At 41.5% G+C, this 55847-nt stretch carries 68 protein-coding genes and 1 pseudogene (2 of these 69 only partly in view); 56 read left to right on the forward strand and 13 right to left on the reverse strand.

The window, feature by feature from the left end; genetic code table 11:
• From rplC to rplQ, 27 genes are all read left to right on the forward strand, one after another.
• Window positions 1-564, forward strand: partial view of a 50S ribosomal protein L3 gene (gene rplC / locus AK823_RS02905; protein WP_068034596.1) — the 3' portion only. 75 nt of this gene lie to the left of the window's left edge; 564 of the gene's 639 nt are visible here — the last part of the coding sequence; the start codon falls outside the window, past its left edge; the stop codon is at window positions 562-564.
• Window positions 565-578: 14 nt separating this feature from the next.
• Window positions 579-1181, forward strand: a complete 603-nt coding sequence (gene rplD, locus AK823_RS02910) for a 50S ribosomal protein L4 (RefSeq protein ID WP_068034598.1) — start codon at window positions 579-581, stop codon at window positions 1179-1181.
• Window positions 1178-1528, forward strand: a complete 351-nt coding sequence (gene rplW, locus AK823_RS02915) for a 50S ribosomal protein L23 (RefSeq protein ID WP_068034600.1) — start codon at window positions 1178-1180, stop codon at window positions 1526-1528. The genes rplD and rplW overlap by 4 nt, the downstream gene beginning before the upstream one ends.
• 11 nt (window positions 1529-1539) lie before the next feature.
• Window positions 1540-2367, forward strand: coding sequence for a 50S ribosomal protein L2 (gene rplB, locus AK823_RS02920; protein WP_068034602.1), 828 nt, complete (start codon window positions 1540-1542; stop codon window positions 2365-2367).
• 11 nt (window positions 2368-2378) lie between these two features.
• Entirely contained in the window at window positions 2379-2654 is a 276-nt protein-coding gene (rpsS, locus tag AK823_RS02925) for a 30S ribosomal protein S19 (RefSeq protein WP_068034604.1), read from the forward strand.
• Window positions 2655-2664: 10 nt separating this feature from the next.
• Window positions 2665-2994: a 50S ribosomal protein L22 gene (gene rplV, locus AK823_RS02930; protein ID WP_021813373.1), complete on the forward strand. Its 330-nt coding sequence runs from the start codon at window positions 2665-2667 to the stop codon at window positions 2992-2994.
• A gap of 3 nt (window positions 2995-2997) precedes the next feature.
• The gene (gene rpsC / locus AK823_RS02935; protein WP_068034605.1) at window positions 2998-3723 is read left to right on the forward strand and encodes a 30S ribosomal protein S3; all 726 of its coding nucleotides are present in this window, start codon (window positions 2998-3000) and stop codon (window positions 3721-3723) included.
• Between the two features lie 3 nt (window positions 3724-3726).
• Window positions 3727-4140, forward strand: coding sequence for a 50S ribosomal protein L16 (rplP, locus tag AK823_RS02940; RefSeq protein ID WP_010196693.1), 414 nt, complete (start codon window positions 3727-3729; stop codon window positions 4138-4140).
• Complete coding sequence (gene rpmC / locus AK823_RS02945; RefSeq protein ID WP_010196696.1) at window positions 4140-4337, forward strand: 50S ribosomal protein L29; 198 nt, start codon at window positions 4140-4142, stop codon at window positions 4335-4337. The genes rplP and rpmC overlap by 1 nt, the downstream gene beginning before the upstream one ends.
• On the forward strand, window positions 4334-4609 hold the full coding sequence (rpsQ, locus tag AK823_RS02950) for a 30S ribosomal protein S17 (RefSeq protein ID WP_021813375.1): 276 nt from the start codon (window positions 4334-4336) through the stop codon (window positions 4607-4609). Before rpmC ends, rpsQ begins: the two co-directional genes overlap by 4 nt.
• 181 nt (window positions 4610-4790) lie before the next feature.
• Entirely contained in the window at window positions 4791-5159 is a 369-nt protein-coding gene (gene rplN / locus AK823_RS02955; RefSeq protein WP_010196702.1) for a 50S ribosomal protein L14, read from the forward strand.
• An 8-nt stretch (window positions 5160-5167) separates the two neighbouring features.
• Window positions 5168-5485 carry a 50S ribosomal protein L24 gene (gene rplX, locus AK823_RS02960; RefSeq protein WP_011279796.1) on the forward strand — a complete coding sequence of 106 codons (318 nt, stop codon included), beginning with the start codon at window positions 5168-5170 and terminating at the stop codon, window positions 5483-5485.
• Between the two features lie 21 nt (window positions 5486-5506).
• The gene (gene rplE / locus AK823_RS02965) at window positions 5507-6043 is read left to right on the forward strand and encodes a 50S ribosomal protein L5 (protein ID WP_068034610.1); all 537 of its coding nucleotides are present in this window, start codon (window positions 5507-5509) and stop codon (window positions 6041-6043) included.
• A 12-nt stretch (window positions 6044-6055) separates the two neighbouring features.
• Complete coding sequence (gene rpsN, locus AK823_RS02970) at window positions 6056-6361, forward strand: 30S ribosomal protein S14 (protein WP_068034613.1); 306 nt, start codon at window positions 6056-6058, stop codon at window positions 6359-6361.
• A gap of 11 nt (window positions 6362-6372) precedes the next feature.
• Window positions 6373-6771: a 30S ribosomal protein S8 gene (rpsH, locus tag AK823_RS02975; RefSeq protein ID WP_068034616.1), complete on the forward strand. Its 399-nt coding sequence runs from the start codon at window positions 6373-6375 to the stop codon at window positions 6769-6771.
• Window positions 6772-6978: 207 nt separating this feature from the next.
• Window positions 6979-7512, forward strand: a complete 534-nt coding sequence (rplF, locus tag AK823_RS02980; protein WP_068034617.1) for a 50S ribosomal protein L6 — start codon at window positions 6979-6981, stop codon at window positions 7510-7512.
• An 11-nt stretch (window positions 7513-7523) separates the two neighbouring features.
• The gene (rplR, locus tag AK823_RS02985) at window positions 7524-7874 is read left to right on the forward strand and encodes a 50S ribosomal protein L18 (RefSeq protein ID WP_058368273.1); all 351 of its coding nucleotides are present in this window, start codon (window positions 7524-7526) and stop codon (window positions 7872-7874) included.
• A gap of 2 nt (window positions 7875-7876) precedes the next feature.
• Entirely contained in the window at window positions 7877-8392 is a 516-nt protein-coding gene (gene rpsE, locus AK823_RS02990) for a 30S ribosomal protein S5 (protein ID WP_010196711.1), read from the forward strand.
• Between the two features lie 20 nt (window positions 8393-8412).
• Window positions 8413-8592: a 50S ribosomal protein L30 gene (rpmD, locus tag AK823_RS02995; RefSeq protein WP_010196714.1), complete on the forward strand. Its 180-nt coding sequence runs from the start codon at window positions 8413-8415 to the stop codon at window positions 8590-8592.
• Window positions 8592-9032, forward strand: a complete 441-nt coding sequence (gene rplO / locus AK823_RS03000) for a 50S ribosomal protein L15 (RefSeq protein ID WP_068034621.1) — start codon at window positions 8592-8594, stop codon at window positions 9030-9032. The genes rpmD and rplO overlap by 1 nt, the downstream gene beginning before the upstream one ends.
• A 19-nt stretch (window positions 9033-9051) precedes the next feature.
• On the forward strand, window positions 9052-10383 hold the full coding sequence (secY, locus tag AK823_RS03005) for a preprotein translocase subunit SecY (RefSeq protein ID WP_203226507.1): 1332 nt from the start codon (window positions 9052-9054) through the stop codon (window positions 10381-10383).
• Window positions 10384-10413: 30 nt separating this feature from the next.
• Window positions 10414-10530 carry a 50S ribosomal protein L36 gene (rpmJ, locus tag AK823_RS03010; protein WP_010196721.1) on the forward strand — a complete coding sequence of 39 codons (117 nt, stop codon included), beginning with the start codon at window positions 10414-10416 and terminating at the stop codon, window positions 10528-10530.
• Between the two features lie 254 nt (window positions 10531-10784).
• Window positions 10785-11141: a 30S ribosomal protein S13 gene (gene rpsM / locus AK823_RS03015; RefSeq protein WP_010196723.1), complete on the forward strand. Its 357-nt coding sequence runs from the start codon at window positions 10785-10787 to the stop codon at window positions 11139-11141.
• A 20-nt stretch (window positions 11142-11161) separates the two neighbouring features.
• Entirely contained in the window at window positions 11162-11551 is a 390-nt protein-coding gene (gene rpsK, locus AK823_RS03020; RefSeq protein WP_058368279.1) for a 30S ribosomal protein S11, read from the forward strand.
• Between the two features lie 48 nt (window positions 11552-11599).
• Window positions 11600-12241, forward strand: a complete 642-nt coding sequence (gene rpsD / locus AK823_RS03025) for a 30S ribosomal protein S4 (RefSeq protein ID WP_010196731.1) — start codon at window positions 11600-11602, stop codon at window positions 12239-12241.
• 81 nt (window positions 12242-12322) lie between these two features.
• Entirely contained in the window at window positions 12323-13330 is a 1008-nt protein-coding gene (gene rpoA / locus AK823_RS03030; protein WP_058368281.1) for a DNA-directed RNA polymerase subunit alpha, read from the forward strand.
• Between the two features lie 19 nt (window positions 13331-13349).
• The gene (gene rplQ / locus AK823_RS03035) at window positions 13350-13709 is read left to right on the forward strand and encodes a 50S ribosomal protein L17 (RefSeq protein ID WP_010196736.1); all 360 of its coding nucleotides are present in this window, start codon (window positions 13350-13352) and stop codon (window positions 13707-13709) included.
• Between the two features lie 80 nt (window positions 13710-13789).
• Here the strand turns inward: rplQ and AK823_RS03040 are convergent, their stop codons facing one another.
• Window positions 13790-14410 (reverse strand): L-threonylcarbamoyladenylate synthase, encoded by a 621-nt coding sequence (locus tag AK823_RS03040; protein ID WP_068034625.1) that lies wholly within the window; start codon window positions 14408-14410, stop codon window positions 13790-13792.
• Window positions 14411-14616: 206 nt separating this feature from the next.
• Window positions 14617-15395, reverse strand: a pseudogene (locus AK823_RS03045) (elongation factor P hydroxylase).
• Between the two features lie 189 nt (window positions 15396-15584).
• Between AK823_RS03045 and AK823_RS03050 the strand changes: the two are divergent.
• The 6 genes from AK823_RS03050 (at window position 15585) to lysM (ending at window position 20253) form a co-directional block, all read left to right on the forward strand.
• The gene (locus AK823_RS03050; protein ID WP_068326091.1) at window positions 15585-16178 is read left to right on the forward strand and encodes a DUF177 domain-containing protein; all 594 of its coding nucleotides are present in this window, start codon (window positions 15585-15587) and stop codon (window positions 16176-16178) included.
• A 332-nt stretch (window positions 16179-16510) separates the two neighbouring features.
• Window positions 16511-16693 (forward strand): 50S ribosomal protein L32, encoded by a 183-nt coding sequence (gene rpmF / locus AK823_RS03055; protein WP_068034628.1) that lies wholly within the window; start codon window positions 16511-16513, stop codon window positions 16691-16693.
• A 411-nt stretch (window positions 16694-17104) separates the two neighbouring features.
• Entirely contained in the window at window positions 17105-18073 is a 969-nt protein-coding gene (gene fabD, locus AK823_RS03060) for an ACP S-malonyltransferase (protein WP_068326092.1), read from the forward strand.
• Window positions 18070-18798, forward strand: coding sequence for a 3-oxoacyl-ACP reductase FabG (gene fabG, locus AK823_RS03065; protein WP_068034633.1), 729 nt, complete (start codon window positions 18070-18072; stop codon window positions 18796-18798). Before fabD ends, fabG begins: the two co-directional genes overlap by 4 nt.
• A gap of 280 nt (window positions 18799-19078) precedes the next feature.
• Window positions 19079-19315 carry an acyl carrier protein gene (gene acpP, locus AK823_RS03070; protein WP_068034635.1) on the forward strand — a complete coding sequence of 79 codons (237 nt, stop codon included), beginning with the start codon at window positions 19079-19081 and terminating at the stop codon, window positions 19313-19315.
• Window positions 19316-19743: 428 nt separating this feature from the next.
• On the forward strand, window positions 19744-20253 hold the full coding sequence (gene lysM / locus AK823_RS03075) for a peptidoglycan-binding protein LysM (protein ID WP_068034637.1): 510 nt from the start codon (window positions 19744-19746) through the stop codon (window positions 20251-20253).
• A 150-nt stretch (window positions 20254-20403) separates the two neighbouring features.
• Here the strand turns inward: lysM and queG are convergent, their stop codons facing one another.
• Window positions 20404-21609, reverse strand: a complete 1206-nt coding sequence (queG, locus tag AK823_RS03080; protein ID WP_068326093.1) for a tRNA epoxyqueuosine(34) reductase QueG — start codon at window positions 21607-21609, stop codon at window positions 20404-20406.
• Window positions 21610-21813: 204 nt separating this feature from the next.
• Here queG and AK823_RS03085 point away from each other — a divergent pair, with 204 nt between their 5' ends.
• On the forward strand, window positions 21814-23583 hold the full coding sequence (locus AK823_RS03085; protein WP_228138902.1) for an NAD(P)H-hydrate dehydratase: 1770 nt from the start codon (window positions 21814-21816) through the stop codon (window positions 23581-23583).
• 63 nt (window positions 23584-23646) lie between these two features.
• On the opposite strand, the gene AK823_RS03090 is transcribed toward AK823_RS03085, so the two are convergent.
• A complete protein-coding gene (locus AK823_RS03090) occupies window positions 23647-24150 on the reverse strand; it encodes a DUF4124 domain-containing protein (protein ID WP_068326094.1) in 504 nt (167 codons plus the stop codon).
• 869 nt (window positions 24151-25019) lie between these two features.
• Between AK823_RS03090 and AK823_RS03095 the strand changes: the two genes are divergently transcribed.
• From AK823_RS03095 to AK823_RS03130, 8 genes are all read left to right on the forward strand, one after another.
• On the forward strand, window positions 25020-26732 hold the full coding sequence (locus AK823_RS03095; protein WP_068038961.1) for an acetolactate synthase 3 large subunit: 1713 nt from the start codon (window positions 25020-25022) through the stop codon (window positions 26730-26732).
• On the forward strand, window positions 26732-27226 hold the full coding sequence (ilvN, locus tag AK823_RS03100; RefSeq protein ID WP_068034641.1) for an acetolactate synthase small subunit: 495 nt from the start codon (window positions 26732-26734) through the stop codon (window positions 27224-27226). The genes AK823_RS03095 and ilvN overlap by 1 nt, the downstream gene beginning before the upstream one ends.
• Window positions 27227-27371: 145 nt before the next feature.
• Window positions 27372-28388 carry a ketol-acid reductoisomerase gene (gene ilvC / locus AK823_RS03105; protein ID WP_068034643.1) on the forward strand — a complete coding sequence of 339 codons (1017 nt, stop codon included), beginning with the start codon at window positions 27372-27374 and terminating at the stop codon, window positions 28386-28388.
• A 341-nt stretch (window positions 28389-28729) separates the two neighbouring features.
• On the forward strand, window positions 28730-29158 hold the full coding sequence (locus tag AK823_RS03110; RefSeq protein ID WP_068326095.1) for a hypothetical protein: 429 nt from the start codon (window positions 28730-28732) through the stop codon (window positions 29156-29158).
• Window positions 29159-29425: 267 nt separating this feature from the next.
• A complete protein-coding gene (locus AK823_RS03115) occupies window positions 29426-29638 on the forward strand; it encodes a cold-shock protein (protein WP_057758834.1) in 213 nt (70 codons plus the stop codon).
• A 253-nt stretch (window positions 29639-29891) separates the two neighbouring features.
• Complete coding sequence (locus AK823_RS03120) at window positions 29892-30476, forward strand: YetF domain-containing protein (RefSeq protein WP_068326096.1); 585 nt, start codon at window positions 29892-29894, stop codon at window positions 30474-30476.
• A gap of 331 nt (window positions 30477-30807) precedes the next feature.
• Window positions 30808-31557: an electron transfer flavoprotein subunit beta/FixA family protein gene (locus AK823_RS03125; protein ID WP_068034649.1), complete on the forward strand. Its 750-nt coding sequence runs from the start codon at window positions 30808-30810 to the stop codon at window positions 31555-31557.
• Between the two features lie 93 nt (window positions 31558-31650).
• A complete protein-coding gene (locus tag AK823_RS03130) occupies window positions 31651-32583 on the forward strand; it encodes an FAD-binding protein (RefSeq protein ID WP_068326099.1) in 933 nt (310 codons plus the stop codon).
• A gap of 104 nt (window positions 32584-32687) precedes the next feature.
• On the opposite strand, the gene AK823_RS03135 is transcribed toward AK823_RS03130, so the two are convergent.
• Complete coding sequence (locus tag AK823_RS03135; protein WP_068326102.1) at window positions 32688-33482, reverse strand: RNA methyltransferase; 795 nt, start codon at window positions 33480-33482, stop codon at window positions 32688-32690.
• 135 nt (window positions 33483-33617) lie between these two features.
• Complete coding sequence (locus tag AK823_RS03140) at window positions 33618-34601, reverse strand: class 1 fructose-bisphosphatase (RefSeq protein WP_068034655.1); 984 nt, start codon at window positions 34599-34601, stop codon at window positions 33618-33620.
• Between the two features lie 405 nt (window positions 34602-35006).
• Here AK823_RS03140 and AK823_RS03145 point away from each other — a divergent pair, with 405 nt between their 5' ends.
• The 3 genes from AK823_RS03145 to AK823_RS03155 all read left to right on the forward strand — a co-directional run bounded on the left by AK823_RS03145 (window position 35007) and on the right by AK823_RS03155 (window position 37957).
• Complete coding sequence (locus AK823_RS03145; protein WP_068034657.1) at window positions 35007-36095, forward strand: aspartate carbamoyltransferase catalytic subunit; 1089 nt, start codon at window positions 35007-35009, stop codon at window positions 36093-36095.
• Window positions 36096-36222: 127 nt separating this feature from the next.
• Window positions 36223-37404 (forward strand): dihydroorotase, encoded by a 1182-nt coding sequence (locus tag AK823_RS03150; RefSeq protein WP_068038965.1) that lies wholly within the window; start codon window positions 36223-36225, stop codon window positions 37402-37404.
• Complete coding sequence (locus AK823_RS03155; RefSeq protein ID WP_068326106.1) at window positions 37397-37957, forward strand: DUF2127 domain-containing protein; 561 nt, start codon at window positions 37397-37399, stop codon at window positions 37955-37957. Before AK823_RS03150 ends, AK823_RS03155 begins: the two co-directional genes overlap by 8 nt.
• A 152-nt stretch (window positions 37958-38109) precedes the next feature.
• On the opposite strand, the gene AK823_RS03160 is transcribed toward AK823_RS03155, so the two are convergent.
• The 3 genes from AK823_RS03160 to AK823_RS03170 all read right to left on the reverse strand — a co-directional run bounded on the left by AK823_RS03160 (window position 38110) and on the right by AK823_RS03170 (window position 42749).
• Window positions 38110-39381: a sodium:proton antiporter gene (locus AK823_RS03160; protein WP_068326109.1), complete on the reverse strand. Its 1272-nt coding sequence runs from the start codon at window positions 39379-39381 to the stop codon at window positions 38110-38112.
• A gap of 153 nt (window positions 39382-39534) precedes the next feature.
• The gene (locus tag AK823_RS03165; protein WP_068326120.1) at window positions 39535-41154 is read right to left on the reverse strand and encodes a DUF2254 domain-containing protein; all 1620 of its coding nucleotides are present in this window, start codon (window positions 41152-41154) and stop codon (window positions 39535-39537) included.
• Window positions 41155-41237: 83 nt separating this feature from the next.
• A complete protein-coding gene (locus AK823_RS03170) occupies window positions 41238-42749 on the reverse strand; it encodes a YihY family inner membrane protein (protein WP_068034665.1) in 1512 nt (503 codons plus the stop codon).
• A gap of 307 nt (window positions 42750-43056) precedes the next feature.
• On the opposite strand from AK823_RS03170, the gene wrbA reads away from it, so the two are divergent.
• Together wrbA and AK823_RS03180 are read left to right on the forward strand one after the other, a co-directional pair.
• Window positions 43057-43674, forward strand: coding sequence for an NAD(P)H:quinone oxidoreductase (gene wrbA, locus AK823_RS03175; RefSeq protein WP_068326123.1), 618 nt, complete (start codon window positions 43057-43059; stop codon window positions 43672-43674).
• A gap of 53 nt (window positions 43675-43727) precedes the next feature.
• Window positions 43728-44210, forward strand: coding sequence for a hypothetical protein (locus tag AK823_RS03180; protein WP_068034668.1), 483 nt, complete (start codon window positions 43728-43730; stop codon window positions 44208-44210).
• A gap of 145 nt (window positions 44211-44355) precedes the next feature.
• Here the strand turns inward: AK823_RS03180 and AK823_RS03185 are convergent, their stop codons facing one another.
• Complete coding sequence (locus AK823_RS03185; RefSeq protein WP_068326126.1) at window positions 44356-45126, reverse strand: DUF3108 domain-containing protein; 771 nt, start codon at window positions 45124-45126, stop codon at window positions 44356-44358.
• Between the two features lie 415 nt (window positions 45127-45541).
• Here AK823_RS03185 and AK823_RS03190 point away from each other — a divergent pair, with 415 nt between their 5' ends.
• The 3 genes from AK823_RS03190 to AK823_RS14010 all read left to right on the forward strand — a co-directional run bounded on the left by AK823_RS03190 (window position 45542) and on the right by AK823_RS14010 (window position 48357).
• On the forward strand, window positions 45542-45832 hold the full coding sequence (locus AK823_RS03190; protein ID WP_010196840.1) for a co-chaperone GroES: 291 nt from the start codon (window positions 45542-45544) through the stop codon (window positions 45830-45832).
• A gap of 111 nt (window positions 45833-45943) precedes the next feature.
• Window positions 45944-47593 (forward strand): chaperonin GroEL, encoded by a 1650-nt coding sequence (gene groL, locus AK823_RS03195; protein WP_068326129.1) that lies wholly within the window; start codon window positions 45944-45946, stop codon window positions 47591-47593.
• A 524-nt stretch (window positions 47594-48117) separates the two neighbouring features.
• Window positions 48118-48357: a hypothetical protein gene (locus AK823_RS14010; protein ID WP_149031837.1), complete on the forward strand. Its 240-nt coding sequence runs from the start codon at window positions 48118-48120 to the stop codon at window positions 48355-48357.
• A gap of 118 nt (window positions 48358-48475) precedes the next feature.
• Here AK823_RS14010 and yaaA read toward each other — a convergent pair whose 3' ends face one another.
• Entirely contained in the window at window positions 48476-49276 is an 801-nt protein-coding gene (gene yaaA, locus AK823_RS03205; RefSeq protein ID WP_068326131.1) for a peroxide stress protein YaaA, read from the reverse strand.
• 303 nt (window positions 49277-49579) lie between these two features.
• Between yaaA and AK823_RS03210 the strand changes: the two genes are divergently transcribed.
• The 6 genes from AK823_RS03210 (at window position 49580) to AK823_RS03235 (ending at window position 54245) form a co-directional block, all read left to right on the forward strand.
• Window positions 49580-50749: a Re/Si-specific NAD(P)(+) transhydrogenase subunit alpha gene (locus AK823_RS03210; RefSeq protein ID WP_068326132.1), complete on the forward strand. Its 1170-nt coding sequence runs from the start codon at window positions 49580-49582 to the stop codon at window positions 50747-50749.
• Window positions 50750-50865: 116 nt separating this feature from the next.
• On the forward strand, window positions 50866-51204 hold the full coding sequence (locus AK823_RS03215) for a proton-translocating transhydrogenase family protein (protein WP_203226586.1): 339 nt from the start codon (window positions 50866-50868) through the stop codon (window positions 51202-51204).
• 14 nt (window positions 51205-51218) lie between these two features.
• Window positions 51219-52601, forward strand: coding sequence for an NAD(P)(+) transhydrogenase (Re/Si-specific) subunit beta (locus AK823_RS03220; RefSeq protein WP_203226587.1), 1383 nt, complete (start codon window positions 51219-51221; stop codon window positions 52599-52601).
• Window positions 52602-52744: 143 nt separating this feature from the next.
• The gene (locus tag AK823_RS03225; protein WP_068326136.1) at window positions 52745-53296 is read left to right on the forward strand and encodes an acyl-CoA thioesterase; all 552 of its coding nucleotides are present in this window, start codon (window positions 52745-52747) and stop codon (window positions 53294-53296) included.
• A 120-nt stretch (window positions 53297-53416) separates the two neighbouring features.
• Entirely contained in the window at window positions 53417-53626 is a 210-nt protein-coding gene (iscX, locus tag AK823_RS03230) for a Fe-S cluster assembly protein IscX (RefSeq protein ID WP_011279849.1), read from the forward strand.
• 67 nt (window positions 53627-53693) lie between these two features.
• Window positions 53694-54245, forward strand: coding sequence for a GyrI-like domain-containing protein (locus AK823_RS03235; protein ID WP_068326138.1), 552 nt, complete (start codon window positions 53694-53696; stop codon window positions 54243-54245).
• Between the two features lie 185 nt (window positions 54246-54430).
• Here AK823_RS03235 and dapE read toward each other — a convergent pair whose 3' ends face one another.
• On the reverse strand, window positions 54431-55648 hold the full coding sequence (gene dapE, locus AK823_RS03240; RefSeq protein WP_149031838.1) for a succinyl-diaminopimelate desuccinylase: 1218 nt from the start codon (window positions 55646-55648) through the stop codon (window positions 54431-54433).
• Window positions 55649-55810: 162 nt separating this feature from the next.
• Window positions 55811-55847, reverse strand: the 3' end of a protein-coding gene (locus AK823_RS03245; RefSeq protein ID WP_068326141.1) for a 2OG-Fe(II) oxygenase. The gene runs 731 nt beyond the window's last position; the window shows 37 of its 768 coding nt (coding positions 732-768); its start codon lies off the right edge, out of view; it ends in the stop codon at window positions 55811-55813.

A 55847-nucleotide genomic window follows, 5' to 3' on the forward strand; every position in this document is an offset into this window, starting at 1 on the left:
ACAGTGATTGAGGTCGATGCAAACCGCATTACTCAAGTAAAAAATACTGATGTAGATGGCTATCAAGCCATTCAAATCACCACAGGTACTCGTCGTGACAGCCGCGTAACAGCCGCACAGAAAGGTCACTTCGCAAAAGCTGGCGTTAAAGCTGGTCGTGGTGTTTGGGAATTTCGTGCCAATGAAAGCGATCTTGAAGGTCGTGAGATTGGTGGTGAGATTCTAGCTGACTTGTTCGAACAAGGTCAGATGGTTGATGTTACAGGAAATAGTAAAGGTAAAGGTTTCCAAGGCCCTGTAAAACGTCACAACTTTAGTATGCAAGATGCTACGCACGGTAACTCAGTATCTCATCGTGCACATGGTTCAACTGGTCAGAACCAGTCGCCAGGTAAAGTATTCAAAGGCAAAAAGATGGCGGGCCAAATGGGTAACAAACGTGTTACCGTTCAAGGCCTAGAAGTGGTCTCGGTTGATGCCGAAAAAGGGTTACTTGTCATCAAGGGTGCTATCCCAGGTGCCACCGGTGGCGACGTTATCGTACGTCCGTCAATCAAAGCCTAAGCAAGGGGATTAACGTGGATTTAAAAACAGTTACAGGTGCGGCGGTTGAGCTTTCTGATACGGCTTTCGGTCGTGAATTCAACGAAGCATTAGTGCATCAAGTCGTCACTGCATATCTTGCAGGTGCTCGTCAAGGTACACGTGCACAAAAAACCCGTGCCGAAGTTTCTGGCGGTGGCATTAAGCCATGGCGCCAAAAAGGTACTGGTCGCGCTCGTGCAGGCTCTATTCGTAGCCCAATCTGGCGTGGGGGCGGACGTGCATTCGCGGCCAAACCACAAGACTGGTCACAAAAAGTTAACCGCAAAATGTATCGCGGCGCTATGCAGTGCATCTTAGCCGAGTTAATACGTCAAGAACGTCTAATCTTGGTTGAAGAATTAACAATCTCTGCACCTAAGACCAAAGAGTTGATTGCAAAGTTGAGTGAATTAAATGCACCTCGTGCACTTATCGTCACAAAAGATGTTGACGAAAACTTATACTTAGCCGCCCGCAATATTCCACACGTCAATGTACTTGGTACAAACGAAGTGGATCCAGTGAGCTTGATCGCCTTTGATAAAGTGATCATGTCAGTTGAAGCTGCGAAACAATTTGAGGAAGCACTAGCATGAATAACGCAAGACTTTATCAGGTCTTAAGAGGACCTGTCTTCTCAGAGAAATCTCAAATGCTTGGTGACTCACTTGGCGTGCAAGTATTTAAAATTGATGCTAACGCTACTAAGTTAGAAGTCAAAAAAGCAGTTGAGCTAATGTTTGAAGGTGTTGAAGTTACTAAAGTGAACACTTTGAATGTTAAAGGTAAGACAAAGCGTTTTGGTAAGAGCATCGGCCGTCGTAATGACTATAAAAAAGCCTATGTTACCCTAAAAGCTGGTCACGATGTACAAATGGCTGATGCTGGTGAGGACGTAGTTGATACTACTACCTCTACTAGTGAAACAGCGAACAACGAATAAGGATAACACTCATGCCTATCGTAAAAGCAAAGCCAACATCACCAGGCCGTCGTTTTGTTGAAAAAGTGGTGCATCCACACCTTTACAAAGGTCGTCCTTATGCAGCGCTTCTCGAATCAAAAAGTAAGTCAGGTGGTCGTAATAATAATGGCCGTATAACTACTCGTCATATTGGCGGTGGTCATAAGCAACATTACCGTATTATTGATTTTAAACGCACCAAAGACAATATTCCAGCAACGGTAGAGCGTATTGAATACGATCCTAACCGTACTGCACATATTGCTTTACTTAAGTATGCTGATGGCGAACGTCGCTATATCATTGCTGCTAAAAAACAAGCAGTTGGCGATACAGTAATGTCAGGCGAAGCATCTCCAATTCGTCCAGGTAACTGTTTACCGCTTAAAAACATCCCATTGGGTACTGTGATCCATAATATCGAACTTAAAATCGGTAAAGGCGCACAGATGGCTCGTGCAGCGGGTGCAAGCGTTCAGTTATTAGGCCGTGACGGTATTTATGCGATTCTTCGTATGCGTTCAGGTGAAACTCGCCGTGTACATATCAACTGCCGTGCAGTTATTGGTGAAGTTTCTAATACTGAAAACAACTTGAAATCACTTGGTAAAGCCGGTGCTTCACGTTGGCGTGGTATTCGTCCTACCGTTCGCGGTGTAGCGATGAACCCAGTTGATCACCCACATGGTGGTGGTGAAGGTCGTAACAAAGGTCGCCATCCAACTAGCCCTTGGGGTCAGAAGTCTAAAGGACTTAAAACGCGTCATAATAAGCGTACTGACAATATGATCATCCGTCGCGCCAAGAAGAAGAAATAAGGAAGAATTTCATGCCTCGTTCATTGAAAAAAGGTCCATTCATAGACGCGCACTTGTTTGCTAAAGTTGAGAATGCATTAGAAACCAACTCACGCAAACCGATTAAAACTTGGTCGCGCCGCTCGATGATTTTGCCACAAATGGTTGGCCTAACTTTATCTGTTCACAACGGCCGTACTCATGTACCGGTTATCGTGAGCGAGCAGATGGTTGGTCATAAACTAGGTGAATTTGCCCCGACTCGTACGTATCGTGGTCATGGCATTGACAGAAAAGCTAAGAAATAAGGTGCTTACCATGGAAGTAACTGCAAAATTACGCGGTGCCGCCATCTCGGCACAAAAAGTTAGACTCGTTGCTGATGAAGTTCGTGGCAAATCTATCGAACGTGCTTTGGATATCCTAACGTATAGCAATAAAAAAGGCGCTGTGTTTGTTAAGAAATGTCTTAACTCAGCCATCGCCAATGCCGAACATAATCATGGATTAGATATCGACGACCTAAAAGTCGCTACTATCTATGTCGATGAAGGCATCACGCTAAAGCGTATCCTACCACGTGCTAAGGGTCGTGCTGATCGTATCAGTAAACGTACCTGTCACATCACTATAAAGGTAGGAGAATAAGTTATGGGTCAAAAAGTACATCCAATCGGAATTCGTCTTGGTGTTGTAAAAAAGCATAACGCAAACTGGTATGCTAACCCTAAACAATACTCAGAATACCTAATCAACGATATTCAAGTTCGTGAATATTTACGCAAAAAACTAGATAACGCTATGATCAGCAACATAATGATCGAGCGTCCTACTGGTGCTGCTAAGATTACCATCGCCACTGCGCGTCCTGGTATTGTTATCGGTAAAAAAGGCGAAGATATCGAAAGACTTCAAAAAGAATTGACCAAAATTATGGGCGTACCTGCTCAGGTCAACATTGAAGAAATCACGTCACCTGACCTTGACGCTCGTTTGGTAGCAGACGGTATTGCTAGTCAGCTTGAGCGTCGCGTTATGTTCCGTCGTGCGATGAAACGCGCTGTACAGAACAGTATGCGTTCTGGTGCTAAAGGTATTAAAGTTGAGTTGTCTGGCCGTCTTGGCGGTGCTGAGATTGCTCGTTCTGAATGGTACCGTGAAGGTCGTGTGCCATTGCATACACTACGCGCTGATATTGACTATGCGTCAGTACGTGCGGAAACAACTTACGGCACCATTGGTGTAAAAGTTTGGATTTTCCGTGGCGAAATCCTTGACGGCATGAATAGTGTATACAATCCCGTCAAAGAAGAGCAGACTCGTGCGCCAAAACGCCGTGGTCGTGGTGGAAACCGTCGAAACTCAGACAGAGGTTAAACTATGTTACAGCCAAAACGTACCAAGTTTCGTAAAATGCATAAAGGTCGTAACACTGGGCTAGCTCATCGTGGAAGCACCGTTGCATTCGGACAAATTGGTCTAAAATCTTTGACGCGTGGTCGTATGACAGCTCGTCAAATTGAAGCGGCACGTCGTACCATTACTCGTAAAATTAAGCGTGGTGGTAAGATTTGGATTCGTGTATTCCCAGATAAGCCTATTACTAATAAACCATTAGAAGTACGTATGGGTAAAGGTAAAGGTCCAGTCGAATATTGGGTATGCGAAATCAAACCTGGTAAAGTGCTATATGAAATTGAAGGGGTACCAGAAGAACTTGCACGTGAAGCTTTCACGCTTGCTGCAGCAAAACTGCCCTTTAAAACTACCATTGTTAAGCGGACGATAATGTAATGAAGATCAGTGAATTACGTGATAAATCATTAGAAGAACTGACTCAGTTACTTGATGAAAAGCAACTTGATGCTTTCCGTATTCGTATGGCTAAAGCAACTGGTCAGTTGGGTAATACCCATGAAGTCAGAGGCAATCGTCGCACGATTGCTCAGATTCAGACTTTGATTAACGAGAAACAACGAGGCGACTCATGAGCGATAACAATCAAACAGCTACCAATGCTAGCGTATTGACAGGACGAGTTGTCAGCGACAAGATGGACAAGTCCATCACGGTTTTGATTGAGCGTCTGGTTCGTCATCCTTTGTATGGCAAACAGCTTCGTCGTTCTACAAAAATTAAGGCCCATGATGAGAATAACGTTTGCCAACAAGGCGACCTTGTCCGCATCAAAGAAACGCGTCCAATCTCAAAAACTAAGTCTTGGACTTTAGTTGATGTGGTTGAAAAAGTAGAAAAAATCTAAGTAAATTGCATTAAAAGCCAGAAGCTGTTAAAATAGCCGCCTTTTTAAGGATGCTGATTGCGCCGAGCGTATATCACTCACATTAAGAGTAAGGTGCGGTTATTTACATTAAAATGCCGTCTACTCATACTGTGCTAGCGGCAGCAACTGGTTTTTTTGCTCATACGTGTGGAGTAACGCTATGATTCAGGTTGAGTCAATGCTGGAAGTTGCAGATAATAGCGGTGCAAGGCGAGTTCAGTGCATTAAAGTACTGGGTGGTTCTCATCGTCGTTATGCATCAGTTGGCGACATTATTAAAGTAACGGTTAAAGAAGCCATTCCTCGCGGTCGTGTTAAAAAAGGCGATGTGATGAATGCGGTAGTTGTACGTACCAAAAAAGGCGTTCGTCGTCCTGATGGTTCTGTTCTGCGTTTTGACGACAATGCTGCGGTATTGTTGAACCAAAATAAAGCACCGATTGCAACTCGTATTTTTGGACCGGTAACTCGTGAACTACGTGGTGATCAGTTTATGAAAATTGTATCACTAGCACCAGAAGTATTGTGAGGTAATCCATGTCAAAATTACGTAAAGGCGATACAGTTATCGTGATTGCTGGTAAAGATAAAGGCAAACAAGGTACTGTACAAGCTGTAAAAAATGATCGTATTAAAGTAGAAGGCATTAATATTGTTACTAAACATCAGAAGCCAAATCAGGCAACTGGCGTTGAAGGTGGCATTCTTAAGCAAGAAGCTTTTCTGCATATCTCAAATGTCGCAATCTTAAATGCGCAAACCCAAAAAGCAGACCGTATTACTTATCAATTCGGCGAAGACGGCAAGAAACAACGCGTCTATCGTTCGAACGGTGAAGTAGTGGCGACTGCGTAAGACACTAAGGGTGTAATGGTAATGGCAAGATTAAAATCTTTATATAACGATAAACTAAAGCAGCAAATCAAAGAAGAGCTTGGTTTAGACAATGTGATGCAAGTGCCTAAAATCACTAAAGTCACAATTAACATGGGTGTAGGCGGTGCGTCTCAAGACAAGAAATTGCTTGAAGGTGCAGTAGCTGACATGACAGCGATTGCTGGTCAAAAGCCTGTCGTCACCAAAGCGCGTAAATCAGTTGCTGGCTTTAAAATTCGTGAAGAATGGCCAATTGGCTGTAAAGTAACGCTACGCGGTGAGCAAATGTACGAATTTTTAGATCGTCTGATTGCCATTGCAATTCCTCGTATTCGCGATTTCCGTGGTTTTTCACCTAAAGCCTTTGACGGACGTGGTAACTATTCACTGGGTATCAAAGAACAAATCGTATTCCCAGAAGTAGATTTTGACAAGATTGATCGTATCCGTGGTATGGATGTGACAATCACCACGTCAGCTCAATCTGATGAAGAAGGTCGTGCGTTACTTAAAGCATTCGGCTTCCCATTTAAATAAGGTAAAGACGTTATGGCAAAAAAGAGCATGATTAACCGCGAATTAAAGCGCGAAAAAATGGTTGCTAAATATGCTGAAAAGCGTATTAAGCTAAAAGAAACCATCAGTGATATGACTGCAAGTGACGAAGAGCGTATGGACGCGATGTTAGAGCTACAAGCTCTACCACGTAATTCATCGCCAGTACGTCTGCGCAATCGTTGTGCTATCACCGGTCGTCCTCATGGCTACTTCCGTAAGTTTGGCTTATCACGCAATATGCTGCGTGAGCGAGTCATGCAAGGCGATGTGCCTGGTGTTCGTAAAGCAAGCTGGTAAGGGGTAACTATATGAGTATGCAAGATACCGTTGGGGATATGCTAACCCGTATTCGTAACGCACAAATGGCTAACAAAGTATCGGTAGCAATGCCGAGCTCTAAACTACGTAAATCAATCGCTGATCTATTAGTTAGCGAAGGTTATGTAGCTAATGCCGTTGTTACTGAAGAAGACAACAACAAAGCAACACTTACTATTGAACTAAAATACTTCGAAGGCAAAGCTGTCATCGAAACTATCCAACGTTTTAGCCGTCCTGGTTTACGCCAGCATCGCGGTAAAGACGCTATCCCTACTGTTAAGCAAGGTATGGGTGTTGCTATCGTATCAACTAGCCAAGGCATTATGAGTGATCGTGCTGCTCGCGCTGCTGGTATCGGTGGTGAAATCGTTGCATTTGTTGCTTAAGGCAGCACAACGATAAAGTCTATTTGAATCCTTTTAAGTTAGCTTCAATCTGATAAAGATTGCTCTAAACTTAAAGTAAATTAGACGTCTAGCGATTTCATAAAAATTCGTTAGTGTTTAATAGGATCAATTATGATAAACTAGCAGGCTTTTTAGCCTGTTAGTTTTTTCGCTAATATAAGTTTTAATTTTTCAAGGAATATTCCTATGTCTCGTGTGGCTAAAGCCCCAGTGACGCTACCCAATGGCGTGAGCGTTACTTTGAACGATCGGCAGGTCGAAGTTAAAGGCAAGAACGGCAATATGTCTTTACGCCTGCATGAATTGGTCGAGCTGAAACAGGAAGATGATGCAATCATTTTCTCACCTACAGTCGATTCAAAAGAAGCTATGATGCATACTGGCACCATGCGCGCCCTGCTTAACAATTATGTTACAGGCGTCAATGAAGGCTTTGAAAAACGTCTTCAACTAATTGGTGTTGGTTACCGTGCGCAAGCTACTGGCAATAAAGTAATCCTTAACGTTGGTTACTCGCATCCAGTAGAATATACGCTACCTGAAGGTGTGTCAGCTGAAACTCCAACGCAAACTGAAATTGTTTTAAAATCAAACAATAAACAGCAGCTTGGTCAAGCAGCGGCTAATATCCGTGGTTTCCGCCCACCAGAGCCTTATAAAGGCAAAGGTATTCGTTATAGCGACGAACATGTGGTTCGCAAAGAAGCTAAGAAAAAATAAGGTGAGTTGAAATGTTTGATAAAAAAGCAGCTCGTCTGCGTCGAGCTAAGAAAACCCGCGCGCATATCCGTTTTTTAGGCGTTCATCGTCTGACGGTTAACCGCACGCCGAAGCACATTTATGCCCAGATTATCTCTCCGAACGGTGGTGAAGTGATTGCTCAGGCATCTACCTTAGACGGCAGCTTGCGCTCAGGCGCGACTGGCAACGCTGATGCAGCGACGTCTGTAGGCCAACTAATCGCAGAACGCGCAAAAGCAGCTGGCATTACTAAAGTTGCCTTTGACCGTAGTGGTTTTAAATATCATGGTCGAGTTAAAGCTTTAGCTGAAGCAGCTCGCGAAAACGGATTGGAGTTTTAATCATGGCTAGAAATGATAAAAATGATAAAAATGAACAAACAGACGGTCTAGTAGAACGCCTTGTTACCGTTGATCGCGTTGCAAAAGTGGTCAAGGGCGGTCGTATCTTCTCTTTTACTGCGTTAACCGTAGTAGGTGATGGTAATGGTCGTGTCGGTTTTGGTCGTGGTAAAGCACGTGAAGTGCCAGCTGCTATTCAAAAAGCACTAGAAGCTGCAAAACGTAATATGATTACTGTTGAGCTTAATGATGCAACTTTGTATCATCCGATCAAAGCACGTCATGGCGCTAGTAAAGTCTATATGCAACCTGCATCTGAAGGTACTGGCGTAATCGCTGGTGGCGCAATGCGTGCTGTATTAGAAGTTGCTGGTGTCAAAGATGTTTTGACTAAATGTTATGGTTCTACCAATACTGCTAACGTTGTTCGTGCAACGTTTAACGGTTTACGTGATATGTCAACTCCAGAGAAGATGGCAGCGAAACGTGGTAAATCTGTAGACGAAATCTTGGGTTAACTTAGACTAGGTGAGTTACGATGAAAAAAATGAAAGTCACTCAATTTAAATCGGGTGCCCATCGCCTAAAGAGCCACAAAGCGAGCTTGAAAGGATTGGGTTTACGCCGTATTAATCATACTGTTGAAGTAGAAGATACTCCTTCAACACGTGGTATGGTTAATCGCGTCAACTACATGGTAAAAGTGGAGGAAGCGTAATGGGTCTTAGATTAAATGAATTATCACCAGGTGTTGGCGCAAAGAAAACTGCCCAACGTCGTGGTCGTGGTATCGGTTCAGGTCTTGGTAAGACTGGTGGTCGTGGTGTAAAAGGTCAGAAATCTCGTTCAGGTTCTAGCATTCGCTCAGGATTTGAAGGTGGTCAAATGCCTTTATATCGTCGTCTACCAAAATTTGGTTTTACCAGTAAAATGGCAATGACAACTGCTGAAGTTCGTCTGTCTGAACTGAATAAAATTGAAGGCGATGTGGTTAGCATTGAAACACTTAAAGCTGCTAACCTTATCCGTCATGACATGAAGCGTGCCCGTATTATGCTGTCAGGCGAAGTCACCAAAGCTTATACTTTTAAAGGTATTAAAGTGACTAAAGGTGCCAAGCAAGCAATCGAAGCTGCTGGTGGTAGCATCGAGGAGTAGTAACGTGTCCAAGCAATCAATGTCATCGGCTGGTATACCGCTAAATCCATTTGCATTCATACGTAAGTATGATGAACTATGGACGCGTTTATTATTCTTAATCGGCGCATTGATTGTTTATCGTTTAGGGTCACATATTCCAGTTCCGGGTATTAACCCGGTCAATTTGGCTGATCTGTTTTCGCGCAACGAAAACACCATTCTGAGTATGTTTAACATGTTCTCAGGTGGTGCACTAGAACGTATGTCCATTATGGCACTTGGTATTATGCCATATATTTCAGCATCTATTATTGTACAAATGATGTCTGCAGTATTACCATCGCTTGAAGCTCTCAAAAAAGAGGGTGAAGCGGGACGACGTAAGCTAAACAAGTATACCCGTCAGGGAACACTTGCTTTAGCACTAGTACAGTCATTAGGAATGTGTGCTGGCTTAATCAGTCAAAACTTGACATTGTCTACTGGTCTTACCTTTTACATTCCTGCTGTCACTTCATTGGTAGCAGGCGCTATGTTCTTAATGTGGCTCGGTGAGCAGATTACAGAGCGTGGCGTAGGTAATGGTATTTCAATGCTTATTTTTGCCAGTATTGTTGCTGGTACGCCTGGAATGATTTCGCAGTCTATTGAACAGGTCAATCAAGGTCAGATGAACTTGATTGTGCTATTTATTTTTGTATTATTAGGTGTCGCGGTTACTGCTGGTATCGTTTATATTGAGCGTGCCCAGCGCCGTGTTCCTGTGAACTATGCACAGAAACAACAGCAAGGCCGCAAAATTTATGCTCAACAGCAGTCACATTTGCCGTTGAAAATAAACATGGCAGGAGTTATCCCTGCCATTTTTGCTAGCTCGTTACTTTTGTTCCCAGCAAGTTTAGGGCAATGGGTTGGTCATTCAACTGATCCTACTTTTACCCAAAAAATATTACAAAATATGGCATTAGTGTTGTCTCCAGGACAGCCATTATATTTAGTCCTGTTTGGTGCGATGATTATCTTCTTTTGCTATTTCTATACAGCATTGGTTTTTAGTCCACGTGAAGTTGCCGAAAACCTTAAACGTAGCGGTGCTTATATTCCAGGTATTCGCCCCGGACAACAAACTCAGCGTTACCTCGATCATGTATTAAACCGATTAACCTTTATTGGCGCGATATACATGACGGTTATTTGTTTAATGCCGATGGTCATCCAGTCATCATTTGGTGTGCCGTTCAATCTTGGTGGTACATCGTTACTGATTATGGTGGTTGTGGTAATGGACTTCATATCGCAAATTCAGGCGCATTTGATGACCCATCAATACCATGATCAGACGTTAATTCAGTCACCTACTCAACCCTAACGAGTAGTGTGATATCTCAAGGAGCATGCTATGAAAGTTCAAGCATCAGTTAAGAAGATTTGTGGTAGCTGTAAGGTTGTGCGCCGTAAAGGTCGTGTACATATCATTTGCACAGCAGAACCACGCCACAAGCAACGTCAAGGTTAATTGGTAGATAGAAGTTGGCCTTAAGCCAAATCTATATATTTAAATAATACTTGAATAATAACGGCGGATGCGATATCATCCGCCACTTGCCGTAGTTTATGCAAAAACTTTTATAATACCGTCAATGAATAGGCTTGTAACCAAGTTAAAGCAGCGATAATAATTATAAAAGCTTTAGTATTGACAGCAACAAATCTGAAAAATAAAGCCTTATTTATAAATAACGCTTATTTTTCTTTAATGGAGAGAAATCAATGGCTCGTATTGCCGGCGTAAACATTCCGGATAATAAGCATGCTGTTATTTCACTAACTTACATCTTTGGTGTAGGTCGTACCACTGCTCAGAAAATCTTAGAAGCAGTTGGCATTGCCCCTACTACTAAAGTCAGTCAGTTAGATGATACACAGTTAGATGCTATCCGTGCACAAATTGCAAATTACATGACTGAAGGTGACCTTCGTCGTGAAGTTTCAATGAATATTAAGCGTTTAGTTGATCTTGGTTGTTACCGTGGCATTCGCCATCGTCGTAACCTACCAGTTAGAGGTCAGAACACCAAGAACAACGCTCGTACTCGTAAGGGTCCGACACGTCCTCTCAAAAGATAATTAACTTAGGAAGCTAAAAGATGGCAAAAGACACTCGCAGTCGCAAAAAGGTGACTCGTCGTTCAGTATCGGAGGGCGTAGCCCATATCCATGCGTCTTTTAATAACACCATTGTTACGATTACCGATCGTCAAGGTAATGCATTGGCTTGGGCCACTTCAGGTGGACAAGGCTTCCGTGGTTCACGTAAATCTACACCATTTGCAGCTCAGGTTGCAGCTGAAGTCGCTGGTAAAGCGGCCCAAGAATATGGTGTTAAGAATATCGATGTTTTGGTCAAAGGACCAGGACCGGGTCGTGAGTCTGCGGTAAGAGCACTAGGTGCATTGGGTTATAAAGTTAACAGCATCTCTGATGTAACCCCAATCCCACACAATGGTTGCCGTGCGCCGAAAAAGCGCCGCGTCTAATATTAAAGACGAAGCTTTTTATCCCAAAAGCTTATAGGAGACATAAAGATGGCCCGCTATATTGGACCAAAACTTAAATTATCACGTCGTGAAGGTACAGACTTAGGCCTTAAGTCTGGTGTTAAACCATATGACGTAAAAACGAAAAAAGCTGGGCGTCCGCCTGGTCAACATGGCGTAAGCCGTAACAAGACTTCAGAGTATGCATTACAGCTGCGTGAAAAGCAGAAAGTTAAGCGTATTTATGGTGTTCTTGAGCGTCAGTTTGCTAATTACTATAAAGAAGCTGCTCGCAAGCGTGGTGCTACTGGTGAGAACTTGTTAGCTATGCTAGAGAGCCGTCTAGACAACGTGGTATATCGCATGGGCTTTGGCTCAACTCGCGCTGAAGCACGTCAACTAGTTAGCCATCGTACTGTTATGGTAAAAAAAGCTGGCCGTGATGAGTTTGTTCGTGTGAACATTCCTTCAATCCAGTTGCAAGATGGTGATGTCATCGCTATCCAAGAGAAGTCTCGCGAACAGCTACGTATTAAAAATGCTATCGAATTAGCAACACAACGTGGTATTCCAGAATGGCTTGATGTTGATCACAGCAAACTACAAGGCACGTTTAAACAAGCGCCTGATCGTATTGATCTACCTGCTGAAATCAACGAAAGCTTGATCGTTGAGCTATACTCTAAATAACTGACGTACTGCTCAATGTTATAAGAATAACATTGAGCAATTAACGTTAATTAAACCAGTTAAATAAATCGAGGTGACATCATGATGCTAAATGCAACTGAGTTTCTAACGCCGAACGCCATTAATGTGGATACGGTTAACGAAACGATTGCGAAAGTCACGCTCGAACCGTTAGAACGCGGCTTTGGGCATACCTTAGGGAATGCCTTACGTCGTATCTTGTTATCTTCGTTACCTGGTGCTGCAGTCATTGAAGCTGAGATTGATGGTGTTGACCATGAATACTCGACGCTTGAAGGACTACAGGAAGATGTGCTTGACTTGCTTTTGAACTTAAAAGGCTTGGCCATCACACTTCATGACCAAAATGAAGTATTTTTGACCTTGGATAAACAAGGTCCAGGCACTATTACTGCTGCAGACATCGCACTACCGCATAATGTCGACATTATCAATCCAGAGTTGGTTTTAGGTACATTAAGCGAGCGTGGTCATCTTAAGATGCGTTTGCGTGTAGTAATGGGTCGTGGATATGAGCCAGCAAATCAGCGCCGTGAAGATGGTGACACGAAAGCAATTGGACGCTTAAAGCTTGATGCAAGTTTTAGCCCAGTACTTCGTGTTGCTTATCAAGTTGAGAACGCACGTGTAGAACAGCGTACTGATCTTGATCGTCTTATCGTTGAGCTTGAAACTAATGGCACTATAGATCCAGAAGAAGCAATTCGTAAAGCAGCAACTATTTTGCAACAACAGATTTCTATCTTTGTTGACCTAGAAGCTGAAGAAGCGCCTGAGCCTGTGAAAGAAAAAGAAGAGGTCGATCCGGTGCTTTTACGCCCTGTGGATGATCTTGAACTAACGGTTCGCTCAGCCAACTGCTTGAAAGCTGAAAACATTTACTATATCGGTGATTTGGTACAACGTTCAGAGACTGAACTATTAAAAACCCCAAATCTTGGTAAGAAATCATTAACAGAAATCAAGGACGTACTAGCGTCTAAAGATTTAGAGCTTGGTATGCGCTTAGATAACTGGCCACCAGCTGATTTACGTGTTGATGATCGCTTTTCTTATCGTAGCCGTTAAACTTTAAGGATATTTGACTATGCGCCATCGTAAGAGTGGAGTCAAGCTGGGTCGTACCGGCAGTCATCGTAAGGCAATGTTTCAGAACATGACTAACTCATTATTTGAGCATGAACTGATCAAAACAACATTACCAAAAGCTAAAGAACTACGTCGCGTTGCCGAGCCGTTGATTACAATGGCTAAAGAAGACAGCGTTGCTAATCGTCGTTTAGCATTTAGCCGTATGCGTAGCAAAGCTATGGTAGGCAAATTATTTGGCACGTTAGGTCCTCGTTACCAAACGCGTCCAGGTGGTTATTTGCGTATCGTAAAATGCGGTCATCGTGACGGTGATAATGCGCCAATGGCATATGTAGAACTAGTTGATCGTGACTAATTTTATATTGACGATATAATTCATAAAAAAAGGCTCCAATTCACTTGGAGCCTTTTTTTGCGTGTCGAATTCTCTATTAATTACAACAACAATGAATCGACATCGGCAGCACCTTGTCTGATAATTTCAGGCTGACCACTAGTCATATCTACAATGGTAGTCAGTTTGGTGGTTTTAATACCGGCATTGATTAGGCCATCAATTTGATTGCCCAGTAAGTCTTCGATCTCAAAAGGATCATCTAATATGTCATCTCGGTTTGGTAATATTAACGAGCTAGTCAGAATAGGCTCGTCCATCGCTTCCAAAAGTGCTTGAGCAATAGGATTGCTTGGCACGCGAATACCAATAGTTTTTTTCTTAGCGTGCGCCAGTTTTTTAGGCACATCTTTAGTAGCATTTAAAATAAAAGTGATAGGTGCAGGGGTATGTGCTTTTAGCTGTTTAAACTGCACATTGTCTACTGTGGCATAATTAGCAATTTCACTTAAATCACGGCATAACAGGGTAAATTGATGCTTATCATCAAGTTCACGAATTTGCTTAAGTTTTTCAAGTGCATCTTTTGCACCGAGACGACAACCAAAAGCATAACTGGTATCAGTAGGATAGATAAGTAGTTTATCAGCGCGTAGCAAGTCAGCAGCTTGTTCTATAAGGCGAGGTTGTGGATTGTCTGGATGAATGTAAAAAGTTTGCATAAAATTTCCTTATTTATATGGTTATAGGTAGTTTTACTGATTTTATAATATTTGAAGTATCACACTACAGATTCAGTATAGCGGCAAAGAAGTTGAGAGATATAGAGAGATGCCGTTAATAATCGTAGGAAAACGTTAAACATAGTTGATTAAACATCATACAGATATGCAAGGTAGCTATATACTTTTAAAGTACCTATATAATTTTAGTGGTATTGATTATTAATAACGTACGCAATAACGTCTTAGCATCACGCGGTAGACTTTGTGGTACAGCAATATACTGAACGACTTGTTGATAAACATCGTGAGAGAATGTACTAGCGCTGGTATCAAAGCTGGCGAATAAATTATCTTGCGAGACTTGAAACGGACGTCCGCAAGCAAGTGTGAATAAACACTCTAATGCCTGTGGCTTAACCTCTGCGCCTTCAAAAGCCTGCTGCTGCGCTGCTGTTCGTCCATCTGGTGCATACCAGTATCCAAAGTCGTTTAAGAGTCTACGTTCGCTACCAGCGATGCACCAATGGCTAATTTCGTGCAGAGCGCTGGCAAAAAAACCATGAGCGAATACAATACGTGCAGGTTTATCACCTTGTGCTGGGAAATACTCTGGTTCTTGCTCGCCGCGTATCAATTCTACTTGTTGTCCTAAAAATAGGACATTGAACAGTGATATCAGCCAATCCGTAAGAGCGTATTCGGAGTTTTTTTGTAAGCTCAAGGTATTGATAAGTGTATTTTTAATTTTGTTATCTGTATTAACATCATTTAACCACTGCCACTGCTGTTGTGAAATTTTTAAGTAGCTGTCGAGCTTAGTTTTGGCTACAGCGTCTAATTTTTTATTACCGACGGTTAAGTTGGTATAACTCGAGCCAACATTAGAAGTATCTTCTAATTTTATTAGTCGATTTAATAAATTGGTAGCATTAGTTGTAGTCAATACTGTAGAAAAATCAGGATGATCAGGTTGAGAATTCATAAATAGACAAGTCAAATAGGTAAATAATAAAAAAGTTATGAGGCTATTTTTATAGCAAGTTTTATCGTACGCGTTTTTAATAGATAGTAAGCAGCAAAAATCGTAACATACTAGCGCTGGCGTCATATCAGGCTTTCCGTTAGTATGGCAGGCAATATTATACACCGTTTTTGATGAATGAGGCCGCGCATGTCAAGCACCCCAATAAACAAGCCGTCAGCGCTTCAAGCTGATAAAGCATCAGCTCCTACGTCAGCTAACCTGCCAGAACATATCTCCTTAAGTAAATGGGAAGACAGTGGTTTTGAGTGGGTAGGGCAAGTAGCACCACGCTCTTTTGAGCGTCTTAATCCCCTATTAACGACTGAGCATCTGCAGTCAGATCTTCAGATGAAAGCCAATCTATATCGCCATAATAATGTGTTGCATCTATCTTTTACCTTAACTGGTGAAGTATGGTTAACCTGCCAGCGTTGTTTGCAACCCATTGCTATCGATTTGACCGATGATTATGATATCGCTCTACTCGATAATGAAAGCCAAGTGCGCCTGGTCGGTGAAGAACAGGACTATCTATTGCTTGATGAAATTATCACTGAGCCTGCACCAGAGCGTTTATTACCGCTTAAAAAATTGGTCGAAGATGAGATTTTACTGAAAACGCCAATGGCTCCAAAGCATGATGCTTGCGAGATGAGTGTTGAGCAGTTTGGTGAGATACCAGAAGAAGAAGAAACTGAAAATCCTTTTGCTGCTTTGGCGTCTTTGAAAGGTAATTTATAATGCTATAAACGGCATCTGTAAAAGATATTTTGGCAGATATTCTACTGTCTTTTTGGCGGCTTTATGCAGAAGAGTGAAAAGCAGGGCTTTATTAATCCGTTAAACATGCGTATAATGTCCCGTTTATTGCATTCTAGCAATCTGCTACTGGCAGAGAGAAGCTGAGCTTGCAAACTAATTATAGATTTTAGACGTAATCAACACTTTAATACGTGGCAATCTATTTAACTAATGATGCGTAAGACTTAGGTTGTTGTGATTATATAGCCTCTGTCAGTGTCGATTAAAGCTGGATTTCAAGCTTATCCCCTTTTAAGTATAGGAGCTATATCATGGCCGTTCAAAAAAGTCGTAAAAGTCGTTCTCGTCGTGACATGCGCCGTTCACACCATCGTATGGAAATCGCTGAGCTAAGCGTTGATGCTACTACTGGTGAAAAACATCGTCGTCATCACATGACTAAAGATGGTTTTTATCGTGGTCGTCAATTGTTTAAAGTTAGTCAAGAAGCTTAAGTTATTGTTCATTTGATAGTTTGCATCTGGCGATAGTAATGTTTTCACTCATCTACTATTGCCGCCTGCCACTATTCTTAGACAATATATATTGAGCCAATAAAAGCCAAGTTATTTCGCTATCATATATTATGTAGCTGGATAACTTGGCTTTTTATTATTTATTATTTACTAGTATATTTTATTTACGGCTCTCATTATCTGTATGATTCAATAGCTAAAATGCTTTATTTATAGCATCGGCTATGACTCGGTAAATACGTTGTATTACTATCAGCTTACTACTGGCTGTAATAATCGCACGCAGCAGTGTATAGTTTGTGAATAATTAGTAAATTAATTAAAGTCATATTTTATGACAATACCCAATTTATTTTAGGGACATCTCCAATCACTTAAGGAATATTGGCTATGGCATCTGCACCTGATACAGTAATAACCCAGCCACCTCGTGTTGCAGTAATCTTTCCTGGACAAGGTTCACAGGCAGTCGGAATGACTTCCGAGCTTGCAGAATTATACCCACAAATACATGATACTTTTGCTGAGGCAAGTACAGCTTTAGGTGAAGATCTGTGGGCAATCTGCCAAAACGAAGAACAGCTGAACCAGACCCAATACACTCAGCCTGCGTTATTGACTGCTAGCATCGCAATTTGGCGTATTCTCCAAGATAAACTTGATAAAAAGCCTCTTTATCTAGCAGGTCATTCTTTAGGTGAATACAGTGCGCTTTGTGCCGCTGGTGTTATATCATTGACTGATGCAGTGAAATTAGTACATAAGCGTGGGCAATTGATGCAAGAGGCAGTGGTCGGTATTGATACTGCTATGGCTGCAGTATTAGGACTTGAAGACAGTCGTGTTGAGACTTTATGTGAGCAAGCGACTGAACATGTTGATAATGCTATTGTTGGAGCGGCTAATTTTAACAGCCCAGGGCAAGTCGTCATATCTGGAAATGCTGCTGGTGTTACCGCTGTTATTGATAAAGTACAAAATACAGGTAAAAAAGCAATTCCTCTAAAAGTTAGCGTACCTTCACATTGTGCATTAATGGAGCCGGCCAGTCAGGCATTAGCTGAAGAGTTAGCAACTATCAAATTTGACCAAGCCACTATTCCCGTCATTCAAAACCGTCATGCTCGTATTGAGACTAATGTGCAAAGTATTAAACAAGCATTGACAGAACAGCTTAGCGAACCTGTATTGTGGTCAAAAACTATGCAAGAGTTAGCAGACAAACAAATTAACATATTAATTGAGTGTGGCAGTGGTAATGTACTGAGTAACTTGGCTAAGCGTCAAGCACAGCCTATTGCAAGTTATCCAGTAGATAAGCCTGCTCGAATGGACAAACTGATGGAGGTGTTATCATGAGCCGAACGATTGTTTTAGTAAGTGGTGCAAGCCGCGGTATCGGTAAGGCAGTTGCCAAGCGCTTTGCTAAAGAAGGACATTTTGTCATTGGTACAGCAACTACAGAAAAGGGTGCTGCGCTTATAGATGATTATTTGCATGATTCTGGTGGTATTGGGCGTGTTTTAGATGTCCGTGATGGCGCACAAATTGATAAGTTGTTTGAAGAGATTGAAAGTGTATATGGCGCAGTGCAAGTATTGGTAAATAACGCAGGTATTACCCAAGATGGTCTGCTGATGCGCATGAAAGATGAAGATTGGGATAGTGTGGTTGATACCAACCTTACATCTGTTTACCGAATGAGTAAACGGGCAGTGCGTGGAATGATGAAAGCACGCCGAGGCCGTATTATTAACATTAGCTCAGTAGTTGCAAAAATGGGAAATGCGGGACAGTCCAATTATGCTGCTACAAAAGCGGGCGTGGAAGGCTTTAGTCGTACTTTGGCACGTGAGATTGGTTCACGCCAAGTAACTATTAACTGTGTGGCACCTGGCCTTATTGAGACAGATATGACAGATGAGCTTGATGAGCGCTTACTCAACTCTATGTTAGATGCTGTACCTATTGGACGTTTGGGACAGCCAGAAGATATCGCAGCAGCAGTATTGTTTTTAGCTGGCGATGAAGCGAGCTATATTACTGGTGCAGTTATACCTGTCAATGGCGGCATGTACATGTAATACCATGTATACGATAGAAAAATAGTTTACACTCGTATAATAAAAATCTGCGTGAACGAGTGTAAACTGTAATTAATGGTGTTATAATAACAGATACTTTTATGTCTAAGACCTGTATTATAATGAGGTCTCATAAGACATTGAATAAACCGAAACATTGGTAGTAGTGTGTTAGAGTCTTATAACTGACATAATTTACCGTATTCGATATAACATCATCAGCTTAAAAAAAGCTAGATGATAGTTTTTAAAAATTGATATATAAAAAGGAGCAGTTTATATGAGTAATGATACTGAGCTAAGAGTAAAATCTGCAGTAGCAGAGCAGTTGGGCATGAACGTCGAAGACATCAACAATGATGCTTCTTTCATGGAAGATTTAGGCGCAGACTCACTAGATTTAGTTGAGCTTGTTATGTCATTTGAAAGTGACTTTGGCATTACTATTCCTGATGAAGATTCAGCAGAGTTGACTACAGTACAAAAAGCAATCGATTATGTCCAAGCTCAACTATAAGTCATTATTGCTCTAAAGTTCTCTTATGATATGGCTATGTACCTTTTGGTTTAGCTAAATTATGGGTTAGCTACAGCAAGTTTTTTTAAGCCGTTTATCTTTATTGATAAGCGGTTTTTTTATGCTTTGCGTATTAAAGTAACTATATTATTAGCGATAATAAATTATTGACGATGATAATTTTATAGCTTTGAAATATTCTTATAGAGTTTAATCTCTATTACCTAAACAATATAAAAACTATCGTTAACACAAATTATGCTAGATTAACATTATCCAACATACTTTTACTGTCTAGGACTATCCAGTCTTTATAACTTTGCTATACTCATTGCAATGACAGGTAGGAGCAGTCCTACGTCATTGCGTTCCAAAAATTAGAAGAAAGATAGTAATCAATTAATAATAAAACCTTAAGGAGTATTTAGATGGGTATGTTCAGTTTCGCAAAAGACATTGGTGATAAAATTTTTAATCGTGACGATGATAAGCATGATGCAAAATCAGAGACTAAAGCAGATGCCAATACGCCAGTAAAAACTACTGAGCCTTCTGCTCAATCAGTGGCTAATATCTTATTACGTCGCATTCAACAGCAAAATCTTAGCATTGATAACTTAAAAGTTAAGTATAACGGTTCAACAGATACTGCTGAAATTAGTGGTAATGCGAAGACCCAAGCTGATCGTGAGAAAGCTATTATCGCTATCGGTAACGTACAGAACGTTGCAAAAGTAATTGATAATATTGATATCGAAGAAGATGCACCTGAATCAACTATGTACACCGTGAAGTCTGGTGACAGCTTATCTAAGATTGCAAAAGACGTATATGGTTCAACTGGTGATTATATGAAGATATTTGAAGCCAATAAGCCGATGCTATCTGACCCAGATAAGATTTATCCTGGTCAAGTACTACGCATACCTAAGCCATAACTAAAATAGGTTAAAATATTTCTCTAAGAAAATTTTAGTAGTTAACAATGGTTTTACTAGTTAAAATAAAACGCCTTTTACATTAAAAGGCGTTTTTTATTGTCTGTCTTTTTGGTATGTTTTTTAATTTGCTACTGACACGTAATTATCTTATTCATCATTAGGATTTAGCTTTACACGCTGCTCTCTAATTGCCCAATTAATATGTTCGTCAAGCATGTCGTTATGTTGGCCTAATTTAGACTGGAGTTGTTCGATAATAACTAAGCTAGTGTTAGCGTTACCTAATCCGATTGCAATATTGCGCAAAAAATTAATATAACCTGTGCGCCTAATGGGGCTACCTTGTGTATATTGTAAAAACTCAGCCTCTTGCCACTGCCAAATCTCGAGGAGACTGATGTCATCAAGCCCATGTCTAGGAGCAAAGTCATCTACTGATGTCAGATTGGCATAACGGTTCCAAGGGCATATAAGCTGACAATCATCACAGCCAAAGACTCGATTGCCTATGGCACGGCGATATTTGATATCTATCGGCCCGTCATGCTCGATAGTTAAATAAGAGATGCAAGCAGCTGCATTAAGCTCATGAGGTGCGATAATTGCCTTTGTAGGGCAGATGTCTATACAAGCACTACAACTGCCACAGTGTGCAGTAACAGGCTTATCATCGGGCAATTCAAGACTGATAAATAACTCACCTAGTAAAAAAAATGAGCCGGCTTGTTTATTTAGTAATAAAGTATGTTTCCCAGTCCAGCCAAGACCCGCTGCATCAGCTATTGGTCGCTCAAATATAGGGGCAGAGTCACTAAATGGTCGAAAGACAAAATCGGTCTCAGCACTAATATTCAAATGCTGCCATTCAGGAAGCATGGTTTCAATCTTTAATGCCAATTGCTTCAAACGGCTACGCATGGTCTTGTGATAGTCACGGCCTCGCGCATAACGAGCAATAATGCCATTGTTTGGCTGATCATTATCGGCAACAGCGCGTGGCGTTGGCGTTTGGGTCAGATAATCCATGCGTACGCTAATGATGGTTTTTGCACCTGCAACGAGTTTATCAGGATTCGCACGTAGTTCATGGTTATTGTGCATGAACTGCAATTGGCCTTCATAGCCTTTGTCTAACCATAGTTGTAACTGCTCAATCTGCTGAGCAAATAAAGGATGATGAACAGACAAAAAACCACAGTCAGCGAATCCTAAAGCTTGGGCTTCGATTTTAATCCAATGCTTCACATCTACTGCGGTAGCAAATACAGGAGTATTGATAACATCAATATTATCTGTTGTTTGCTTGCTAGAAGAGTTTGCTAGTTGCTGTTTGGTCGGTGATTTTTGATTCATATTAGAGGATGCTAATTTGTTAAGTTATACGGTGATAGACATAAATAGTGATGTTATAGCGGCTATGATAGGCTAGATTATTAACGATGCAACTATAAAACTAAAATATATGGTTATTAGCATCAATACATAATTCCAGATGTGCTTTTGTTATATTTACATCCTAGCCGTTTATAAGCTCATAAAATAAGAATAAGGGAAATTATGCGATTACAAATGCAAATATCAGCGCAATGTTCTCAATCGTCAATGCCTATTGCTTTGTATAGTAGCGAGCAAGTTTATGCTATGGAGCAAGCATGGTTTGCACAAGGATATAATAGTTTTGGTTTGATGCAACAAGCCGCTTGGCAGATGACGCAGCATATTATACAGCTTAATGAACGAGCTAAAGCGCAAGCGAAAAACAATGTTAAATATTTCAATCGTACAAGTCGTCAGCCCAGCGTTTGTGTTTGGGTAGGACAGGGTAATAATGGCGGCGACGGTTGGTTAATTTCTCATTATCTACAGCAATTGGGCTGGCAAGTACAAGTAATGACTGTTGGTCTACAAGCGCTTGAAAAGTTTGACGATGAAAAGGCCGAAAATCATAAAACATCGATGTCTGATGCAATAAAAGCCCAGCATATGGCTGTAGATGTATGTCACCAGCGCTTTGAAGACAGTCAGTATTATCAAAATGAAAACACTCAATTGGACATGACATTACAGGCCGATGTTTACATTGATGCACTATTCGGTATTGGTTTAGATCGCGCGCCTGAAGGCTTTTATAAGCAGGCAATTAGCACTTTTAATAGTTTGGCTCAACAGCATAATACCTTGGTAATTGCAGTCGATATCCCAAGTGGTCTAGTCGCCTCTACAGGACAGGTTTTTGAGCATTTAGCGATACAGGCAGATGTCACATTATGCTTGATTGCGCGCAAGTTTGGACTACATACCAAAGATGGGATGGATTATAGCGGAAAGCTCATTGACATACCGCTGATACCTTATGCATCGGTAGAACCCGTTGCTACATTGCTTACAAGCGCTCAAGGTCTAGCACCACGTCGACAGAATAGTTACAAGGGCAGCTACGGTCATGTATTGGCCATTGGAGGCAATCGTATTGATGGTTCTCAAGGTATGGGCGGCGCAGCAATACTGACCTCTGCTAGTGCAATGGCAACTGGAGCTGGCAAGATAACGGTTGCCTGTCATCAAGCCTTTCATGGAGCGCTATTGACCTCGTTACCTGATGCTATGACGATTAATTTACATCATCAAGATGGCGTTGAAAAGCTAATTGGGGATGCAAGTGTAGTTGCCATTGGTATGGGAATGGGGCGTGATAAGAAAGCAGAAAATTTATTTGTTCGTTATATTCAAGCAATAATGGCAAAAGGCATTTCTGTGGTCATTGATGCAGATGGCCTATACCATTTAGCAGCGCTGCAAGCTGATAAGCATGAAGTCGTTACCCAGCTAAGAGAATATAGTAAGACGCATAAGGTTTGCTTAACCCCGCATAGTGGTGAGGCGGCGAAGTTGTTAAATAAAGAAATTAACGAGGTGGAGAGTGATCGATTATCAGCTATACAGCACTGCGCAAATATCTATGGCGGTGATTGGGTATTAAAAGGCGCAGGATCGCTGGTGTTGGAGCATGGGGAAATATACGTTTGCGGTGCTGGTAATGCTGGAATGGCGACAGCTGGCATGGGAGATGTATTATCTGGAGTAACTGCCGGACTATTGGCTCAGCAAGATTTGAAAAGTGGGCAGAGTAGCTTACGTCAGGCGGTACTTATTCATGCATCAGCAGGAGATCTATTGACAAGAGATGTCTTAGTTAATCAGCAGCTAGGTAGTTCTAGAACACGTGATTATGCAAATAATAATCAGCTATTGATTGGACAGCGCGGCTTGCAGGCACAGGATATGCCTGCAGCCATTCGTCATATTATGCAAAATCTAACTGACTAAATAAATACTGATATGGTTAAAAGTGCTTCAAATATTAGTGTTTGTTTGGAAACCAGTAGGTTTTTAAGTTTCAGTACCTTTACAATATTGTCCAATCGCTTGCTGTACACGCTCACGCTTAAGTTCAATTTCGCGGCCGTCTAGATATTGGCGTTTACCATTTGCATCCATCTCATAAATACGGCCGCCAACATTCAAATTGGTTAAATTATTACGTAATGACTGACAACGTTGTGCGTTTGCCTGAGCTTCTTGATCTTTGATACGAGCCTCTAATTGCGCTACTCTCTGCTCTTCTGCATTCTGAGCGCCACTGTTCTGATTAACATCTGTTTTGCCTGCCATCTGACCTGCGTTAGCTTGTCTACCGTCACTACGGAACTCAATCACCTCAATATTCCGAGCATTTTGCGGAGCATGCTGACTATATTTAACTTCGCCATGTGCACCAATGGACTTATAAACTTGAATGGCATGACTAGCGTTCATTGACAGAGCAAGCAGACAAGTGGTGGCAACCCCGATGAGCAGTTTATTAGCAGTGTTGATCATGAGTGAATATGCCATGCTAGCAATCCTTTTAACAAATAAAAAACAAGTATTCATATTTGAGCGCGATGGCACTGTTGTATAAATTACAATGACAATACAATAGAGATTGATTCTAGCAAAAAATAATAGTAAATGTATATTATTTAATAACTAATAGTTAAGGTTGGGTTTCACAAGTTTTTCTTGACAATAGCGGTCAAACCATCGAATATAATAGCAGTTGATTGGTCAGTGAGCGGCTTTTATGATATTGCCGTAGCACTTGGGAATAATTACTACTTGCTGCTTATCAGTAGCATTTGCAGATTTATTCTCTTTGTGACAGTAACGCAGTGTAATATGAGTAATGGTTGCCAAAACCTTTATTCTAAGCTGAACTTACTGTCTCCGGACTCATCGGTCTACAATGACTAAGATAAACTTATTATTTTTAGATGTTAAAAGTTAAGTACAGTATCTGCAACCTTCAATAATGCATTATGTAAGGTAAAGTGCGACCGTTCTGTCGGTATGTTGCTCATACTTTTGCAATTTGTGTTGTCACTAGGTTTGGCATTTATCTGACTATATCTAATTACTTTAATGTTTTTACATTTTTTACTAATAATAAGCTTCTTTTATAAATGCTTTAATCAGCATCTTGTCACTGTATATCGGTAAACTCCTATCAAAAACTGACCAGATAAATTGCTATGTTTGGGTAACCTGCTGTCTTGTAATACAGCTGTGCTCTGACATGGTGATCACATATTATTGATAAGGTGATGACAGTGACGCAAACTACGCAAAGTCCGAACATGACCGGACATACCCAAACGGGTAATGCTGCCAAGAATTTCGATGAAAAACAACAGTTAATCGCTGAAGGTAGCGCTCAGCCTGTGATGTTATCCGGTGCTGAAATGCTGGTGCAATCACTAACCGACGAAGGTGTCGAATATATTTTTGGCTATCCAGGCGGTGCTGTTCTGCACATTTATGATGCTCTGTTCCAGCAAGACAATATCGAACATATTCTAGTTCGCCATGAGCAAGCGGCAGGCCATATGGCGGATGCTTATTCGCGAGTAACTGGCAATACTGGAGTAGTACTAGCGACATCAGGACCTGGTGCTACCAATACGGTTACTGCTATTGCTACAGCTTTTATGGACTCAATACCGATGGTTGTTATTGCAGGGCAAGTACCGAGTAGCTTGATCGGTGAAGATGCCTTCCAAGAAACGGATATGGTTGGTGTTTCGCGTCCTATCGTTAAGCATAGCTTTCAAGTACGCCATGCCAGCGAGATTCCAACGATTGTAAAAAAGGCATTCCATATCGCAAGGTCAGGCCGTCCAGGTCCTGTCGTCATTGACGTACCTAAAGATATGACTGCACCTAACGAAAAGTACGCTTATGAATATCCAAGTGAAGTATTCATGCGTTCTTACCAGCCGTCCGTTAAAGGGCATAGTGGTCAGATCAAAAAAGCTATTGAAACGCTATTAGCTGCTAAGCGTCCAATCATATATTCGGGTGGTGGTGTGGTTCTGGGTGATGCCCATAAAGAACTAACAAGCTTGGCTCATAAGCTAAACTTGCCAGTGACTAATACTCTTATGGGTCTTGGTGGTTTTCCAGGCTCTGATCGTCAATTTTTAGGCATGTTAGGGATGCATGGTACGTACGAAGCAAACATGACTATGCACCATTCAGATGTTATCTTGGCAGTTGGTGCACGTTTCGATGACCGTGTGACCAATAACGTTAAAAAATTCTGTCCAAACGCTACTATTATTCATATTGATATTGATCCAACGTCAATCTCTAAAACGATTATGGCGCATATTCCGATTGTTGGTGACGTCAAGTCAGTACTTACTGAAATGTTAGCAATGGTTGGCGACGATAAAGAGCTGGATCAACATGCTTTATTAGATTGGTGGGCACAAATTAATGAATGGCGTACGCGTCATGGTTTACGTTATGACACCAGTACAGAGCATGGCATCAAGCCACAAAGTGTCGTACAGGCCTTGTGTAAAATCACTGATGGTAATGCGATCATTACAAGTGATGTTGGGCAACATCAAATGTTTGCTGCACTCTACTATACTTATAAAGAACCTCGTCAGTGGCTTAACTCAGGTGGACTTGGTACTATGGGTGTTGGCTTGCCTTATGCGATGGCAGCTAAGCTTGTTAACCCTGAGCGCGATGTGGTCTGCATCACAGGTGAAGGCTCTATTCAGATGAATATTCAAGAGTTATCAACTTGCTTACAGTATAATCTGCCAGTAAAAATACTGAACTTGAATAATGCACAGTTGGGTATGGTTAAACAGTGGCAGGATATGCTTTATGAAGGTCGTCATGCGCAGTCTTATATGAACTCGCTACCAGATTTTGTAAAATTGGCTGAAAGCTATGGTCACGTGGGTATCAAAATCACTGATCCTGACAAAATGGAAGAGCAGTTGGCTGAAGCGATGGCCATCAAAGATAAGCTAGTATTTATTGACGTTTACGTTGATCGTAATGAGCATGTATATCCAATGCAAATCGCTGGTCAGACGATGCGCGACATGTGGTTATCAAAAGGGGAGCGTACCTAATGCAACAACATCTGATTTCGGTATTGATGGAAAACGAAGCGGGGTCGTTGTCGCGGTTAGTCGGCTTATTCTCCCAGCGTGGTTATAATATTGAGACTCTAAACGTCGCACCGACAGAAGACCCCTCTATCTCACGCTTGACGCTGACAACTATCACGTCACCCGAAAAAATTGAACAAATTACCAAGCAGTTGCATAAGCTGATTGAAGTCATTAAAGTATTGAACTTATCTGATAATGTGCACGTTGAACGTGAACTGATGCTGATTAAAGTTCGTGCTACTGGCAGTATACGTGAAGAAATCAAACGCAGTGCTGACATCTTCCGTGCACAGATTGTTGATGTGAATTCGAACTTATATACTATCCAAATCGTTGGTGATACCGCTAAGCTGGACGGTTTCATTGATACTATCGGTCGTGAGCGTGTATTAGAAGTAGTACGCTCAGGCGTGATTGGTATTGCTCGCGGTGAAAAAACACTAAGCATATAATATTACCTTGTTTAAAATTAATCTATTAACACTTACTACTAAGCTTATATCGCTGACTGTTCCAAGAAAGTATTTGTGAAAGGTAACTGCGATATAAGTAACTACTACCCATGGCTTTCCATGATTGAGGAAAAGGACTCTACCTATGAACGTTTTTTACGATAAAGATTGTGATCTATCTATCATCCAAGGCAAAAAAGTTGCCATTATTGGTTATGGTTCACAAGGGCACGCCCATGCATTGAACTTGCAAGAATCTGGTGTGGATGTGACTGTTGGTCTACGCGCCAACTCTGGTTCATGGAAAAAAGCTGAAAATGCTGGCTTAAAAGTTTCTGAAGTAGAAGATGCGGTTAAAGCCGCTGACGTAGTCATGATTCTGACGCCTGATGAGTTCCAAAGACAACTGTATAGCGATGTGATTGAGCCTAATATTAAAGAAGGCGCTACGCTAGCTTTTGCTCATGGTTTCGCTATTCATTACAACCAAGTTGTACCACGTAAAGATCTTGACGTTATTATGGTTGCACCTAAAGCACCAGGTCATACAGTACGCTCTGAGTTTGTGAAAGGCGGCGGTATTCCTGATCTTATCGCTATCTATCAAGATGCTTCAGGTCAAGCCAAGCAGTTAGCACTATCTTACGCTGCTGGTGTTGGTGGTGGTCGTTCAGGTATTATCGAAACGACTTTTAAAGATGAGACTGAAACTGACTTATTTGGTGAGCAAGCGGTATTGTGTGGCGGCGCTGTTGAGCTAGTTAAAATGGGCTTTGAGACCCTAACCGAAGCTGGTTATGCACCAGAAATGGCTTACTTTGAATGTTTACATGAGCTCAAGCTTATCGTCGACTTAATGTACGAAGGCGGCATCGCTGATATGAACTATTCAATCAGTAATAACGCTGAATATGGCGAGTATGTGACTGGTACGGAAGTGATTAATGAACAATCACGCGAAGCCATGCGTAATGCCCTAAAACGCATTCAATCTGGTGAATACGCGAAGATGTTCATCAATGAAGGCGCAACCAACTATCCATCTATGACTGCCCGTCGTCGTAATAACGCTGAGCATGAAATTGAGAAAACTGGTGCCAAACTTCGTGGCATGATGCCTTGGATCGGTGGTAACAAAATCATTGATAAAGACAAAAACTAAAAAGCTATATTTTAACTATTAGATCAGTTATTAAACAACCAGATTCTGAGGTTAATACTGATAGTAATCAAAACCCATGTTATCACTAGATAGCATGGGTTTTTTAATGATGAGTAATTGAGATGCGTGCTTCTAACAAGCTTGGATAATAACAGTAGTGCTCTTCACCGTACGCATTCGGAAGCAACAAAAAATCCCGCTTGAAAATCTACGATAGCTACCCAATATAGACAGCTGGCAGGCCATTTATCTAAAAATTGTTTGCTGTGGCTTAACAAGCTTAAACATAGTGGCGTCCAAGTTATCTTTTTTCTTTTCATTTATATTATAGGTTGTGTGCTGTGCAAATATCTTTTCCAGACTGGCTGACACCGCAATTCGCATATATCTTTTTCAGTGCCGTAGTTGCCGTTCTGATTTGGGTAGAGGGTGAAATGCTTAAGCGCACCAATGGCAAATTACCCAAATCTCTATTTTTCCAATTTAGCTCACTATTAGATACGTCTTGGTTCTTTGTCTCTGTAGTGATGATGTATGTCATTGATTTGACACCATTAGCAACTACGTTGCCTGCAGCTTATGGACTTTATACAATATTTGGTTGGATTTATGGTACGCGTTTACTTAAGCTTCGTGGTATCCCAGATTCTCCAGAAGACTTAGTGATACCTTCTAAATATATTGCTTACAGTCAATCATTTTCATTGATATTCTTTGGATTGTGTTTGTTAGTCTTGGTCTCTCCTTGGTTACCTGTTTTAAATCAATAATTAAATAAGAATAGTTTTCATGTTTAATTACATAAGTTCATCAAATTACCAACTTTACATTTACAAAACCTGCTAATTTAACATACCATTGACAATAAAAACTGCTATACTACAACTGTACTCAGGGAACTTTAGACAGAAATAGTTGAATATCATTAAGATATAATGCTATTTAGTCTGAGCTTTAGCTCATGATTCGACTGAGTATTTGTCAATTAATCGGTGATGACACAAGTCTCGCCAACAGTTAAAGAGTTAGGAAAATTTATGTCAGATAAAGTTGAAGGCACTGTAAAGTGGTTTAATGAAGCTAAAGGTTTTGGTTTTATCGCTCAAGACAATGGCGGACAAGACGTATTCGCTCACTACAGCGCTATCCAAGGTAACGGTTTTAAAACTCTAGCCGAAGGTCAAAAAGTGTCTTTCATCTTAGGTGATGGCAAGAAAGGCCCACAAGCTGAGCAAATCGAAGCTATCTAATCTTACTTATTGTTAATTTTGACTGATTTATCAGTCATTGTTAATACTAAAAGATTCTATATAAGCCAAGATTGATTTGTTGTATAACAACAAACATATTGTTTAGACTGTATATTAAAAGCAACCTCTTATCAGGTTGCTTTTTTTTGTCAAAAAAACGAGTCCATAGCTTTGTTTAAAGTGCTTAATAATCTATTTAATAATAAATATTAAATCATTAACTATCAGTAAAATAGTGCAATAAGGTGATATTATGAAATGGGAAGCGTGGTTTTCAATTGATTGGCAACAAGTATTCGGCATCTCTTTATCTGCCATAGGTTTTTATGTTGGCCTAATGATATTTACGCGCTTTATGGGACTACGTAGTTTCTCTAAGTTATCAAGCCATGACTTTGCAATGACGGTAGGTATTGGTAGTATTTTGGCATCAACAGTATTGTCTGATTCGCCATCATTACTACAAGGGTTGTTTGCAGTTGGCGTACTGTTTATCATTCAAGGGCTTGTCTCAATTATAAGGCGCAAAATTAAACCATTAAAAGCATTGATTGATAATCAACCGATTATCCTAATGGCGCATGGTGAGTACTTTTGGGATAATCTGAAAGAAGCCAATTTGAGTACTAGCGATGTACAACAGGTATTGCGCAAAAATAGTATCAAGTCAAAATCACAGGTCTTTGTGGTGATTATGGAAACGACTGGCGATATGAGCGTGATTAAAAACGATGATGTAAGACCTGATTGGTCATTATTTGACGACGTGCGTGATAGTGAGATGCTAATTAATCCTGCTAAAACTGCACCAATAAAAGATGCTTTGAACAATGCTTAGCTAAACTATGTAATAATAAAATTTCAATAGAATAAAAGCCTAGTAATGTTACAAAGGTAAGAACTATTGAATTTTGAACAATAAAATCATGATATTTCACTAAAAACGCTATGTTTTAAATGAATAGTGACAAATTTATGACGCATTATTCACGGCGTTGTCTTGACCTTATCGAGATGCTCACGCAAGATAGTTAGGTCTAATAATCTAAGCCTGATGAGTAGTGGCTAGCAAACTCAGTCATGACTTTTAAGTAAGATTTTGAACCAAAATAAATCAATGGTTGTTGATTTATATTTTTTAATTCATAACATTAATAAACGAGGAACGTATGAAAGCATTAGTCGCGGTCAAGCGTGTCATTGATTACAACGTAAAAGTTCGTGTAAAAGCTGATAACTCTGGTGTAGATCTATCGAACACCAAAATGTCTATAAACCCATTTGATGAGATTGCAGTAGAAGAAGCAGTTCGTCTAAAAGAAGCTGGCGTGATCGATGAGATTATTGTAGCTTCAATTGGTCCAAAAGAATCACAAGAGCAGATTCGTGCGGCTCTAGCATTGGGTGCTGACCGTGGTGTTTTGGTACAAACTGATGCCAAGCCATATCCACTACAAGTCGCTAAGATTTTGAAGAGTATTGCTGAGCAAGAGAGTACTGATATTATCTTGTTGGGTAAACAGGCTATTGATGACGACAATAACCAAACAGGTCAGATGCTTGCTGCACTAATGGGTATCGGTCAAGGTACGTTTGCTTCAGAAGTGAAAGTTGAAGGCGACAAAGTAAACGTTACTCGTGAAGTCGATGGCGGCTTGCAAACAGTTGCGCTTTCACTACCTGCAGTTATCACTACTGACTTACGTCTGAACGAACCACGCTATGCAAAGCTGCCTAACATTATGAAAGCGAAGAAAAAGCCGCTTGATGAAAAAACTCCAGCAGATTTTGGCGTAGACATGACCTCTAAGCAAGAAATCACTAAAGTTATGCCACCTGCTGAGCGTAAAGCTGGTATTACAGTGGCCTCAGTTGATGAATTGGTCGATAAGCTAAAAAATGAAGCAAAAGTAATTTAATATTTGCGATGGTGTTTATAGGGTTTCGATATCCTAAACGCCCTATTTGAAAAGCTATCTGACGACATGAACCAATAAATAAAGGACAAAAAAATGGCAATTTTGGTATATGCAGAACATGACAATGCCAGTCTAAAAAAGGCAACTTTAAATACAATTGCAGCTGCTAAGCAAATGGGTGACGACATTCATGTGTTGGTCGCTGGTAGCGGTAATCAAGCAGTCGCTGACGAAGCGGCAAAAGTTGAAGGCGTAAGCAAAGTACTACTAGCAGACAATGCAGCTTATGAGCATCAAATGGCAGAAAACATCTCGCTATTGGTTGCAGATATCGCTGGAGATTACAGCCATATCATCGCTCCTGCTACGACAACAGGCAAGAACTTCATGCCACGTACAGCGGCTTTACTAGATGTAAGCATGCTGTCGGAAATCTCTGCTGTCATAGATGCACAAACTTTTGAGCGTCCTATTTATGCTGGCAACGCGACTGCTACTGTTAAGACAACAGAAGATAAAGTGGTATTGACGGTACGTACAACTGCTTTTGATCCAGTCGCTGCTGAAGGCGGTTCTGCAACTGTTGAGACAATCGACAATATACAGGAATCTGGCAAATCAAGCTTCGTCAACGAAGAGATGGCTAAATCTGACCGTCCTGAATTGACGTCAGCTTCAATCGTCGTATCTGGTGGTCGCGCCTTAGCAAATGGTGAAAACTTCACTAAATATATTGAGCCATTAGCAGATAAATTAGGCGCTGCTGTTGGTGCATCACGTGCCGCTGTTGATGCTGGCTACGTACCTAACGATATGCAGGTTGGTCAAACGGGTAAAATCGTCGCACCAGATCTATATATCGCTGCTGGTATCTCCGGCGCTATTCAGCATTTGGCAGGTATGAAAGACTCTAAGGTTATCGTTGCAATCAATAATGACCCAGAATCTCCAATCGCCAGTGTTGCTGATTATTTCTTAGAAGCTGATTTATTTGAAGCATTACCTGAGCTAACTAGCAAAATTTAAGTTAGACAGATAATCTATAAAAAATCCCGCTATCATCAATAGCGGGATTTTTTATGTTTAAACGCTAAGCTAATATAGCTATTTCACTTTAACTATATGTGAACTTAGTTGTAACGGCGCTGACGTAGCGTCTCATAAAGACATAGCGCCCCTGCAATCGCAACATTGAGGCTCTCTTGTCCATTGGGCTGTGGTAATGCAATAGGGGTGGCACATTGCATCAGCTCCTCGCAAACGCCTTGACCTTCATGTCCCATAATCCAAGCAGTAGGAGCTGTCAGATCATGCTCATAAATCAAAGTGTCAGTATGTGAGCTGGTCGCAAGCAAAGGGGTTTGCACATAGTCTAAAATATCTTGACTACTCAAACCCTCATAAATAGTTAGCGCAAACTGCGCACCCATTCCTGCTCGTAGCGTCTTGGGTGACCATGCTTGTGCAGTTGCGCTAGTGCATAACACTGTATCAATACCAGTAGCTGCTGCGGTGCGTAATAGCGTACCAACGTTGCCACTATCTTGTACATCGTTCAGTATCAGGCAGTCATAATCTATCATCGTTAAGCTTGGTGTTGGTATATTGATAATCGCCATGATATCAATGCCTGTACCTAGACTTCTAATGCTTTCATAAAGTGCATCTGACAAAGTTAAGATACTAGTGTAAGTCGGTAGGCGCGTTAAGATTTGCTGAACCTCAGGATGCTTGTGCGCTGATTCGGCTAGTAGTATTTGGACGAACGGATAGTCGCTACGTAGGGCCGCGTCAATAAGATGCACACCTTCAAGTACCGTCTGACCTTGTTTTTTACGCTGACGTGCCTGAGACAAAAGTGCTTTTACGAGCTTAACGGAAGTGTTTTTGTCTGAAGTGATTAGCTCGGTAGGTTCTAATGTCATAGTTGACTGCTTAAGAATAAAGGTAAAATTAACAACACCAAAAGTTAGCCAGTCCAAGTTATCTTTTGCTGAATGTTGATCTGGCTACTTTTGATGTATAGGGCGAAGTCATGAAAAGTAATAAAAAAGTATTACTTATTTATCGCCGTGCTTTAGATGTAAGTCTTTAATGTAGTCGACTTCGTTTTTACTACCAAGTACTACAGGGACACGTTGGTGAATATCAGTTGGGGCAATATCTAAAATACGATTTGTCGCATCAGTTGCACTACCGCCAGCACGTTCAATGAGTAGGCTCATTGGATTGGCTTCATACATCAAACGTAATTTGCCAGCTTTATTGGCATATTTGGTGTCAAAAGGATAAGTGAATAGCCCACCGCGGCATAAGATACGGTGTACATCACCAACCATGGCTGCCACCCAGCGCATGTTGAAATCACGACCACGTACTCCGGTATCGCCAGCGATTAGCTCATCAATATACTGCTGCATGGGTGCACGCCAATAACGATAGTTTGAACTATTGATAGCATATTCGCTGGTATCGGCATCGATCTGTACATTGTCTTCGACTAGCACGTAATCATTGTTATCTGGATCTAAGCTGAACATAACCACGTTATCAGCTACCGTCAATGCCAGCATGGTAGACGTACCATATAATAAATAACCTGCTGCAAGCTGTGCATTACCAGCCTGTAGGAAATCACTGTTCTCACTAGTTTGCCCTTGGCGCTGGTAGGGTAGAATAGAAAAAATCGTCCCTACTGCCATATTGATATCGATGTTCGATGAGCCATCAAGGGGGTCAAATAATACGAGCAAGCTACCATCGGCATTGGCAGGAGTAGCATCATCTAGCTCTTCTGAGGCGACGCCAGCACAATGCTTGTTTTGTGCTAAAGCATCTAGAAGTAAGTCATTAGCCAATACATCAAGCTTCTTTTGCTCTTCACCTTGGACGTTTTGATTACCTGCTTCCCCTAAAATGTCTGCCAGTGCCCCTTTTCTAAGCAGCTGTGAGATAGTTTTGCCGACTTCAGTAATAGTCGTAATTACATCGCCAACAGCGGAGTCGGTTTTTCGTTCTTTTAGATAGTGTGCTAAGGTCGTCATAATACTTCCTAATAAATGAGATGAGTGGTAAAAGGTAGAGAAATAATAAGTTTTAAAATACAGTAGATTAAGCTTGTCACTTGGGTCATTCTAAATAAGCTAAGTATTCATTTAAATGAGTAAATATGCAAATAGCAGACACGTTATCTTTGTCCTGACTGCAAAATCAGCTACACTATATCTATTATTATTGATAATTTAGTTAGACTTGCCGCTTACTACTTGCCGTTTATTATAAGAAACATTAGTCTTTTTATAAAAGCGAATAAGGCCATGTATGCCAATGCGGTAAAGTGTAGCAAATAAGTGCCAATATGTCCTTGTGTCTGTACACATGGTGATGATTATAAATGAATAAACCGATATGATTGACTCGATATAAACCCATAATAAAGACTTACCATTATGCCAACTTCCAAGAAAAATATGCCTATCAATACTATATCACCATCCAAATATGCCAAATTCGATCACGATACTATTCACCAAAGACTCAACACTTCGCTTAGCCGCCCACAGCTAAATGAAGACGGTAGTCTGCGTCATTTCCTAGGGGTTGAAGGATTAAATAAAGCACAGCTACAAGCAATTATTGCTAAAGCAGAGACTTTTTTTGATGAAAATGGTCTGTTGGTTAATCGGCCTGAGCTTGATGGTTGTACAGTAATGAACCTGTTCTTTGAGCCGTCAACTCGTACTCGTACTACCTTTGAAGTAGCAGAAAAGCGTCTTGGGGCCAATGTATTAAACATCGATATTGCCCGCTCTAGTACAAAAAAAGGCGAGAGTTTACGCGATACGCTATGGAATTTGGAGGCAATGACAGCCGATATTTTTGTTGTGCGTCATTCAGCATCAGGGGCTGCACATTTTATGGCGACTGAAGTGACACCGGATATCGCTATTATTAATGGCGGTGATGGCTGGCACGCACATCCGACTCAAGGTATGCTCGATATGTTGACCATTCATCGTGAAGCGCCGCGTCCATTTGAAGAGCTATCGGTGGCTATTATCGGTGATATTAAGCATTCTAGAGTAGCGCGCTCAGATATTAGCGCCTTAAAAACCCTTGGGGTTAAAGATATTCGTGTGATTGCCCCACGTACTTTATTGCCTAAAGGGATTGAGCGTTTTGGTGTTCAAGTCTACGAAGATATGAATAGCTGTGTGACTGATTGTGATGTTATTATGGGACTTAGAATTCAAAACGAGCGTATTGGATCACCGCTATTGGCGTCATCAAGTGAATATTACAAACACTATGGTATTACACCTGAACGGGTGGCATTGGCTAAGCCTGACGCCCTAGTTATGCATCCAGGACCGATGAATCGTGGTATTGAGATTGCATCAAATGTGGCCGATGGCGCGCAGTCTGTTATTTTAAAGCAAGTAAGCAATGGTGTTGCGATTCGAATGGCGGTGCTCTCACTAGCCATGGAAGGCCAACGTGCCCACCAAGCGGCCAGAAATTCACAAAAAAACGAATAATCAGTAAAGGTAAAATTAACACTTTATGGTTTACGTTCGCCTGTTAAGCCTTTCTATTTTATTCATTTAATTATTATTGATATGGTAAAAAAAGCTCATGACTAATCCCATCACTACTGATGCGCAGATGACAGATTTACTTCCTAATGCTTTCAAAAAATCGTTACCGAGTGAGGCGATTGCTAAACTGGCAAATCTTGAGGCTGGTCGAGAGACTTGGCTGCTACCACCACTGGTGGATTTGTGTGCGCGTCTGCGAGAGCCTGGTCAGCAACAGCATGGCACCCTAATTTCAGAAGGCCGTGCTGCCCGCGCTAATGGATTTTTGCATGTTATTACGCCACCCGATACAAGTCCTATCCTAGAAAATGGCTCGCTACTTAAAGGTCTTCGCGAACGTGCATTGCTCGATGGTGGTATCCATTTACATATTTTAGGCGCTTTGACTGAAGGCTTGCGAGGAGAAAATCCCTCGAATATCGCAGGTCTAAAAAAAGGTGGCTGTATCGCAGTCTCTAATGCGCGTAGGCCTTTTAGCAATGATTTGGTACTGCTACGCACCTTGGAGTATGCAGCAACCTTTGGCATGAAAGTATTCTTCTATCCTGATGAGGCAAGTCTGTCTGGTGATGGGGTAGCGCATGAAGGTTATATCGCCTCGTATCACGGACTACAAGGTATTCCTTGGATTGCTGAGACGGTAGCATTGTCCACCCAGTTACTGATGGTAGAAGAGACAGGCATTGCTGCGCATTTTAGTCAGTTATCCTGTAAGTCTTCAGTTGAGCTAATGCGCTGGGCGAAAGACAAAGGTCTGCCCGTGACTTGTGATGTGGCTATGCATCAGCTATATCTAACGGATGACAATCTAGAAGGCTTCAACGCCCAAGCTTATGTGCTACCGCCGTTGCGTAGTAACACGGATCAGCAAGCACTGCTTCGCGGGCTTAAAGATGGGACTATTGATGCAATTTGTAGTCATCACGAGCCTTTAAATTCTACCGCAAAAAAAGCCCCCTTTGCTGAGAGTACGCCTGGTATCTCAAACTTTGATACGTTTATGGCGCTAGCCTGTCAGTTAGTAAAAGATGAGGTGTTAACGCTAGAGCAGCTGGTAGACAAGATTTGCATTAACCCGGCACAAATTGCTGGTATAAGTAACAAATATGAAAGCATGGGCGGTGCAATATTGGTTGACCCTAACCTTGAATGGCAAGTGACGACAGATACTATGTTATCGAATGGCAAAAATACGCCATTCTTTAATCAGTACTTGCAAGGTCGAGTCGTGGAGACCTTCTTTGGCTAATTCGCCTCAGCAGAATGGTAACTTGCCACCATCTTCAGCCAGCAAAAACCATAAGTCTCTAGGAGATGATGACAATCTGCCGAGTAAAATGGATAGTGAGTCTAGTGAATCAATTAAGGCGGTGGCAATCTACGAGATTGTCAAAGGTACTGGTGCGCTGTCAGGTGCTTTTGCATTATGGTTTTGGCATACTGATCTAGAGCATTGGCTAGCCACGGCAACGGACTCATGGCAATATTATTTTGGAAACCTGCTGACCCCGCAGATTGACAGTGTTGTGCAACTGGCTCAGCAAGCAAGCAAAAATTGGCCACTTTTCATGCTATTGATTTTCGCTTACGTTAGTCTGCGTTTCATTGAAGCTTATGGATTATGGCAAGATAAGACCTGGGCATATTGGTTTAGTGTCATCGGTTATGGGATATTTATCCCTATCGAGTTGTACTACTTGATCATTAGCCCGTTTGATTGGTTCAAATTGGGTATTTTGGTGTTAAATATTATTATTGTGGTTGTGGTCTATCGCAATATGAAGCGAAAAGGGTTGATATAAAATGACACACGAACTTTATAATCGTCCTTTTGTAATCACCATAAATTATAGCTATCATAGAAATTCTAGTGTGAAAACCAGAGAGCCAGCATTAAAGATAATATCTAGTGCTGGCCCTTTTTTTACATAGCTTAGCCATAAATTGATTAAGCTTATAATCGATTTTGTTGCACAGGCTGGATCATTTTGGCAACTTTACCGATGCTTAGTCCTTGCACTAAGATAGAGAATACTACCACAGCATAAGTCAGTGCCAATAGAATGTCGCGCTCTGTTCCGGACGGCAGCTGTAATACTAAGGCAACTGAAATACCGCCACGCAGCCCGCCCCATGTCAGTACTTTCCAAGCACCTTCTGGTAGCTTCAATTGGCGGCTAAAGGTTTTAGTAGTCATGCCTACGACAATAAGGCGAGCAAGTAGGGCAATAATAATGGTCAAGCCACCAGCGATAAATAAATTACCTGAGTAGGCAATAACGACCACTTCAAGACCGATCAAGACGAATAAAATCGCGTTTAAAATCTCATCAATTAATTCCCAAAATAAATCAATATAATGGCGAGTCTTGTCACTCATTGCCAGCTCACGACCACGATTTCCGACCATTAAGCCCATCATCACCATCGCTAATGGTCCTGACAAATGCCAATGGCTGGCTAGCGCGTAACCACCTATCACGCCTGCAAGCGTCAATAGCACTTCTTCTTGATAGCTATCAATACTTTTAATCATGTAGTACAAAATGGCCCCGAGTATCAAACCAAAGATGATACCGCCACCCGCTTCAACAGCTAGAGTATGTGCCACATAATTAGCCGTTGGAATATCACCACTGGATAAAATGCCGAGCAATAAGACGAATATAACGACACCAATGCCATCGTTAAATAATGATTCGCCAGCGATGACAGTTTCAATGCTTTTTGGGGCACCTGCAGATGCTAAAATACCCATAACCGCAATAGGATCTGTAGGCGATATCAACGCGCCAAACAATAAGCACCAAATAAAAGGTAGCCCGAAGCCAAGTAACGGCAGCATAAAGTAAAGAGCAGTGGCGATAAGTACTGCTGACACGACGGTACCAATACAGGCAAGGATGCCAATCGGTAGTCTATAACGCTTCAAATCGCCAATATTTACGTGTAGAGCACCGGCAAATAAGAGCATGGAGAGCATGCCATCAAGCAATACTTCAGTGAAATCTAGCTGATCTAATAAACTAACCTCATAATCAATAAGCTGATCAAAGCCTAAAAAACCTAAAAATATCGCTACCATAGATAATACGATAGAGATGACCATCACACCGATAGTGGTTGGTAAACCAATAAAGCGGTGATTGATATAGGTCAATAAAGCGGTAATCGATAAAAAGATGGCGCTGATTTCGAGTATGGTTAGGCTGGTCGCAGATGCCATAAAAGAGGTCTCAAGTGAGTATAAAAATTGTCGTAAGGCTAAAGGTTATTAAGCCCAGATACCGTGCTGGTTTAGTTGCTTTAACCTTCACTTATATTCGTAACTAATATATAACTAAACCTGTGCTTATATATTCGACTACACCATAACTATCTATCTTGATTGTGTCTGTAAGGCTTTATAAATGTGCGCATCGAACTCGCTAATATATTCAAAATGTTGATGTTGAGCATTATCATCATGAATAAACTGCCGTGCTTGTTGACACATAGCCAGCAAATCCTCTACTAGCTCCCTATAACTTAGGTTGGCTTGACCCGCGTGTTCAATCAAAGTCAGCTCACGTAATAATGTTTGCCGCTGTGCGCTATTTACTCGAGCATAATTTAGATCAGTTACTGCCTGACAAAGTGCCTTTAACACCATTAAATCAGTAGTAGCATAACGACGTATTTCACCCAGCGAGGTTTCGATAAAATCAGATATTTTTGGCGTTCGGGTAACGAGAGCCAGTATTGCTATTCGTGGCTGATTAACCGTAATATCAGATTCATCCTTGTCTTTTGGTGGCGTATAAAAATGATAAGGGCTAGGTGGCTGCCGACGCATCATTAAGCTCAAGCAAATAGTTAAGGATTGCACACAGTTTACCGCTGTCTTAGGATCGTTAATACCAGGAGATAAGGCTCGTACAGCAATTTCAGTTATCTGTCCTAAGCTTGAGCCAATATCATTAGAGTATGCCGACTGGCGTTCAAAATGAAGACAAGTAGCAAAGCGTTGCCAAAATATTCCATCAGGTGTGTGTGGAGAGATTGCTAGCTGAGAGATTGTAGTCTTTTCTAGATTGCTTATATGACCTGCTGGGCGCTGATAAAAATGCCCTATGACGTTTTTATCAGTGACAAAATCACCGAGATTGGTATGTAATTGCACCACGCCGCCATAGTCTTTTGCTAGGGTAATGAGTGACTCAAAATACATCTGTTGTAGATAGCCTGAGCTTGGTGCATAGATAGGAGTAGCGCGCCAAGAATGATAATGTTCAATGTCACTATCCGCTACATCTTGCTGATGCTGAATATCGCAGTTATCGCTATACCAGTAATGAATGTTTTTGATAGTGTCATTACTGGCTCCTTGAATGACACGTGACGCTTGAATAGCATGCACCATATGCTGTACAAAATAAACCAACAACAATGCACAAACAATTGCCATAAAGATAGCAAAGGTTACTGATAGGTGCGGCACACCAAAATCCACATCATACTTATGAATAGATTTTAAAACCAACAAGCTATAGCTAAACGTACCGATGAAGGCACCAAGCACGAACTGATTTGATTTATCAGTCAGAAAGTTACGTAAGAGTCGTGGCCCAAACTGTGACGAGGCCATAGAAAGGACGGCAATGGTAATCGAAAAAGTGGTACCAGCTACGCCTAATACCGCTCCTGCAATCGTGGTCATAATAGATCTTGCAGAGGAATCATCACCTGTAAAAGCAAAACTAATATCCCTAACGGTTGCACGATCAAATTGTTGATCGATAGCGATGAACAAAGGTGCTAACAGTAATCCTGTCAGCACACAAGCAGTTGGAATGAACCAATAAGAGCCAATCAGCTGCTGCCATAGATTTCTTAAGCGATCAGGTAAGTCCGTTAGTGTCTGTAGCGACCATAACTGCGCAAACTGCTTTAGCCAATAGAGACTTGCCGTTAGTACACGTTTGAGCAGATTATCTTTTGTGTCGTCAGTCACTGCCATAGGCTCCAAAGGGTTTGTGATAGATTTTTTAATGTTTTCTAATGAAAGTTATTTAACAGCGTTACCTAATAAGGTTATAGCGCTTATCTATTTGCTTGTGGATTATCCGCTTCAGTAATGATATTGCCGCTAGTGTTGGCACTATTATTAGTTGTACCTTTATCGTCTTCCATACTGTCATTCGGAATTAAAATCTCGTTATTATTGTTATCGCATATTACATCACTGTCTTTATCATAAGCGGCTGCTTCAAAACGTAGTGCATCTCTATTGTCATCAACATGATGATTGGAAGTTTGTTCAGATGATTCTTTTTTATAATCTACTGGTGTTTTTTTGCGTGGCTGACTGTGAGAGAAAATCGCGGACAATGGTAAGTTAAGTTGTTCTTGAGCACAGGCTTCGGTATTCACAAATCGACGTACCAATAAGCTCAACCATGGTTGTTGATTTTCACTCTTCATCTCATCAAGCTCATCCTTGATTGGTAATGGATAAGGTAGGGTACGATAGAAGTCCCATAGCGTCATTCTGCTAAGGTCTTTTTTAAGTACGTAATCATCATCTTCAGTCATCGTAATGAGTTTGCTGTCCTTTAAGTAATTGATATAGGTATACCATTTGGGTAATTCTTTACGACCCAATACGTTACGTAGGTCTTGCTCGCTAACGGCATCGCCTTTTAGATGACTGGTGTACACCAAATTCAGCATATCAAGCAAGCTTAATAGTGGATGGCGTGGATAAACTTCCTCAGTCTCAAAAATGGTTAAGGTATAGCTAATCTCAACGCCTAATAGGATTAAATTCCACGATAAATATATCCATAGCAAGAAAATTGGCAAAGCAGCAAACGCACCATATATAGCTTCATAGCTGGTAAAGTTGCTCATCACTGTGCCGAAGATATGCTTTAGTAGCTCAAATACTACTGCAACAAATATACCAGCAATGGCCGCATTTTTTACGGGTACGCGTGCTTTAGGAATGAACCAATACATACCAATAAAGCCTGCAATCGTGACGCCGATAGAGACCATTTGTACCCAAAATGACCAATCAATACCATAGCCGCCAATTTGTTGATTCAAAAAGCTTAAACTCTGTACCGTACTAGAGGCAATGAATGCAGTACCCAGTACTAAAGGTCCCAAGGTGACGATGGTCCAATAGCGCAGCATACTCTTAATGCCGCCCGAACGATCTTCCACTCGCCAAATCTGATTAAAGGCGCGTTCAATAGTCGTTAAGGTTACGATGGTCGTGACAAATAAAATCATTGCCCCGATAGCCGTCAAGTTGGACGATTTTTCAGCGAAGCTATTGATATATTCACTGACTTGCATGCTTGATTGCGGTAGCAAGTTACTATAAATCACTTCATATATCTGCGCTCTGACTGAAGCAAGTGCGGGAACTGAAGATAAAATCATCAATAGTACGGTCAACATGGGTACAATTGATAGCATAGTGGTATAGGTAAGAGAGGCCGCTTTCTGTTGGCAATTATCTTCAAAAAAATGCCGTATTAAAAATCGCAAGAATTGAAACCAGCGTTGATGTGTAAACGGGATTTTTTTTAATAAGTTTTCCATGACGACCATTTAGCGAGGATAAGAGTGACAATAGTGTAACAAAAATGTGGCATCAGCATCTGCCACTTAATTGTGTCAAAATGCACACTAGCAACCGTTACAGGGTTTTATCTATACAATGTAGGGTATGCTTTGTTTGCATGTCAGTGAATGACTCGGGCATAATGTGCACGTCTATCAACAATGTTAAACACCCAATGCATGCGTAGCTTTTAATCTGGTAAATTCATAACAGGATAAAAAGCCCGCATGGTACGTAAGCTATTGCATATCATAATGTTAACGATTTTATAAGGAAGCTCTGCTAATGAGTCAAGCCAACCCATATATTTTGGTGCTCTATTACTCTAACCATGGTACGACTAAGACATTAGCATATGCTATCGCTCAAGGTATTGAAGAGGCTGGCATGACGGCACGTATTCGTACGGTGCCGACAGTTGCGCCTGAGACGACAGCAAGTAAGCCTGCTATTCCTGATGAAGGCGATCTTTATTGCACGATGGATGACTTAAAAGACTGTATGGGTCTTGCGCTCGGTAGTCCGACTCACTTTGGTAATATGGCCGCGCCCATGAAGTATTTTTGGGATAATACCGTTACTGTTTGGTTGGCTGGCAATCTACAAAACAAACCAGCTTCAGTATTTACGGCGACGGGCTCAATGCACGGCGGTCAAGAAACGACCTTACTTACCATGATGTTGCCATTAATTCATCACGGTATGATGATTATGGGTGTGCCATATGCAGAGCCAGCGTTGAACCGTACTCATCGTGGCGGCACACCTTATGGTGCAAGTCACGTCAGCGGTGCGTTACATGATCAACCTGTCTCTGATGATGAGCGCGAATTGGGTATCGCTCAAGGCCGTCGTCTGGCTATTAGTGCAACCGCATTAGCACAAGCCAACTGGAATCGCTAAGCTGCTCTGGTCTATTGCAGCACAATGCTCTAACTAGGAAATAAACGTATCTGATGGCTACTAACCGCTCCGATGGTAACAATCAGGCTAAAGTACCAGTAAAAAATTCTGGCAAGCCTGCTAAACCTAACAAACCTATTGCGCCTATCCGTCAACGCTTAATGCTTACTTGGCTAGTCTGGTTAATTTATAGATTGTTTGGGCTGCCTATTTTTATCAGTGCTCTTAATCCAAGCAGTCCTGATATTATTGGTGGTATTGCATGGCAAGCATTGTGGCTGGTGCCAGCGTTCATCTTAACGCCATGGGTAATGCGTGGTCGTTCACCCTATGCACTATTGGTAGGTAGTATGTTTACTTTGGTTTATTTAGGTGCGAGTGGCGTAGTGCTATTTACTCGTGCTTACGGAAGCAGCTCAGCTGAGATAGCCGTTTATTTAATCGATTTTATATTACTGCTAACCATCAACGTCTGGCTATTTATTTTGTTGAAACGTCTGCCCTCGATGAACAATGTAGTCAAGCAACCTCGCTAGCTACGCAGCCAGCTTCATATTTCCATATAAATTCAAAGCCATAAAAAAGCGGCACTCTGAATCAGAGTGCCGCTTTTTTTACGAGATGATTTCGACGTCAGTTAAGCTAGACCTCAGTTAAACTATAAGGTAGCTAATATAGCGCTTAATTAACCTTAGTCAATTCTAAGTCCATTTTCTTACCATCGTTAATTTGGCTCACTTTTACTGGTAAGTAATCTAAGCTTGGCGCTAACCAAAAACTGGTCGAGCGACTATTGTCATCATGGACACGATCGACACGGACAGTATCAAAAGTGCCTGCTGGTACAGTGATTTTAGTATTGCCAGATTTCTTAAATGGTGTCTTTTCAACCTTGTCTTTTTTTGCCATGTAATAGTTGCCAGAGAATTTACCATTCAATAAATCTTGGCGAATTTGCACTTCTAAGCTCAGATCATCAAAGGCTTGCTGCGCCATATTCATGGTTGTTGTCTTACCTTTATAATTACTAGCGACCTTTTTGCTACTTGGATTAAAATCTAGCTTGTGCGTACGGCCGATACCTAGGAGCTTGTAAGTCGTACTGGCCTGAGTTGGGCTAACGTTATTACCATTAATTGTGAACGCGCTATTTTGTGAGGCGCTAGCAACACCGGCCACGCGAGCTTTTACATTGTACTTCCAAGTATCGCCAGATTTGCTCAATGTACGATTTGCTGTACCTTTATACTTATCTTCAACCGTAAAGCTATAATCAGCATTTGATGGCTGAACGGTTTTTGCGCTGGCAAGGGTAGGTGCAGTCATACTTAAAGCTCCAATAGCAGCAATACTAGCACCTGTGGTTAAGGCCGCTAAAAACTTAGATTTATTGCGTTTGATGTTAGTAGAATCAGTGGTTGCTAATTTTTTATGTGTTGATAAAAAACTCATGAATATTCCTTAATTAGTATATGCCTAATATGTTGGCTTTTACTTATTGCTATTATTATTTTCTCAAGTCTTATAATGGTTATATATTGTTACATTTTCAAGGGTAGCAATAGTATTTGATGTTTGGCTCTTGTAGCTGATGTTGCCATCAATCTTCAAACTCTCATTATAAGTAACGCTTTGTGAGTAAGGTTACTGGTCAATGCGTGCTAATAACCCATTTACTCTAGTATTCTTGTAAATTTTTTGGGTTTACACTTGAAGCTATCTCCCATTGCCCCCACTTTTTGATACAAGCTCAAAGCTTATCTTTAGAATGCCATTTTTATACAGCGCTTCTGATAGATATTGGTATTGAGACTATTAATTCAAATAAACCCTTAAATTCAAATAACCAACTTTTGGAGTCATATCGATGAACATTCGTCCTTTACATGACCGTATCGTCGTCCGCCGCATAGAAGAAGAAACAAAAACTGCTGGCGGTATTTTATTGCCTGGTTCAGCACAAGAGAAACCATCACAAGGTGAAGTGCTAGCAACTGGTAACGGTCAGATTCGTGACAACGGTGAAACTCGCGCGTTAGATGTGAAAGCTGGCGACAAAGTTTTGTTCGGTCAATATGCTGGTCAAACTGTAAAAGTTGACGGCGAAGAACTACTTATTATGAAAGAATCTGATGTATTGGGTGTGTTAGAAGGCTAGTCCTTTTGGGTATATTTTTATACTCAGCACATTTTTGACAATTGGTTTTGTCAATACTAGATCGAATCATTCAATTGTATTCTCATACTTATAATAGTGGAGTAATTTAACATGGCAAAAGACGTAAAATTCGGCATAGATGCCCGTAAACAAATGATGGACGGTGTAAACGTTCTAGCAAACGCAGTACGAGTGACATTAGGTCCTAAAGGTCGTAACGTGGTAATCGATAAGTCATTCGGCGCGCCTACCATCACCAAAGATGGTGTTTCGGTTGCTAAAGAAATCGAGCTTGAAAACAAGTTTGAAAATATGGGCGCACAATTGGTACGTGAAGTAGCTAGCCGCACAAACGATGTTGCTGGCGATGGTACGACTACTGCAACGGTATTGGCTCAGTCAATCTTGCAAGAAGGCATGAAATCAGTTGCTGCTGGCATGAACCCAATGGATCTGAAACGCGGTATCGATAAAGCCGTTCGTGCTGCTGTTGAGCAAATTCATTTACTATCTACTCCAGCTGATGATTCAAAAGCGATTGCCCAGGTTGGTTCTATCTCTGCCAACTCAGACACCAAAATTGGTGAGTTGATTGCGCAAGCGATGGAAAAAGTCGGTAAGCAAGGCGTTATCACGGTTGAAGAAGGTTCAAGCTTTGAAGATACCTTAGAAGTCGTAGAAGGTATGCAGTTTGACCGTGGTTATATCAGCCCATACTTTGCTAATAAGCAAGACAGCTTAACCGCTGAGTTTGAAAACCCATATATCTTGCTTGTTGACAAAAAAATCAGCAATATCCGTGAGATCGTGCCATTACTTGAGCAAGTCATGCAGCAGAGCAAACCGTTGCTAATCATTGCTGAAGACGTAGAAAACGAAGCATTAGCAACTCTAGTTGTGAACAACATGCGTGGCGGCTTAAAAACTTGTGCCGTTAAAGCACCAGGTTTTGGCGATCGTCGTAAAGCAATGCTAGAAGATATCGCAACGCTAACTGGCGGTACGGTTATCTCTGAAGAGATTGGTCTAAGTTTAGAAACTGCGACGCTAGAGCAACTTGGTACTGCTAAGAAAGTTACTGTCGGTAAAGAGAACACTGTCATCGTTGATGGCGCTGGTAACAAAGCAGATATCGAAAATCGTGTTGAGTCTATCAACCGTCAAATCGAAGAGTCTACTTCTGACTACGATAAAGAAAAGCTACAAGAGCGTGTTGCAAAACTGGCAGGCGGCGTAGCAGTTATTAAAGTAGGTGCTGCGACTGAAACTGAAATGAAAGAGAAAAAAGACCGTGTTGATGATGCGCTACATGCGACTCGTGCAGCGGTTGAAGAAGGCGTTGTCCCTGGCGGCGGTGTTGCATTAGTTCGTGCGATGAATGCATTGTCTGAGCTACGTGGCGATAACGACGACCAAAACGCGGGTATCAATATCTTACGTCGTGCAATGGAAGCACCATTACGTCAAATCGTGACCAACTCTGGTGAAGAAGCGTCAGTTGTGGTTAACGAAGTGAAGAGTGGTAGTGGTAACTACGGTTACAACGCTGCTTCTGGCGAATATGGCGACATGCTTGATATGGGTATTCTTGATCCAGCTAAAGTTGCTCGTTCAGCACTAGAAAACGCGGCATCTGTTGCCGGTCTAATGCTCACGACCGAAGTCATGATTACTGATTTACCGCAAGGTGATGATGGTATGGCTGGCATGGGTGCTGGCGGTGGAATGGGCGGTATGGGTGGAATGGGCGGCATGATGTAACTTATGCCTCGACTAAATTTGTACGACGTTGTTAACCTCGTTCGATGTACTATAAGTACAATCTTCACTTGGTTGCCTAGTCTTACTGTTTTAGTCAAACCATAAAGTGCTTTTTGCTAGAAATGTGATTGTTTTCATACATTTTTAGTTGAAAAGAAAAACCGATGAGCATCGAGCTTATCGGTTTTTTTATGTTTATGTTTTTTTATTGCACTAAACCTTCTTTTAAGTAATATTATTTTACAATTAACTATAAATTAACCTAATAGTCTATGAAAGGTTTCTAAGTGTAAAAATTGTAATTTTTTGAAAAGTGTATTATTCTTCATACCGTTTATAGGAAACCATATACTTGAAGAAATAGAAGGAAATAATAATTGAAGAAGAGATTATCAAATACACTGTTAGCATTGGTTGCCGTTTCTATGCTAGGAGGTTGTGCCAGCAAATCTACGAAAATTTCTGCGGCTTATGTATCTCCAAATGAGTACGCTAGTCTTAGTTGTGTCGCTTTGGAACGTGAAATGCGAGACATATCGCAAAGAGTAGCTACGATTACTGGACAAGTGGATAAAGAGGCATCGGCTGATGCTTGGCAAATGGGCCTTGGGTTAGTGCTATTTTGGCCTGCTCTCTTCTTTTTAGAAGGAGGTGATGGAGCACTGCAATCTGAGTACAGCTTGCTAAAAGGTAAGTATGAAGCAGTTTCGAAACAATACAACAGAAAAGGGTGTGCTGATACTATTGAAGAGCCGACCGAATAGTTTTATATAACTATATATTCTAAGTAGTACGAGACTTTTTATTCAACCGAGTTAAAAACCCCGATAGGCTAAGCTTATCGGGGTTTTCTATGCAAGTTTATTATGTAGTAGCTAATGATTACGCATCCACCTCATCCCGTCGAAAAGTCCACGTCTTATCATCAGACAGCTCATCGACATAATAATATCCTGCCAAGTCAAAATTCTTTAATTGCTCAGCCTTGGTCAATTTATTGTCAGCAGCATACTTCACCATCAATCCACGGGCTTTTTTGGCGTAAAAGCTAATTACCTTATATTGACCGTTTTTTTCATCTTCAAATCGTGGCGTGATGATTTCAGCATTCAACGCTTTCTTTTTTACAGATTTAAAATATTCATTAGAAGCCAAATTAATTAATACCTTGTCATCGCTATCAGCCATTTGCTTGTTGATAGTGTCAGTCACTTCCTCGCCCCAAAATTCATATAGGTTATCACCGCGCTCATTTTTCAGCTTAGTGCCCATCTCTAAACGATACGGCTGAATCAAATCTAGTGGTTTTAATACGCCATAGAGACCTGACAAAATACCTAAATGCTCATTGACGTAAATAGCCGTTTCTTTATCCATGTTATACATATCGAGACCCGTATAGACATCTCCATCGAACAAATAACCTGCTGGTTTTGCATTTTGATCATTAAATGGCTTATTTTTGCTCCAGCTCCATTGTTGATTGCGCTCAGCATTGAGCTGGGCCAAATCGTCAGAGATGCTCATCAGTTCTTGCAAATCAATCGGTTCTTTCGATTTTAGTATTTTAATCAACTCTTGCGAATGTTCTATAAGCTCAGGCTGACTGTAATGATTGCCTAGGTTTACGGGAATATCATCTTTTTCATTCAAAGACTTGGCAGGGGAGAGTACAAAATACATAGTCATTCCTTGTGATTTATGAGATCGAAAAAATAAAAATTTCAAATATAGCAATAAAGATTATATAAATGGTATAAATACATAACTTTTTATTTACTTATGGGTCATCATTAGACAATGAAAGTTAGCAAACGATGTCTCTATAATAAAAACACATGATGGAAAACAGTTAGTCATTTATTATATTGATAATATTGGTGCAACTCTCTAATGTAAGCGTTGACCAAAATTTTCGCCCTATGCATCTCATCATTTAAATAATCTGTGCATAGGTCAGTAATGTATTCAGAGTAAGGAGACGGTATGAAAATCGGTGTCATCAGTGCAGATATCGCACAAGAAAGCCGCGTAGCGCTAACCCCAGATGCAGTCAAAAAGCTGCGTAAGCTTGGGTTTGAAGTCGTCATCCAGTCAGGTGCAGGTCAAGCAGCTTATTATGCTGATGAGTTGTATCAGGCTGCTGGTGCCGATATTGCAGATAGTAGCGCTGAGGTAGTCAACCAGTCTCAAATTATTACCACGGTCAATGACTTACCTGCTACAACTACTGACAGCTTAAAATCTGGTCAGATTGTCATTGGTATGCTCGATCCTTACCGTAATACTCAGCTAGATACTTATGCTGCCAAAGGGGTAACGGCATTTGCCATGGAGCTATTGCCACGCACTTTATCACGTGCACAGAATATGGACGTCTTGTCATCGCAAGCCAACCTTGCCGGTTATAAAGCCGTATTGCTCGCGGCCAATGAGTATTCCCGTCCTTTCCCAATGTTTATGACTTCAGCTGGTACCGTTAAACCTGCCAAAGTTGTTATCTTAGGCGTAGGAGTTGCAGGTTTGCAAGCCATTGCTACTGCCAAGCGCTTAGGTGCAGTCGTTGAAGCCAGTGACTTACGTCCTGCAGCTAAAGAGCAAGTCGAATCCTTAGGCGGTAAATGGCTTGATGTACCGATGAGTGAAGACGAAGCGCAAAAAGCTAAAGCAACTGGTGGCTATGCGTGGACACCCTCAGAGCAGTATATCAAAGACCAAGCAGCTGTGGTGGACAAAGCCTTAAGCAATGCCGATATCGTCATTACCACTGCGCAAATTCCTGGCCGTCAAGCACCGCGCTTGGTACATCAAGCGACCCTTGCGAAGATGAAGGCAGGCTCAGTGCTGATTGATATGGCTGCTGGAACGGGCGGTAACGTAGAAGGTAGTGTGCCAGATGAAACCATTACCACTGCCAATGGCGTGCGTATCGTCGGTGCGGCCAACATTCCATCGATGTTAGCGGCGCAGTCTTCAGATTTATATGCCAATAACCTTGTCAATTTTATCACGACCTTAATTGCCTCTGAAGAAACTACGGAAGCGACAGACAATGCTGCATCAAACAAGCTGGCACTGAACTTAGATATGGAAGATGAGATTCAGGGCGCACTGGCAGTGACGCATGAGAGTCAGGTTCGCCTTGCTAAACGCTAAATCTTGACTGCCTATCACTACACACTTTGTCATCATACATTTGCCAGTAATGAATAAAATTTTAGGAGGATAAGATGATTGCCACTGTTTTAGCTGCGGCGCCAGCTGGTGCGGCCATGAGTAGCACACCATTTGTAGCGATTTTCACTGTATTTGTACTCGCTATTTTTGTCGGATATTACGTCGTTTGGGGCGTTACGCCTGCATTACACACACCATTGATGGCCGTAACCAACGCCTTATCAAGTATTGTCATCGTCGGTGCGATGCTACAGACGGTCACGATTGATGGCGCGATATTTACGCCAACCAGTTTGCTTGGTGCATTTGCGGTATTTTTAGCCAGTATTAATATTTTCGGTGGTTTTGCCGTGACTGAGCGTATGCTCGCGATGTTTAAACCAAAACCGAAAAAAGCACCAGTGGTAACGACTGAAAATGGAGGCGATGCATGAGCGATTTAACAAATATGATTTCTGCGAATGCTGACTGGTTCTATCTAATCGGTGCCATTCTTTTCGTTTTAACCCTTCGAGGTTTATCTAGCCCAAAGACCGCTATTCGCGGTAACCGCTTTGGTATGGTTGCGATGGCAATTGCAGTAGCAACGACATTCTTCTTAGCAGAAGGCCCGGTGCTGTGGTTGATTATTGGTGCGATGATTTTAGGTGCACTTGTCGGCATGTGGAAGGCAAAAACGGTTGCGATGACCCAAATGCCAGAAACGGTCGCTTTAATGCACTCATTTGTCGGTTTGGCAGCGGTAGCGATTGCGTTGGCAACGGTACTGCATACTGAACAACAGCATGGTGCGGTTGCTCGTGTCGAATTATTCATCGGTTGTTTCATCGGTGCGATTACTTTTTCTGCCTCGGTCTTTGCTTTTGGTAAATTGGCGGCAAAGAGTTGGGCGAAGACCTTGGTTGGCGGCTGGGTTAAACCTGTCCAAGCGCTATTGTTCATTGCGATGATTGGTTTCGGTGGGGTGTATTTCGTTACTGATTCATTACCCGCTTTTTATGCGATGGCAGTGATTGCAGTCATCTTTGGTTGGATGTGGATTGCCCCAATCGGTGGCGGTGATATGCCAGTAGTTGTATCACTATTGAACTCATTCTCAGGTTGGGCAGCAGCAGGTATTGGTTTTACCCTTGGCAACTCAATGTTGATTATCGCAGGTTCGCTAGTCGGTTCATCAGGTGCGATTTTATCTTATATCATGTGTAAAGCCATGAACCGCTCATTACTCAACGTTCTATTCGGCGGTATGGGTACGGCAGCAGTGGCGGCAGGCGGTGATGATGGCGCGCCAAAGAACTATAAAGCGGGTTCAGCAGAAGATGCTGGTTTCTTAATGGCCAACGCAAGTAGTGTCGTTATTGTACCGGGTTATGGTATGGCGCAAGGTCGTGCACAGAATGCGGTCAAAGAGTTATATGAGCTGCTAAAAGAAGAAGGCGTTAACGTTCGTTTTGCCATCCATCCAGTTGCTGGTCGTATGCCAGGACACATGAACGTCCTATTGGCGGAAGCGGATGTACCTTATGATGATATCCTTGAGATGGATGAGATTAATTCAGACTTTGCTAGTACTGACGTGGTCTTGGTCATCGGTGCAAACGACGTGGTAAACCCCTCTGCGAAAGATGATCCATCGTCGCCAATTTTCGGTATGCCTATCCTAGAAGTCACCAAAGCCCAAACGATTATGGTCATCAAGCGTTCGATGAGTACCGGTTACGCTGGCCTCGACAACAGCTTGTTTTATATGGACAAAACCATGATGATCTTTGGCGATGCGAAGAAGATGGTAGAAGAGATGGTACGTAGTATTAACGGCGCAGGTCATTAATTTCTAAAATCGGTTTTTAAACACAATTTTTAAACATAAGTTTGCAAATAAAAAAGTCACTGAGGTGGCTTTTTTTGCGTTAAGGTAGACAACATTTATACTCAATTGCTATTCATACAAAATAAGAGTTAAGAGAATCAATTATGAACATGTTGATACGTTTTTTTATTATGGCCAGTTTGCTAAAACAGCAACTCAAAAAGCAGTCAGTCAGCGAGCGTCTTAGTGTGGAAACCTTGACCGCACCAACTGTCCGTCACTATCGAATATTACCGCATGACATGGGCTTTCGTGATCATCTGCCTAATTATCGCTATTTGTCTTTTATTGAGCTCAATGTTACCCGCTGGCTAATGGCGTGCTGCCATCAAAAAGGTATCAAACCTTTAAACTGGGTTATCGCCATGCAAGAGATGATTTACCTCAAAGAGATTAAGTTTTTAGCTAAGATGACTGTCAGTAGTAAGCTTGTTGGTTGGGATAAGAAGTATGTTTATTTCGAGCATCGCTTCTTTGTAAAAAGCCAGCTAATGGGGGTTGGTATGACTAAGTTTGTATTGATGGATAAAAAGGGCAAGTGCACGCCAGATGTATTGGATATGACAGGCGAGCAGCTGACCGATGTCATTAACTCGTGGAATAAGCATCAAGTGGCTGTCAAATCCGCTCAATCTGCTGATTCTACTAAAGTATGAGAGTCTGCATAACGAACTTGGCTATAATCATCTAGCGAAGTTTGGTAGGATAGAGTCTATTCAATTGACAAACAATTCGTTAAGATTTTTTCCTAAAATTATAAAAGTTAAGGAACCATTATGACCCCGCAAAAATTAAAATGGACAGACAGCTTAGATATCGCTATTGAGCTTTATGAAAAATTCCCAGAGACTGATCCACAGTACATACGCTTTACTGATTTGCATCGCTGGGTGACCGAACTTGAAGGCTTTGATGATGACCCGCAACGCTCAAATGAAGGCATCTTAGAAGCCATTCAGATGAACTGGATTGATGAAGCCGACTAGTTCGACTCTCCTAACTTAAGTAAAATCTCAAATATAAAATTGAATAAATAAACAGGATAGGAAGCACATGACTTCACAAATCAAAGAGCTACCCGAAGCGATAGTTTGTAAAGGTATCAGTGTTCGTACCACGAACAACGCAGAAATTAGCCATGATACTGCCAAATTGGGTAGATTGTGGCAAAAGTTTTATCAAAACCATGTGGAGCATCTCTCTAAAGGTGAGGATATTTATGGTGTCTTTCATAACTATGAGAGCGATGATTTAGTAGGCGCTTTCGATGTAGTAGCGAGCTGGAAGGTAAAAAGCGAGCCAGTAGAAGGGCAGGATAGTGACGAAGACAGTAATGAAGACAGCAACGTTCTTAGTGCTGCAAACATCCTTAGCGCTGCTCATTCTAGCGATGTCGTAACAGCCACTATTCCTGCTGGTAAATATATGGTGTTTACCGAAGAAGGTAGAATGCCTAATACGGTGATGAATGCTTGGGAGAAGGCTTGGACATATTTTAATGACCCAAGCTCTGAGCATACACGCACTTATAATGTTGATTTTGAGCATTATATTGGTGGTAATTTAGAGTATGGACAAGTAGATCTATATATTGGTATTGAGTAGAGCTATTAGTTCGATAAGCCAGCAAAGTATAGCTATCACTCAAAAATTAGTGTCGAAAAACATGATGATACATGGGTTAACACTGTAGGTTAGTGAGCAGATTAAGTTGCTTTCGACCAAGAATTAATAATAAAAAAGCGCCAAATCTAAATGAGATGGCGCTTTTTTGCTTTTATCACTTATGACTAATCCAGCAATAAATTCTCCAAAATCCCTTCATATATCTGCGCCAATTTACCCAAGTCATCCACTTCTACCTTTTCATCAACCTGATGAATAGTCGCATTACGCACACCAAGCTCAACGACTTGCGCACCAGTCGGAGCGATAAAGCGTCCGTCAGAAGTGCCACCAGAGGTTGATAGAGTAGCGTCAACGTCAGTGACGGCTTTAATCGCTTGTTGACACGCTGAGACCAATTTACCTTCTGGCGTCAAAAAAGGCTGACCAGATAACTTCCAATGGATATCATAACTTGCCTTGCTGTCTTTAAAATATTTATCAAATATCGCATGGGTCTTTGCTTTTAGCTCATCTTCGGTGGTTTCTGTTGAAAAGCGGAAGTTAAAGATAACTTCAAGCGTCTCAGGAATGACATTGGTTGCGCCCGTGCCACTATTAATATTTGAGATTTGTAGAGAAGTCGCAGGGAAGTAATCGTTACCAGCATCCCATGTCGCAGCCGTTAATTCAGCCAATGCTGATGTTGCCGCATGAATAGGATTAGACGCGAGGTGCGGATAGGCGACGTGACCTTGCTTGCCAGTGACGGTTAGCACTGCACCCAATGAGCCACGGCGACCGTTTTTAATGATATCGCCAAGGGTATCGGTACTTGACGGCTCGCCAACTAAGCAATACGTGATTTTTTCGTTACGCGCTTCTAAGGTTTCAATGACTTTGACCGTGCCATTAATAGACGGACCTTCTTCATCTGAGGTGATTAAGAAGGCGATAGAACCATTATGCTCAGGATGGTTAGCGACGAAACGTTCGGCTGCGATAGTAAAGGCGGCAATTCCCGTTTTCATGTCAGCAGCACCGCGAGCCCATAGATAGCCATCAACGATGGTTGGGGTAAATGGTGGATAGGTCCAATTATTGACATCGCCAGTTGGCACGACATCGGTATGACCAGCAAAACAAATAACTGGATCGGCTTTGCCACGGCGTGCCCATAAGTTTTTAACTTCCGCGTGCTCGCCAGTCTTATCTCTATCGCCAAAATACATAAACTCGCAATCAAAGCCAGCTTGCTCTAGTCGAGCTAACAATATATCTTGGCAGCCGTCATCATCTGGCGTGACTGAAGGACGCTCAAGAAGTGCAATGCTTAAGTTCAATGTTGCTTGTTGATGGCTTTCTTGTTGATGAGTCATGTTTTGATTATGAGAGTCAGACATTGATAAACCTTTTATTCTCTAGTTGAATTATTAATCTACTTCAAACCATATGGCTTTATTGGCGTAGGCTGGGTTTTTAACCCAGCTTTAGAACTAAACAAGATATTGTATTTATAAACAGTGAGTAATGATTGTAGTAAGTGGCATTAATTAGATAGCAATTTAACTGCCTTCTTCAACAAAAGGTATTAAACCATCT

Source organism: Psychrobacter sp. P2G3, assembly GCF_001593285.1.
Classification (GTDB): Bacteria; Pseudomonadota; Gammaproteobacteria; order Pseudomonadales; family Moraxellaceae; genus Psychrobacter.

Coding starts and splice junctions, on each gene's coding strand:
- AK823_RS03190 (WP_010196840.1), top strand. CDS start 45,542: ATGAACATTCGTCCTTTACATGACCGTATCGTCGTCCGCCGCATAGAA.
- AK823_RS03040 (WP_068034625.1), bottom strand. CDS start 14,410: ATGCAAACTTTTTACATTCATCCAGACAATCCACAACCTCGCCTTATA.
- rpoA (WP_058368281.1), top strand. CDS start 12,323: ATGATGCTAAATGCAACTGAGTTTCTAACGCCGAACGCCATTAATGTG.
- dapE (WP_149031838.1), bottom strand. CDS start 55,648: ATGTCTGACTCTCATAATCAAAACATGACTCATCAACAAGAAAGCCAT.
- rplF (WP_068034617.1), top strand. CDS start 6,979: ATGTCTCGTGTGGCTAAAGCCCCAGTGACGCTACCCAATGGCGTGAGC.
- AK823_RS03165 (WP_068326120.1), bottom strand. CDS start 41,154: ATGGCAGTGACTGACGACACAAAAGATAATCTGCTCAAACGTGTACTA.
- iscX (WP_011279849.1), top strand. CDS start 53,417: ATGACCCCGCAAAAATTAAAATGGACAGACAGCTTAGATATCGCTATT.
- AK823_RS03115 (WP_057758834.1), top strand. CDS start 29,426: ATGTCAGATAAAGTTGAAGGCACTGTAAAGTGGTTTAATGAAGCTAAA.
- rpsC (WP_068034605.1), top strand. CDS start 2,998: ATGGGTCAAAAAGTACATCCAATCGGAATTCGTCTTGGTGTTGTAAAA.
- AK823_RS03220 (WP_203226587.1), top strand. CDS start 51,219: ATGATTTCTGCGAATGCTGACTGGTTCTATCTAATCGGTGCCATTCTT.
- rplW (WP_068034600.1), top strand. CDS start 1,178: ATGAATAACGCAAGACTTTATCAGGTCTTAAGAGGACCTGTCTTCTCA.
- AK823_RS14010 (WP_149031837.1), top strand. CDS start 48,118: ATGCGAGACATATCGCAAAGAGTAGCTACGATTACTGGACAAGTGGAT.
- AK823_RS03235 (WP_068326138.1), top strand. CDS start 53,694: ATGACTTCACAAATCAAAGAGCTACCCGAAGCGATAGTTTGTAAAGGT.
- rpmD (WP_010196714.1), top strand. CDS start 8,413: ATGAAAAAAATGAAAGTCACTCAATTTAAATCGGGTGCCCATCGCCTA.
- rplR (WP_058368273.1), top strand. CDS start 7,524: ATGTTTGATAAAAAAGCAGCTCGTCTGCGTCGAGCTAAGAAAACCCGC.
- rpmF (WP_068034628.1), top strand. CDS start 16,511: ATGGCCGTTCAAAAAAGTCGTAAAAGTCGTTCTCGTCGTGACATGCGC.
- AK823_RS03225 (WP_068326136.1), top strand. CDS start 52,745: ATGAACATGTTGATACGTTTTTTTATTATGGCCAGTTTGCTAAAACAG.
- rpsS (WP_068034604.1), top strand. CDS start 2,379: ATGCCTCGTTCATTGAAAAAAGGTCCATTCATAGACGCGCACTTGTTT.
- rpsE (WP_010196711.1), top strand. CDS start 7,877: ATGGCTAGAAATGATAAAAATGATAAAAATGAACAAACAGACGGTCTA.
- rpsM (WP_010196723.1), top strand. CDS start 10,785: ATGGCTCGTATTGCCGGCGTAAACATTCCGGATAATAAGCATGCTGTT.
- AK823_RS03145 (WP_068034657.1), top strand. CDS start 35,007: ATGCCAACTTCCAAGAAAAATATGCCTATCAATACTATATCACCATCC.
- rplX (WP_011279796.1), top strand. CDS start 5,168: ATGTCAAAATTACGTAAAGGCGATACAGTTATCGTGATTGCTGGTAAA.
- rpmC (WP_010196696.1), top strand. CDS start 4,140: ATGAAGATCAGTGAATTACGTGATAAATCATTAGAAGAACTGACTCAG.
- queG (WP_068326093.1), bottom strand. CDS start 21,609: ATGAATCAAAAATCACCGACCAAACAGCAACTAGCAAACTCTTCTAGC.
- rplO (WP_068034621.1), top strand. CDS start 8,592: ATGGGTCTTAGATTAAATGAATTATCACCAGGTGTTGGCGCAAAGAAA.
- rpsK (WP_058368279.1), top strand. CDS start 11,162: ATGGCAAAAGACACTCGCAGTCGCAAAAAGGTGACTCGTCGTTCAGTA.
- rplB (WP_068034602.1), top strand. CDS start 1,540: ATGCCTATCGTAAAAGCAAAGCCAACATCACCAGGCCGTCGTTTTGTT.
- rplQ (WP_010196736.1), top strand. CDS start 13,350: ATGCGCCATCGTAAGAGTGGAGTCAAGCTGGGTCGTACCGGCAGTCAT.
- rplE (WP_068034610.1), top strand. CDS start 5,507: ATGGCAAGATTAAAATCTTTATATAACGATAAACTAAAGCAGCAAATC.
- AK823_RS03170 (WP_068034665.1), bottom strand. CDS start 42,749: ATGGAAAACTTATTAAAAAAAATCCCGTTTACACATCAACGCTGGTTT.
- secY (WP_203226507.1), top strand. CDS start 9,052: ATGTCATCGGCTGGTATACCGCTAAATCCATTTGCATTCATACGTAAG.
- rplV (WP_021813373.1), top strand. CDS start 2,665: ATGGAAGTAACTGCAAAATTACGCGGTGCCGCCATCTCGGCACAAAAA.
- lysM (WP_068034637.1), top strand. CDS start 19,744: ATGGGTATGTTCAGTTTCGCAAAAGACATTGGTGATAAAATTTTTAAT.
- rpsD (WP_010196731.1), top strand. CDS start 11,600: ATGGCCCGCTATATTGGACCAAAACTTAAATTATCACGTCGTGAAGGT.
- AK823_RS03150 (WP_068038965.1), top strand. CDS start 36,223: ATGACAGATTTACTTCCTAATGCTTTCAAAAAATCGTTACCGAGTGAG.
- rpsN (WP_068034613.1), top strand. CDS start 6,056: ATGGCAAAAAAGAGCATGATTAACCGCGAATTAAAGCGCGAAAAAATG.
- AK823_RS03185 (WP_068326126.1), bottom strand. CDS start 45,126: ATGAGTTTTTTATCAACACATAAAAAATTAGCAACCACTGATTCTACT.
- rpsH (WP_068034616.1), top strand. CDS start 6,373: ATGAGTATGCAAGATACCGTTGGGGATATGCTAACCCGTATTCGTAAC.
- AK823_RS03095 (WP_068038961.1), top strand. CDS start 25,020: ATGTTATCCGGTGCTGAAATGCTGGTGCAATCACTAACCGACGAAGGT.
- AK823_RS03050 (WP_068326091.1), top strand. CDS start 15,585: ATGTCAAGCACCCCAATAAACAAGCCGTCAGCGCTTCAAGCTGATAAA.
- AK823_RS03135 (WP_068326102.1), bottom strand. CDS start 33,482: ATGACATTAGAACCTACCGAGCTAATCACTTCAGACAAAAACACTTCC.
- groL (WP_068326129.1), top strand. CDS start 45,944: ATGGCAAAAGACGTAAAATTCGGCATAGATGCCCGTAAACAAATGATG.
- ilvN (WP_068034641.1), top strand. CDS start 26,732: ATGCAACAACATCTGATTTCGGTATTGATGGAAAACGAAGCGGGGTCG.
- AK823_RS03090 (WP_068326094.1), bottom strand. CDS start 24,150: ATGGCATATTCACTCATGATCAACACTGCTAATAAACTGCTCATCGGG.
- AK823_RS03215 (WP_203226586.1), top strand. CDS start 50,866: ATGAGTAGCACACCATTTGTAGCGATTTTCACTGTATTTGTACTCGCT.
- AK823_RS03210 (WP_068326132.1), top strand. CDS start 49,580: ATGAAAATCGGTGTCATCAGTGCAGATATCGCACAAGAAAGCCGCGTA.
- acpP (WP_068034635.1), top strand. CDS start 19,079: ATGAGTAATGATACTGAGCTAAGAGTAAAATCTGCAGTAGCAGAGCAG.
- rplP (WP_010196693.1), top strand. CDS start 3,727: ATGTTACAGCCAAAACGTACCAAGTTTCGTAAAATGCATAAAGGTCGT.
- wrbA (WP_068326123.1), top strand. CDS start 43,057: ATGAGTCAAGCCAACCCATATATTTTGGTGCTCTATTACTCTAACCAT.
- AK823_RS03180 (WP_068034668.1), top strand. CDS start 43,728: ATGGCTACTAACCGCTCCGATGGTAACAATCAGGCTAAAGTACCAGTA.
- AK823_RS03125 (WP_068034649.1), top strand. CDS start 30,808: ATGAAAGCATTAGTCGCGGTCAAGCGTGTCATTGATTACAACGTAAAA.
- rpsQ (WP_021813375.1), top strand. CDS start 4,334: ATGAGCGATAACAATCAAACAGCTACCAATGCTAGCGTATTGACAGGA.
- AK823_RS03085 (WP_228138902.1), top strand. CDS start 21,814: ATGCGATTACAAATGCAAATATCAGCGCAATGTTCTCAATCGTCAATG.
- AK823_RS03140 (WP_068034655.1), bottom strand. CDS start 34,601: ATGACGACCTTAGCACACTATCTAAAAGAACGAAAAACCGACTCCGCT.
- fabD (WP_068326092.1), top strand. CDS start 17,105: ATGGCATCTGCACCTGATACAGTAATAACCCAGCCACCTCGTGTTGCA.
- AK823_RS03160 (WP_068326109.1), bottom strand. CDS start 39,381: ATGGCATCTGCGACCAGCCTAACCATACTCGAAATCAGCGCCATCTTT.
- AK823_RS03120 (WP_068326096.1), top strand. CDS start 29,892: ATGAAATGGGAAGCGTGGTTTTCAATTGATTGGCAACAAGTATTCGGC.
- rplN (WP_010196702.1), top strand. CDS start 4,791: ATGATTCAGGTTGAGTCAATGCTGGAAGTTGCAGATAATAGCGGTGCA.
- rpmJ (WP_010196721.1), top strand. CDS start 10,414: ATGAAAGTTCAAGCATCAGTTAAGAAGATTTGTGGTAGCTGTAAGGTT.
- ilvC (WP_068034643.1), top strand. CDS start 27,372: ATGAACGTTTTTTACGATAAAGATTGTGATCTATCTATCATCCAAGGC.
- fabG (WP_068034633.1), top strand. CDS start 18,070: ATGAGCCGAACGATTGTTTTAGTAAGTGGTGCAAGCCGCGGTATCGGT.
- AK823_RS03130 (WP_068326099.1), top strand. CDS start 31,651: ATGGCAATTTTGGTATATGCAGAACATGACAATGCCAGTCTAAAAAAG.
- yaaA (WP_068326131.1), bottom strand. CDS start 49,276: ATGTATTTTGTACTCTCCCCTGCCAAGTCTTTGAATGAAAAAGATGAT.